58 protein-coding genes, 1 tRNA gene and 1 pseudogene (2 of these 60 cut by a window edge) are annotated in these 55786 nt (G+C 70.0%); 34 read left to right on the top strand and 26 right to left on the bottom strand.

The window, feature by feature from the left end; translation table 11 throughout:
- The 11 genes from nuoI to ACFXKZ_RS33740 all read left to right on the top strand — a co-directional run.
- Positions 1 to 524, top strand: the 3' portion of a protein-coding gene (gene nuoI, locus ACFXKZ_RS33790; RefSeq protein WP_380005563.1) for an NADH-quinone oxidoreductase subunit NuoI. Its footprint begins 61 nt before the window's first position; 524 of the gene's 585 nt are visible here — the last part of the coding sequence; the start codon falls outside the window, past its left edge; it ends in the stop codon at positions 522 to 524.
- Positions 521 to 1513 carry an NADH-quinone oxidoreductase subunit J gene (locus ACFXKZ_RS33785; RefSeq protein WP_380005561.1) on the top strand — a complete coding sequence of 331 codons (993 nt, stop codon included), beginning with the start codon at positions 521 to 523 and terminating at the stop codon, positions 1511 to 1513. Before nuoI ends, ACFXKZ_RS33785 begins: the two co-directional genes overlap by 4 nt.
- Complete coding sequence (nuoK, locus tag ACFXKZ_RS33780; RefSeq protein WP_020549317.1) at positions 1510 to 1809, top strand: NADH-quinone oxidoreductase subunit NuoK; 300 nt, start codon at positions 1510 to 1512, stop codon at positions 1807 to 1809. Before ACFXKZ_RS33785 ends, nuoK (ACFXKZ_RS33780) begins: the two co-directional genes overlap by 4 nt.
- 106 nt (positions 1810 to 1915) lie before the next feature.
- Positions 1916 to 3814: an NADH-quinone oxidoreductase subunit L gene (nuoL, locus tag ACFXKZ_RS33775; RefSeq protein ID WP_380005600.1), complete on the top strand. Its 1899-nt coding sequence runs from the start codon at positions 1916 to 1918 to the stop codon at positions 3812 to 3814.
- 64 nt (positions 3815 to 3878) lie between these two features.
- Positions 3879 to 5516, top strand: coding sequence for an NADH-quinone oxidoreductase subunit M (locus tag ACFXKZ_RS33770; RefSeq protein WP_380005559.1), 1638 nt, complete (start codon positions 3879 to 3881; stop codon positions 5514 to 5516).
- Positions 5517 to 5518: 2 nt separating this feature from the next.
- A complete protein-coding gene (gene nuoN / locus ACFXKZ_RS33765; protein ID WP_078975801.1) occupies positions 5519 to 7105 on the top strand; it encodes an NADH-quinone oxidoreductase subunit NuoN in 1587 nt (528 codons plus the stop codon).
- Positions 7106 to 7148: 43 nt separating this feature from the next.
- A complete protein-coding gene (locus tag ACFXKZ_RS33760; protein WP_380005557.1) occupies positions 7149 to 8159 on the top strand; it encodes a polyprenyl synthetase family protein in 1011 nt (336 codons plus the stop codon).
- Between the two features lie 205 nt (positions 8160 to 8364).
- On the top strand, positions 8365 to 9441 hold the full coding sequence (locus ACFXKZ_RS33755; RefSeq protein WP_380005555.1) for an outer membrane lipoprotein carrier protein LolA: 1077 nt from the start codon (positions 8365 to 8367) through the stop codon (positions 9439 to 9441).
- On the top strand, positions 9438 to 10391 hold the full coding sequence (locus ACFXKZ_RS33750) for an ATP-binding cassette domain-containing protein (RefSeq protein ID WP_380005553.1): 954 nt from the start codon (positions 9438 to 9440) through the stop codon (positions 10389 to 10391). Before ACFXKZ_RS33755 ends, ACFXKZ_RS33750 begins: the two co-directional genes overlap by 4 nt.
- The gene (locus tag ACFXKZ_RS33745; RefSeq protein WP_380005551.1) at positions 10378 to 11307 is read left to right on the top strand and encodes an ABC transporter permease; all 930 of its coding nucleotides are present in this window, start codon (positions 10378 to 10380) and stop codon (positions 11305 to 11307) included. The genes ACFXKZ_RS33750 and ACFXKZ_RS33745 overlap by 14 nt, the downstream gene beginning before the upstream one ends.
- A gap of 143 nt (positions 11308 to 11450) precedes the next feature.
- Positions 11451 to 12860 (top strand): S8 family serine peptidase, encoded by a 1410-nt coding sequence (locus ACFXKZ_RS33740; RefSeq protein WP_380005549.1) that lies wholly within the window; start codon positions 11451 to 11453, stop codon positions 12858 to 12860.
- 23 nt (positions 12861 to 12883) lie between these two features.
- Here the strand turns inward: ACFXKZ_RS33740 and ACFXKZ_RS33735 are convergent, their stop codons facing one another.
- Positions 12884 to 13420 (bottom strand): DUF6058 family natural product biosynthesis protein, encoded by a 537-nt coding sequence (locus ACFXKZ_RS33735; RefSeq protein ID WP_380005547.1) that lies wholly within the window; start codon positions 13418 to 13420, stop codon positions 12884 to 12886.
- A 328-nt stretch (positions 13421 to 13748) separates the two neighbouring features.
- On the opposite strand from ACFXKZ_RS33735, the gene ACFXKZ_RS33730 reads away from it, so the two are divergent.
- A complete protein-coding gene (locus ACFXKZ_RS33730; protein ID WP_380005545.1) occupies positions 13749 to 14231 on the top strand; it encodes a hypothetical protein in 483 nt (160 codons plus the stop codon).
- A 110-nt stretch (positions 14232 to 14341) separates the two neighbouring features.
- On the opposite strand, the gene ACFXKZ_RS33725 is transcribed toward ACFXKZ_RS33730, so the two are convergent.
- Positions 14342 to 14683: a VOC family protein gene (locus tag ACFXKZ_RS33725; RefSeq protein ID WP_380005543.1), complete on the bottom strand. Its 342-nt coding sequence runs from the start codon at positions 14681 to 14683 to the stop codon at positions 14342 to 14344.
- A 122-nt stretch (positions 14684 to 14805) separates the two neighbouring features.
- Here ACFXKZ_RS33725 and ACFXKZ_RS33720 point away from each other — a divergent pair, with 122 nt between their 5' ends.
- The 3 genes from ACFXKZ_RS33720 to zapE are packed head-to-tail and all read left to right on the top strand — an operon-like array spanning position 14806 to position 16790.
- On the top strand, positions 14806 to 15390 hold the full coding sequence (locus tag ACFXKZ_RS33720; RefSeq protein WP_380005541.1) for a Uma2 family endonuclease: 585 nt from the start codon (positions 14806 to 14808) through the stop codon (positions 15388 to 15390).
- 19 nt (positions 15391 to 15409) lie between these two features.
- The gene (locus ACFXKZ_RS33715; protein WP_126636215.1) at positions 15410 to 15679 is read left to right on the top strand and encodes a hypothetical protein; all 270 of its coding nucleotides are present in this window, start codon (positions 15410 to 15412) and stop codon (positions 15677 to 15679) included.
- Positions 15680 to 15713: 34 nt separating this feature from the next.
- On the top strand, positions 15714 to 16790 hold the full coding sequence (gene zapE / locus ACFXKZ_RS33710) for a cell division protein ZapE (protein ID WP_380005539.1): 1077 nt from the start codon (positions 15714 to 15716) through the stop codon (positions 16788 to 16790).
- 421 nt (positions 16791 to 17211) lie between these two features.
- On the opposite strand, the pseudogene ACFXKZ_RS33705 reads toward zapE, so the two are convergent.
- From ACFXKZ_RS33705 to ACFXKZ_RS33685, 5 genes and pseudogenes are all read right to left on the bottom strand, one after another.
- Positions 17212 to 19203, bottom strand: a pseudogene (locus ACFXKZ_RS33705) (APC family permease); the annotation flags it as partial.
- Positions 19204 to 19328: 125 nt separating this feature from the next.
- Positions 19329 to 20324, bottom strand: coding sequence for a 2-oxoacid:ferredoxin oxidoreductase subunit beta (locus tag ACFXKZ_RS33700; protein ID WP_380005598.1), 996 nt, complete (start codon positions 20322 to 20324; stop codon positions 19329 to 19331).
- Between the two features lie 67 nt (positions 20325 to 20391).
- Positions 20392 to 22254, bottom strand: a complete 1863-nt coding sequence (locus tag ACFXKZ_RS33695) for a 2-oxoacid:acceptor oxidoreductase subunit alpha (protein ID WP_380005537.1) — start codon at positions 22252 to 22254, stop codon at positions 20392 to 20394.
- 342 nt (positions 22255 to 22596) lie between these two features.
- A complete protein-coding gene (locus tag ACFXKZ_RS33690) occupies positions 22597 to 23241 on the bottom strand; it encodes a response regulator (protein WP_380005535.1) in 645 nt (214 codons plus the stop codon).
- Between the two features lie 149 nt (positions 23242 to 23390).
- Positions 23391 to 24725, bottom strand: a complete 1335-nt coding sequence (locus tag ACFXKZ_RS33685) for a sensor histidine kinase (protein ID WP_380005533.1) — start codon at positions 24723 to 24725, stop codon at positions 23391 to 23393.
- A 269-nt stretch (positions 24726 to 24994) separates the two neighbouring features.
- On the opposite strand from ACFXKZ_RS33685, the gene ACFXKZ_RS33680 reads away from it, so the two are divergent.
- From ACFXKZ_RS33680 to ACFXKZ_RS33620, 13 genes are all read left to right on the top strand, one after another.
- The gene (locus ACFXKZ_RS33680; RefSeq protein WP_078975789.1) at positions 24995 to 25366 is read left to right on the top strand and encodes an NADH-quinone oxidoreductase subunit A; all 372 of its coding nucleotides are present in this window, start codon (positions 24995 to 24997) and stop codon (positions 25364 to 25366) included.
- On the top strand, positions 25357 to 25959 hold the full coding sequence (locus tag ACFXKZ_RS33675; RefSeq protein ID WP_380005531.1) for an NADH-quinone oxidoreductase subunit B: 603 nt from the start codon (positions 25357 to 25359) through the stop codon (positions 25957 to 25959). Before ACFXKZ_RS33680 ends, ACFXKZ_RS33675 begins: the two co-directional genes overlap by 10 nt.
- Positions 25956 to 26924, top strand: coding sequence for an NADH-quinone oxidoreductase subunit C (locus ACFXKZ_RS33670; RefSeq protein ID WP_380005529.1), 969 nt, complete (start codon positions 25956 to 25958; stop codon positions 26922 to 26924). Before ACFXKZ_RS33675 ends, ACFXKZ_RS33670 begins: the two co-directional genes overlap by 4 nt.
- Entirely contained in the window at positions 26921 to 27877 is a 957-nt protein-coding gene (locus ACFXKZ_RS33665) for an NADH-quinone oxidoreductase subunit H (RefSeq protein WP_380005527.1), read from the top strand. The genes ACFXKZ_RS33670 and ACFXKZ_RS33665 overlap by 4 nt, the downstream gene beginning before the upstream one ends.
- Positions 27877 to 28431 carry a NuoI/complex I 23 kDa subunit family protein gene (locus tag ACFXKZ_RS33660; protein WP_380005525.1) on the top strand — a complete coding sequence of 185 codons (555 nt, stop codon included), beginning with the start codon at positions 27877 to 27879 and terminating at the stop codon, positions 28429 to 28431. The genes ACFXKZ_RS33665 and ACFXKZ_RS33660 overlap by 1 nt, the downstream gene beginning before the upstream one ends.
- A complete protein-coding gene (locus ACFXKZ_RS33655) occupies positions 28428 to 28988 on the top strand; it encodes an NADH-quinone oxidoreductase subunit J (protein ID WP_380005523.1) in 561 nt (186 codons plus the stop codon). Before ACFXKZ_RS33660 ends, ACFXKZ_RS33655 begins: the two co-directional genes overlap by 4 nt.
- Positions 28989 to 28992: 4 nt before the next feature.
- Entirely contained in the window at positions 28993 to 29316 is a 324-nt protein-coding gene (gene nuoK / locus ACFXKZ_RS33650) for an NADH-quinone oxidoreductase subunit NuoK (RefSeq protein ID WP_078975783.1), read from the top strand.
- The gene (locus ACFXKZ_RS33645; RefSeq protein ID WP_380005596.1) at positions 29307 to 31208 is read left to right on the top strand and encodes an NADH-quinone oxidoreductase subunit L; all 1902 of its coding nucleotides are present in this window, start codon (positions 29307 to 29309) and stop codon (positions 31206 to 31208) included. The genes nuoK (ACFXKZ_RS33650) and ACFXKZ_RS33645 overlap by 10 nt, the downstream gene beginning before the upstream one ends.
- A 52-nt stretch (positions 31209 to 31260) precedes the next feature.
- Entirely contained in the window at positions 31261 to 32766 is a 1506-nt protein-coding gene (locus ACFXKZ_RS33640; RefSeq protein ID WP_380005521.1) for a NuoM family protein, read from the top strand.
- A gap of 1 nt (position 32767) precedes the next feature.
- Positions 32768 to 34318 carry an NADH-quinone oxidoreductase subunit N gene (locus ACFXKZ_RS33635; protein ID WP_380005519.1) on the top strand — a complete coding sequence of 517 codons (1551 nt, stop codon included), beginning with the start codon at positions 32768 to 32770 and terminating at the stop codon, positions 34316 to 34318.
- Between the two features lie 172 nt (positions 34319 to 34490).
- Positions 34491 to 35351 (top strand): zinc metalloprotease HtpX, encoded by an 861-nt coding sequence (htpX, locus tag ACFXKZ_RS33630; protein ID WP_380005517.1) that lies wholly within the window; start codon positions 34491 to 34493, stop codon positions 35349 to 35351.
- Positions 35352 to 35454: 103 nt separating this feature from the next.
- On the top strand, positions 35455 to 35859 hold the full coding sequence (locus tag ACFXKZ_RS33625; RefSeq protein ID WP_380005515.1) for a YccF domain-containing protein: 405 nt from the start codon (positions 35455 to 35457) through the stop codon (positions 35857 to 35859).
- 156 nt (positions 35860 to 36015) lie between these two features.
- Positions 36016 to 36978 carry a glycosyltransferase family 2 protein gene (locus tag ACFXKZ_RS33620; protein ID WP_380005513.1) on the top strand — a complete coding sequence of 321 codons (963 nt, stop codon included), beginning with the start codon at positions 36016 to 36018 and terminating at the stop codon, positions 36976 to 36978.
- Positions 36979 to 37135: 157 nt separating this feature from the next.
- On the opposite strand, the gene ACFXKZ_RS33615 is transcribed toward ACFXKZ_RS33620, so the two are convergent.
- Positions 37136 to 37624, bottom strand: a complete 489-nt coding sequence (locus tag ACFXKZ_RS33615; protein ID WP_078975776.1) for a YajQ family cyclic di-GMP-binding protein — start codon at positions 37622 to 37624, stop codon at positions 37136 to 37138.
- A gap of 176 nt (positions 37625 to 37800) precedes the next feature.
- Here ACFXKZ_RS33615 and ACFXKZ_RS33610 point away from each other — a divergent pair.
- Positions 37801 to 37883 (top strand) — tRNA-Tyr (locus tag ACFXKZ_RS33610).
- Positions 37884 to 38077: 194 nt separating this feature from the next.
- Here the strand turns inward: ACFXKZ_RS33610 and ACFXKZ_RS33605 are convergent.
- From ACFXKZ_RS33605 to ACFXKZ_RS33540, 14 genes are all read right to left on the bottom strand, one after another.
- A complete protein-coding gene (locus ACFXKZ_RS33605; RefSeq protein ID WP_380005510.1) occupies positions 38078 to 39457 on the bottom strand; it encodes a tyrosine-type recombinase/integrase in 1380 nt (459 codons plus the stop codon).
- Between the two features lie 70 nt (positions 39458 to 39527).
- Positions 39528 to 39707, bottom strand: coding sequence for a helix-turn-helix transcriptional regulator (locus tag ACFXKZ_RS33600; protein WP_379991041.1), 180 nt, complete (start codon positions 39705 to 39707; stop codon positions 39528 to 39530).
- Between the two features lie 232 nt (positions 39708 to 39939).
- Entirely contained in the window at positions 39940 to 41496 is a 1557-nt protein-coding gene (locus ACFXKZ_RS33595; protein WP_380005508.1) for an ATP-binding protein, read from the bottom strand.
- Positions 41497 to 41586: 90 nt separating this feature from the next.
- Positions 41587 to 41799: a hypothetical protein gene (locus tag ACFXKZ_RS33590; protein ID WP_380005506.1), complete on the bottom strand. Its 213-nt coding sequence runs from the start codon at positions 41797 to 41799 to the stop codon at positions 41587 to 41589.
- Between the two features lie 45 nt (positions 41800 to 41844).
- Positions 41845 to 42705: a bifunctional DNA primase/polymerase gene (locus tag ACFXKZ_RS33585; RefSeq protein WP_380005594.1), complete on the bottom strand. Its 861-nt coding sequence runs from the start codon at positions 42703 to 42705 to the stop codon at positions 41845 to 41847.
- Positions 42706 to 42713: 8 nt separating this feature from the next.
- Entirely contained in the window at positions 42714 to 43469 is a 756-nt protein-coding gene (locus ACFXKZ_RS33580) for a hypothetical protein (RefSeq protein WP_380005504.1), read from the bottom strand.
- A gap of 91 nt (positions 43470 to 43560) precedes the next feature.
- A complete protein-coding gene (locus ACFXKZ_RS33575; protein ID WP_380005592.1) occupies positions 43561 to 43854 on the bottom strand; it encodes a DUF4031 domain-containing protein in 294 nt (97 codons plus the stop codon).
- A 172-nt stretch (positions 43855 to 44026) separates the two neighbouring features.
- Positions 44027 to 46120: a hypothetical protein gene (locus tag ACFXKZ_RS33570; protein ID WP_380005502.1), complete on the bottom strand. Its 2094-nt coding sequence runs from the start codon at positions 46118 to 46120 to the stop codon at positions 44027 to 44029.
- A gap of 13 nt (positions 46121 to 46133) precedes the next feature.
- Entirely contained in the window at positions 46134 to 46517 is a 384-nt protein-coding gene (gene traA / locus ACFXKZ_RS33565) for a plasmid transfer protein TraA (RefSeq protein ID WP_126639135.1), read from the bottom strand.
- 105 nt (positions 46518 to 46622) lie between these two features.
- Positions 46623 to 46928, bottom strand: a complete 306-nt coding sequence (locus ACFXKZ_RS33560) for a hypothetical protein (protein ID WP_380005500.1) — start codon at positions 46926 to 46928, stop codon at positions 46623 to 46625.
- Positions 46925 to 47872, bottom strand: coding sequence for a DUF2637 domain-containing protein (locus ACFXKZ_RS33555; protein WP_380005498.1), 948 nt, complete (start codon positions 47870 to 47872; stop codon positions 46925 to 46927). The genes ACFXKZ_RS33560 and ACFXKZ_RS33555 overlap by 4 nt, the downstream gene beginning before the upstream one ends.
- A complete protein-coding gene (locus tag ACFXKZ_RS33550; protein WP_380005496.1) occupies positions 47869 to 48195 on the bottom strand; it encodes a DUF6303 family protein in 327 nt (108 codons plus the stop codon). The genes ACFXKZ_RS33555 and ACFXKZ_RS33550 overlap by 4 nt, the downstream gene beginning before the upstream one ends.
- Positions 48192 to 48695, bottom strand: coding sequence for a hypothetical protein (locus tag ACFXKZ_RS33545; RefSeq protein WP_380005494.1), 504 nt, complete (start codon positions 48693 to 48695; stop codon positions 48192 to 48194). The genes ACFXKZ_RS33550 and ACFXKZ_RS33545 overlap by 4 nt, the downstream gene beginning before the upstream one ends.
- Positions 48683 to 49012, bottom strand: coding sequence for a hypothetical protein (locus tag ACFXKZ_RS33540; protein ID WP_380005492.1), 330 nt, complete (start codon positions 49010 to 49012; stop codon positions 48683 to 48685). The genes ACFXKZ_RS33545 and ACFXKZ_RS33540 overlap by 13 nt, the downstream gene beginning before the upstream one ends.
- A 558-nt stretch (positions 49013 to 49570) precedes the next feature.
- Between ACFXKZ_RS33540 and ACFXKZ_RS33535 the strand changes: the two genes are divergently transcribed.
- Together ACFXKZ_RS33535 and ACFXKZ_RS33530 are read left to right on the top strand one after the other, a co-directional pair.
- Positions 49571 to 50329, top strand: a complete 759-nt coding sequence (locus tag ACFXKZ_RS33535; RefSeq protein WP_380005490.1) for a helix-turn-helix domain-containing protein — start codon at positions 49571 to 49573, stop codon at positions 50327 to 50329.
- The gene (locus ACFXKZ_RS33530; protein WP_380005488.1) at positions 50329 to 50799 is read left to right on the top strand and encodes an NUDIX hydrolase; all 471 of its coding nucleotides are present in this window, start codon (positions 50329 to 50331) and stop codon (positions 50797 to 50799) included. Before ACFXKZ_RS33535 ends, ACFXKZ_RS33530 begins: the two co-directional genes overlap by 1 nt.
- Here ACFXKZ_RS33530 and ACFXKZ_RS33525 read toward each other — a convergent pair.
- Both ACFXKZ_RS33525 and ACFXKZ_RS33520 read right to left on the bottom strand, forming a co-directional pair.
- The gene (locus ACFXKZ_RS33525) at positions 50796 to 51356 is read right to left on the bottom strand and encodes an HD domain-containing protein (protein WP_380005486.1); all 561 of its coding nucleotides are present in this window, start codon (positions 51354 to 51356) and stop codon (positions 50796 to 50798) included. The two genes, ACFXKZ_RS33530 and ACFXKZ_RS33525, sit on opposite strands and share 4 nt — an antisense overlap.
- Positions 51347 to 51856 carry a GntR family transcriptional regulator gene (locus tag ACFXKZ_RS33520; RefSeq protein ID WP_380005484.1) on the bottom strand — a complete coding sequence of 170 codons (510 nt, stop codon included), beginning with the start codon at positions 51854 to 51856 and terminating at the stop codon, positions 51347 to 51349. Before ACFXKZ_RS33520 ends, ACFXKZ_RS33525 begins: the two co-directional genes overlap by 10 nt.
- 334 nt (positions 51857 to 52190) lie before the next feature.
- Here ACFXKZ_RS33520 and ACFXKZ_RS33515 point away from each other — a divergent pair, with 334 nt between their 5' ends.
- Both ACFXKZ_RS33515 and ACFXKZ_RS33510 read left to right on the top strand, forming a co-directional pair.
- Positions 52191 to 52817: a hypothetical protein gene (locus ACFXKZ_RS33515; RefSeq protein WP_380005482.1), complete on the top strand. Its 627-nt coding sequence runs from the start codon at positions 52191 to 52193 to the stop codon at positions 52815 to 52817.
- Complete coding sequence (locus tag ACFXKZ_RS33510; RefSeq protein WP_380005480.1) at positions 52814 to 53911, top strand: helix-turn-helix domain-containing protein; 1098 nt, start codon at positions 52814 to 52816, stop codon at positions 53909 to 53911. Before ACFXKZ_RS33515 ends, ACFXKZ_RS33510 begins: the two co-directional genes overlap by 4 nt.
- A gap of 374 nt (positions 53912 to 54285) precedes the next feature.
- Here the strand turns inward: ACFXKZ_RS33510 and ACFXKZ_RS33505 are convergent, their stop codons facing one another.
- Entirely contained in the window at positions 54286 to 54906 is a 621-nt protein-coding gene (locus ACFXKZ_RS33505) for a hypothetical protein (RefSeq protein WP_380005478.1), read from the bottom strand.
- Between the two features lie 173 nt (positions 54907 to 55079).
- A complete protein-coding gene (locus tag ACFXKZ_RS33500) occupies positions 55080 to 55475 on the bottom strand; it encodes a hypothetical protein (protein ID WP_380005476.1) in 396 nt (131 codons plus the stop codon).
- 166 nt (positions 55476 to 55641) lie between these two features.
- Between ACFXKZ_RS33500 and ACFXKZ_RS33495 the strand changes: the two genes are divergently transcribed.
- On the top strand, positions 55642 to 55786 hold the start of the coding sequence (locus tag ACFXKZ_RS33495) for an NUDIX domain-containing protein (RefSeq protein ID WP_380005474.1). Its footprint extends 878 nt past the window's final position; 145 of the gene's 1023 nt are visible here — the first part of the coding sequence; it begins with the start codon at positions 55642 to 55644; its stop codon lies beyond the right edge, outside the window.

Genomic DNA, 55786 nt, shown 5'->3' with positions numbered 1-55786 from the left:
AGGCGAACACCGAGTACTACCCGTACGAGAAGAAGGTCACCGCACCGCGATTCCACGGCCGGCACCAGCTCAACCGGTACGCCGACGGCCTGGAGAAGTGCATCGGCTGCGAACTGTGCGCGTGGGCGTGTCCCGCCGACGCGATCTTCGTGGAGGGTGCCGACAACACCGACGAGGAACGTTTCTCGCCCGGTGAGCGGTACGGCCGCAACTACCAGATCAACTACCTGCGCTGCATCTTCTGCGGTCTGTGCATCGAGGCCTGCCCGACCCGGGCGCTCACCATGACCAACGAGTTCGAGCTGGCCGACACCAGCCGGGCGAGCCTGATCTTCACCAAGGAACAGCTGCTCGCGCCGCTGTACGAGGGCATGGTTCCCGCGCCGCACGAGATGTACCCGGGCACCACCGACACCGACTACTACCTGGGCAAGATCACCGGAGCCGCACCCGGCACGGTGACCCAGGGGCGGCCCGGGGAGCCGGCCGAGGCGGGCGCGCAGGGGACGGAGGCGGGCCGATGAGCCCCGGAATGGACTTCGCGGCCGAGGTCACCAAGACCTCCACCGGCGAGGCGCTGCAGTTCTGGGTGCTCGCGGCCGTCGCGCTGATCGGCGCCCTGGCGACCGTCTTCATGAAGAAGGCGGTGCACAGCGCGCTCGCGCTGGTCACCACGATGATGTGCCTGGCGATCTTCTACCTGGCCCAGGGCGCGGTGTTCCTGGGCATCGTGCAGATCGTGGTCTACACCGGCGCGATCATGATGTTGTTCCTGTTCGTGCTGATGCTGGTCGGCGTCTCCTCGGTGGACTCGCTCAAGGAGACCCTCAAGGGTCAGCGGATCGCCGCCGCCGGGCTCGGCCTGGGCTTCGGCATCCTGCTGACGGCGGCCATCGCCAACGCCTCGATCACCCACTTCACCGCGCTGGCGACCAAGTCGGCGGGCAGCCGCCCGGTATACCCGGCGGAGACCGACGACGAGGCGCTGCGCGCGGTCTCCCAGGGCAACGTGCAGGGCCTGGCACACCAGATCTTCACCAAGTACATCTGGGCCTTCGAGATGACCAGCGCGCTGCTGATCACCGCGGCGGTCGGCGCGATGGTGCTCGCGCACCGCGAGCGCCTGGTGCCGCGCAAGACGCAGCGCGAGTTGTCCGAGGAGCGGGTGCGGGACAACAAGCAGGTCGCCCCGCTGCCCACGCCCGGGGTGTACGCCCGGCACAACGCGGTGGACGTACCCGCGCTGCTCCCCGACGGCAGCGTCTCGGAGTTGTCGATCAACGGCACACTGCGGGCGCGCGGTCAGATCCGCGACGTCAGCGCCGAGGCGGTGCACAGCGTGGCCGCGTTGGAGAGCGCGGGCGCCGACGATGACGACGAGGCATGGCCGGACGAGTCGGACGCACCCGCGTCCGCGCCGGTGCCCACCGCCCGCCAGGAGCACGAGGACCCCGACCCGGGCTCGGGCGACGAGGTCGGCGCCGGCGCCGGTTCGAAGGAGGGTCGCTCGTGAACCCGGTGAACTACCTGTATCTGTCCGCGCTGTTGTTCACCATCGGCGCGGCCGGGGTGCTGCTCCGGCGCAACGCGATCGTCGTGTTCATGTGCGTCGAACTGATGCTGAACGCCTGCAACCTCGCGTTCGTGACATTCGGCCGCATGCACGACAACCTCGACGGCCAGATCATCGCGTTCTTCACGATGGTCGTCGCCGCCTGCGAGGTCGTGGTCGGACTGTCCATCATCATCGCCATCTTCCGCAGCCGCCGTTCGGCCTCGGTCGACGACGCCAGCCTCATGAAGTGGTAGGTCGGAACCGGTGATCGAAACCTCCTCCCTGGCCTCCGGCGCCCTGCTCGCCAACGAGGGCGGCGGCGGGCTGCACTCCACGGCCGCCTCCGGTGCCTTCTCGGCGCTGTGGCTGGTCGTCGGACTGCCGTTGCTCGGCGCGGTGTTGCTGCTGATCGGCGGCAAGCGGACCAACCCCTTCGGACACATCCTCGCCACCGCGCTCGCCCTCGGGTCGTTCGTGGTCGGCGTAGTGATGTTCGTGACCATGCTCGACAAGTCCGGCACCGGCCGCTCGGTGGACCAGCACCTGTGGACCTGGGCGCCGGTCAACGAGTTCCAGGCCGACATCGGTCTGCACCTGGACCAGTTGTCCATGGTGTTCGTGCTGCTGATCACCGGTGTGGGCTCGCTGATCCACATCTACTCGATCGGCTACATGGCGCACGACGAGAACCGTCGGCGCTTCTTCGCCTACCTGAACCTGTTCGTCGCGGCGATGCTGCTGCTGGTGCTGGCGAACAACTACCTGCTGCTGTACGTCGGTTGGGAGGGCGTCGGGCTTGCCTCCTACCTGCTGATCGGGTTCTGGCAGCACAAGCCGAGCGCCGCGACCGCCGCCAAGAAGGCGTTCATCATGAACCGCGTCGGCGACTTCGGTCTGGCCGTGGCGATCTTCCTGATGTTCACCACGTTCGGCACCTTCTCCTTCGCGGACGTGCTCGGCGGCAGCGCGACCGCGAGCGACGGCACGATGACCGCGATCGGCCTGATGCTGCTGCTCGCCGCCTGCGGCAAGTCGGCGCAATTCCCGCTCCAGGCCTGGCTCGGCGACGCGATGGAGGGTCCGACCCCGGTCTCCGCGCTGATCCACGCGGCGACCATGGTCACCGCCGGCGTGTACCTGATCACCCGCTCGGCGGAGATCTTCAACGCCTCGCCCGATGCCCAGCTCGCGGTCACCATCGTCGGCGCGATCACCGTGCTGTTCGGGGCGATCGTGGGTTGCGCCAAGGACGACATCAAGAAGGCGCTGGCCGCCTCCACGATGAGCCAGATCGGCTACATGATCCTGGCCGCCGGTCTGGGACCGATCGGCTACGCGTTCGCGATCATGCACCTGGTCACGCACGGCTTCTTCAAGGCCGGGCTGTTCCTCGGCGCGGGCTCGGTCATGCACGGCATGAACGACGAGGTGGACATGCGCCGCTACGGCGGCCTGCGCACGTACATGCCGATCACCTTCGTCACCTTCGGCCTGGGCTATCTGGCGATCATCGGATTCCCGCTGCTGTCCGGGTTCTTCTCCAAGGACAAGATCATCGAGGCGGCGTTCGCCAAGGGCGGCACCTCCGGCTGGATCCTGGGCGCGGTCACCCTGCTGGCGGCCGGGCTCACCGCGTACTACATGACGCGCGTGATGCTGATGACCTTCTTCGGCAAGGAACGCTGGAAGGAGGCGCCCGCGGGCGCGCCGGCCGACTGGCACGAGCCGCACCCGCACGAGTCGCCGGTCTCGATGACCGGTCCGATGATCCTGCTCGCCTTCGGATCGGTGTTCGCCGGCGGCCTGTTCGCGCTGAACGACTCGTTCGTGAAGTGGCTGACCCCCGTCACCGGGTTCTCGCACGGCGACCTGCCGATGAGCGAGTGGGCGGTGACCGGCATGGCGATCGCGATGGTCGCCCTCGGCACGGCGGTCGCCTACCTCCAGTACGCCCGCCGCGAGGTGCCCTCGGTGGCGCCGGCGGCGAGCCCGGTCACCGTGGCGGCCCGCCGCGACCTGTACCAGGACGCGATCAACGAGGGCCTGGTCATGCGGCCCGGGCAGTATCTGACCCGCCTGCTCGTGTGGTTCGACAACAAGGGCGTGGACGGATTCGTCGGCGGCCTCGCGGCCTTCGTCGGCGGCACCTCGGCGCGGGTGCGCCGGGTACAGACCGGGTTCGTCCGCACGTACGCGCTGTCCATGTTCGGCGGCACGCTGCTGGTCGTGGCCTGCACGCTGATGGCTCGGATGGCGTGATGACGACGATGCCGACCCGAATTCGGATCGCCCACACGGTAGGCGTCCAGGCGGAGGGACTTCGATGAACGGCCACTTTCCCTGGCTGACGACGCTCGCGGCGCTGCCGTTCGTCGGCGGCCTGTGCGTCGCCGCCGTACCGGCCGGCAAACGCAGGCTCGCCAAGAACGTGGCGCTGCTGTTCAGCCTGCTCACGCTGGCCGTCGCCGTGGTGGTGGCGACCAAGTTCGACAACGACGGCGGACGTTTCCAGATCACCGAGAGCTATAGCTGGATCTCCTCGTTCGGGGTGCGCTGGTCGCTGGGCGTGGACGGGATCGGCCTGGTGCTGATCCTGCTCACCGCGGTGCTGATGCCGCTGCTGATCCTGGCCTCGTGGCACGACGCGGACGAGGCGCCGGTGGGCGCCGACGGCTCGGCGGGCACGGGCCGGCCCGCGCCGCGCAGCACGCACGCGTTCTTCGCGTTGATGCTGCTGGTCGAGGCGATGGTCGTGGTGTCCTTCGCGGCCACCGACGTGTTCATGTTCTACGTCTTCTTCGAAGCCATGCTGATCCCGATGTACTTCCTGATCGGCGGCTTCGGCGGCGCACAACGCTCCTACGCGGCAGTCAAGTTCCTGCTGTACAACCTGCTCGGCGGCCTGGTCATGCTGGCCGCGGTGGTGGGCCTGTACGTGGCCACCGCCAACCAGGGCATCGGCGTCGACGGGAACGGCACCTTCGACTTCGTGAAGATCTCGCAGGCGGTCGCCACCGGTCAGCTGGACATCGATCCGACCGCGGAGAAGGCGCTGTTCCTGGGCTTCATGTTCGCGTTCGCGATCAAGGCCCCGCTGTGGCCGTTCCACACCTGGCTGCCGGACACCATGACCGAGGCCACCCCCGGTGTCGCGGTCCTGGTCACCGCGATGGTGGACAAGGTCGGCACGTTCGCGATGCTCCGGTTCTGCCTGGAGATCTTCCCGAACGCGTCGAAGTACTTCGCCCCGGTGGTGATCACCCTCGCGGTGATCGGGATCATCTACGGCGCGCTGCTCGCGGTCGGCCAGACCGACATCAAGCGGCTGATCGCGTACACGTCCATCTCGCACTTCGGCTTCATCATCCTGGGCATCTTCGTGATGACCAGCCAGGGTCAGTCGGGCGCGACGCTGTACATGGTCAACCACGGCTTCTCCACCGCGGCCCTGCTGTTGATCGCGGGCTTCCTGATCTCGCGCCGCGGCAGCAAGACGATCGCCGACTTCGGCGGCGTGCAAAAGGTCGCCCCCATCCTCGCGGGTACGTTCCTGGTGGCCGGACTCGCGACCCTTTCCATGCCGGGACTTGCCCCGTTCGTCAGCGAGTTCCTGGTGTTGGTGGGCGCGTTCACGAAGTACAAGGTGGCCGCGATCTTCGCCACCACCGGCATCGTGCTCGCCGCCCTGTACGTGCTCGTCCTGTACCAACGCACGATGACCGGTCCGATCCGGCCCGGGAACGAGAAGCTTCGCGACCTGGTGCCGCGCGAACTGGCGGTCGTGGTACCGCTGATCGCGTTCCTGCTCGTGCTCGGCGTCTACCCGAAGCCGGTGCTCGACGCGGTGAATCCGGCCGTGGACCACACGCTCAGCCGGGTGGAGCAGAAGGACCCGGCGCCCACCAAGCCCATCGAACAGGCCGCGGGCACCGAGGCGCACACCACTGGAGGCTCCAAGTGAGCATGAGCACCGCCGCAACGGCAACGCTCGCCGTGACGAAGGTGGACGCGCCCACCATCGAGTACGGCAAGCTGTCGCCGGTCCTGATCATCGCGGGCGTGGCCGTGGTCGGCGTGCTGATCGAGGCGTTCCTGCCCCGACCGGCCCGCTACCGCGCCCAGCTCACCGTGGCCCTGGTCGGCATGATCGCCGCGTTCGGCGCGATCGTGTGGCTGGCCCGGGACCTGCCCGACGACCACCGGGGCAGCATCACCGCGATGGGCGCGATCGCCGTCGATGGCCCCTCGCTGTTCCTCCAGGGCACGCTGCTCCTGATCGGCATCGCCTCGGTGTTGCTGATCGGCGAGCGCAAACTGGAACCGGCCGGCGGCGACGCGTTCGCCCCGCAGGCGGCGGCTGCGCCCGGCTCGCAGCAGGAGAAGGACGCCGCGGCGGCCGGGTGGACGCAGACCGAGGTCTACCCGCTGGCCATGTTCTCGCTGGTGGGCATGCTGCTCTTCCCGGCGGCGAACGACCTGCTGATGATGTTCGTCGCGCTGGAGATCCTGTCCCTGCCGCTCTACCTGCTGTGCGGGCTGGCCCGGCGCAACCGGCTGCTCTCCCAGGAGGCCGCGCTCAAGTACTTCCTGCTCGGCGCGTTCTCCTCGGCGTTCTTCCTGTTCGGCGTGGCCATGCTCTACGGCTACTCGGGCAGCGTCTCGCTGGACAAGATCGGCGTGGCCTCGGCCGGTGCGATGGACAACGACGCGCTGTTGCTGATCGGGCTCGCGATGGTGGCGGTCGGCCTGCTGTTCAAGGTCGGCGCGGTGCCGTTCCACTCCTGGACGCCGGATGTGTACCAGGGCGCGCCGACCCCGATCACCGGGTTCATGGCGGCGGCCACCAAGGTGGCCGCGTTCGGCGCGATGATGCGCTTCTTCTACGTCGCGCTGCCGGGCATGCGCTGGGACTGGCGGCCGGTGATGATCGGCGTCGCGATCGCGACCATGGTCGCGGGCGCGGTCATCGCGATCACCCAGACCGACGTGAAGCGGCTGCTCGCCTACTCGTCGATCGCCCACGCGGGTTTCATTCTGACCGGAATGATCGCGATGAACGACGCGGGCGTGTCGTCCACGATGTTCTACCTTGTGGCCTACGGATTCGTCACTCTGGGTGCGTTCGCGGTGGTCACCCTGGTACGGGACGCCCGCGGCGAGGCGACCCATCTGTCCCACTGGGCGGGTCTGGGCAGGCGTTCCCCGCTGGTCGCAGGAGTGTTCGCACTGTTCCTGCTGGCCTTTGCCGGAATCCCGCTGACCAGCGGTTTCGCCGGAAAGTTCGCGGTCTTCCAGGCGGCGGCGCGCGGCGGTGCGGGCAGCCTCGTGGTGGTCGGTGTGCTGTGCAGCGCGATCGCCGCGTTCTTCTACGTGCGGGTCATCGTGCTGATGTTCTTCTCGGAGCCCAAGGCGGACGGTCCGACGGTCGTCGTACCGAGCGTGATGACCACCGCTGCCATCGCGCTCGGGGTAGCCGTTACCGTGGTCCTTGGCATCCTCCCGCAGCCGGTACTGGACCTCGCGGACAAGGCAGCCTTGTTCGTCCATTGAGCACGACGCAGAGACTCTGCGTGATCGACAGGAGAGAACCGTCATGGCGATCGTGGGGCCCTTCGGGCTGAGCGTCACGGACGAAACTCTCGACGCCGACATCAGGGCGGGGATGGCCGCCGTGGAGCAGGAGCTCCTGGCGGCCACCAAGAGCGAGTTCCCCTACCTGACGCAGACCTCGCGACACCTCGTCGAGGCGGGCGGCAAGCGGTTCCGGCCCCTGCTGGTGCTGCTCGCCGCCCAATTCGGCGACTGGCAGGCCCCGGGCGTGGTGCCGGCGGCGGTGGTGTGCGAACTGACGCACCTGGCCACGCTGTACCACGACGACGTGATGGACGAGGCCCCGCTGCGGCGCGGGGCGCCCAGCGCGAACTCCCGGTGGGACAACTCGGTGGCGATCCTGACCGGCGACTTCCTGTTCGCCCGGGCCTCGGAGATCGTCGCCGACCTGGGCAACGAGGCGGTGCGGATCCAGGCCCGCGCGTTCGCCCGACTGGTGACCGGCCAGATCCGCGAGACGGTCGGCCCGGCGATGGGCGACGACCCGGTCGAGCACTACCTGTCGGTGATGGCGGACAAGACCGGCTCGCTGATCGCCGCCTCGGGGCAGTTCGGCGCGATGTTCGCGGGCGCCGACGAGCACGTGGTGGACATCCTGACCCGCTACGGCGAGCGTTTCGGCGTGGCCTTCCAACTGGCCGACGACGTGCTCGACATCGCCAGCGAGGCGACCGAGTCGGGCAAGACCCCGGGCACCGATCTGCGCGAAGGGGTGCCGACGCTGCCGGTGTTGCACCTGCGTGCGGGGGTGGCCGGCTCGTCCCCGGCGGCCGACCGGCACCTGCTCGAACTGCTCGACGGCCCGATCACGGACGACGACGAGCACGCGGAGGCACTGGCGCTGCTGCGCGCGCACCCGGCGCTCGCGAAGGCCCGTGAGGACACTCGGCGTTATGCCGAGGCGGCTCGGGAGGTCTTGGCGCCGCTGCCGGATTGCAGCGCGAAGCGGGCCCTGTCGTCGTTGTGCGAGCTTGTGGTGGAGCGCAGCGCCTAGTTCGGTGTATCGCTGCGGATTACTCCTCGACTGCTCCCCCGGGAGTAGTGCGGGTTCCCGTGGGTCAGCTTGAAGTCCCAGGCTTTCGGGTGCGGGGCACCCCGAGGGTGACGTTTTCCGGTGACGTACGGGCGACGCCGGGTGGGTGACTCCGATGGTCCTCTTGATGTGTCGCACTGGACACTCGCATCAGGGGGCACCTGTCATGACCAGCACCACCCGCCGATCCGTGCCGTGGCGCTTCGCCGTGCCGGCCGCGATCGCCGCCGCCGCCGTCGGCGCGGTCACCATCGGACCGGCCGCGTTCGCCGACGACGGGCGACCGGGACTGCCCGACGTCACCGCCGAACAACTCGTCGCCAAGGTCGCCGCGGCGCGGGCCGACGCGCTGACCGGCACCGTCCGCATCGACACCGACCTGGGCCTGCCGACCCTCCCGGGCAAGGGCGGCGGCGGCCCGCAGGCGCTGCTCTCGGGCACCAACAAGCTCCAGGTGGCCCTGGACGGCCCGGACCGGCAGCGGATCGGCATCATGGCCGATCTGTCCGAGTACAACGTCGTGCACAACGGCCGCGACGTGTGGACCTACGACAGCCGCGCGCACGCCGTGACGCACGCCACGATCGACGCGACGCGCCCCGATGTGGCGTCGCTGGTGCCGACCACCCCGCAGGACGCGGCCCGCCAACTGCTCGACCTGGTCGGCCCGAGCACCGACGTCCGGATCGACGGCACCGCCCGGGTCGCCGGGCACGACGTGTACAAGCTGCGCTTCGCGCCCAAGGCGCAGGGCAGCCTGATCGCCGCCGCGACGGTGTTCGTGGACGCGAGGACCGGGGTGCCGCTGCGGGTCACCGTGGACACCGTCAAGGGCGGCAAGCCGGCCGTCGACATCGGCTTCGAGGAGGTCTCCTACGACAGGCCGGCCGCCGGGACGTTCGACTTCAAGCCGCCGGCCGGCGCCCGGGTCACCGAGGCCCCCGCGCACGAGGCGGCGCCCGGGAAGCCCACCGCACCGCCGGCGCCGAACGGCGAGCGGCCCGCCCCCGGTCTGCTGGGTGAGGGGTGGACCACCGTGGTCGAACTGCCCGCCGGGGCCAAGGGCCAGGACGGCAAGGACGGCAAGGATGTCACCGGGTTGCTCGGCAAGCTGGGCAAGCCGGTGCCGGGTGGGACGCTGATCAACACCCGGTTGCTGAACGTGTTGACCACCGACTCGGGCCGGGTCTTCGCCGGCGCGGTCGACGCGGACACGCTCCAGCGGATCGCGGCACAGCGATGACCGCGTCCACGGCGGTCGGAACCGCGGCGATCCGTACCGAGGGGCTGTCCAAGCGCTACGGCCGGGACCGGCTCGCCGTGGACGGCCTCGACCTGACCGTTCCGGCCGGCTCCGTCTTCGGGTTCCTCGGGCCCAACGGATCCGGCAAGACCACCACCATCCGGATGTTGCTCGGGCTGATCCGGCCCACCGGCGGCACCGTCACCCTGCTCGACGGCCCCATGCCGGCGGCCGTCGGGCAGGTCCTGCCCCGGGTCGGCGCGCTGATCGAGGGCCCGGCCCACTACGGCTTCCTGACCGGTCGGCAGAACCTGGACCGGCTGGACGCCGCCGACCCCACGTCCGACCCCCGGACCCGCGACGCCCGAGTGGACGCGGCGTTGGCGAAGGTCGGCCTGACCGCGGTGGCCGGCCGCAAGGCGCGGGCGTACTCGCTCGGCATGAAGCAGCGGCTCGGCATCGCCTCCGCGCTGCTGCGCCCGCGCGACCTGCTGGTCCTGGACGAGCCGACCAACGGCCTTGACCCGCAGGGGATGCGCGAGATCCGCACGCTGATCCGCGGGTTGGCCGCGGACGGCACCACGGTGTTCCTGTCCTCGCATCTGCTGGACGAGATCGAGCAGGTGTGCACGGACGTCGCGGTGATGAGCCACGGGCGGCTGATCACCCAGGGCACCGTCGAATCGTTGCGCGCCGGCACCCGGGCCCGCCTGCTCGTCACGACTCCCGACGCGGAGGCGGCGGTCGTGGTGTTGCGGCGGCTCGGCGCGACCGACGTGGTCACCACCGACGACGGGGTGGAGGCCGACCCGCCCACGCTGGAGCCGGACGAGATCTGCGCGGCGCTGGTGCGCGCCGACATCCGGGTCCGATCGTTCACCCTCGCGCGGCCGTCCCTGGAGGACGCGTTCGTCGCCCTGACCGGGGAAGGCTTCGATGTCACCGACTGACGCACTGCCCAAGACGGGTGTCCTGTCGCCCGCGTTCGGGCACTCGACGGCGGATACCGGGTCGTTCGGTGCCGAACGGCTGCCGCGGCTGCGCGGACTGATGCGCAGCGAACTGCGGTTGGTGTTCCTGCGGCCGCGGACGGCCGCGATGCTGGGCTTCCTGGCCCTGGTTCCGGTGCTGCTCGGGGTCGCGTTGCGCTACTTCCACGACGGGGGTTCCTCGCGCGGCGGCGGCGACGGCGGGACGATGGACTTCGTGAACCAGGTCACCGGCAACGGGCTGTTCCTGGTCTTCGCATCGCTGGCCGCCGCGTTGCCGTTCTTCCTGCCGATGACCGTCGGCGTGGTCGCGGGCGACTCGATCGCGGGGGAGGCGCACGGCGGGACGCTGCGCTACCTGCTGGTCGCGCCGGCCGGGCGGACCCGGCTGCTCCTGGTGAAGTTCGCCGGCGTGCTGACGTTCTGTCTGGCCGCGACGCTCACCATCGCGCTGTCCGCGCTGGCGGTCGGCGCGGCGCTGTTCCCGATGGGCGATGTGCCGCTGCTGACCGGGGATTCGATCTCGATGGTCGAGGCGTCGTGGCGGGCGGTGTTGATCGCGCTGTGCGTGGCCGCCTCGCTGGTCGGCCTGGCCGCGATCGGGCTGTTCGTGTCCACGCTGACCACGGTGCCGGTGGCGGCGATGGCGACCACGGTCGGCGTGGTGATCGTGACCGCGATCCTGACCGGGATCCCGCAGCTGTCGGGTCTGCACCCGTGGTTGTTCACCGACGCGTGGATGAGCTTCGGGGACCTGCTGCGCAATCCGATCCCGACCGGCGAGATCCTGCGCAACCTCGGGATGCAGGCGGCGTATGCGGCGGTCTTCGGCGCGGCGGCGTGGGCTCGACTGAACGAGCGCGACATCACCACGTGAGACGGGGCGCCGCGCCGGCGGGCGTCGGGTGGGCCGGGGGACCGGCTCGCGCGGCGCCCGTCGGCGTTCGGTGCCGGCGGGTGGGCAACTCGTCCGGGTGAATGCCGGGTTGGTTCGGGCGGTACGTGTGCATGTGGGCCGTCATGAGGATGCGTGTGGCGATCGCGATGGTGTCGGCGGCCGGCGTCGTGCTGCTCGGGACGGTGCCCACGCGGGCGGTGTCGGCGGCGCCGAGGAGGTCGGTCGAGGCACCCGCGGAGACCTACTCCTATCTGGTGCTGACCCGCGAGCCGGGGCCGGCCGGGACGGTGCTCGTGGAGTCGGCGGTGCGGCGGGCGGGCGGCACGGTGGTCGGGGCGTACGGGCGGATCGGGGTGGTCGTCGCGCACGGCGGGCCGGGCTTCGCGGCGGCGGTGCGCGAGCGGCCGGGCGTGGCGCGGGTGGGGGCCACCCGGACGGCGCCGATCGCGGCGCACGGTGGGCCGGCCGCGCGCGGTGGCGGCGCGGTCGAGGATCCGGCGGAGGCCGCGCAGTGGAACCTGGCCATGGTGCACGCGTACGAGGCGCAGCGGATCACCGAGGGCAGCCCCGATGTGGCGGTCGCGGTGGTCGACTCCGGGGTGGACGACCGGCATCCCGACCTGGCGCCGAACTTCGACGCGGAGTTGTCGGTGGACTGTTCGACGGGCCGGCCGATCCGGGAGGGCGCGGCGTGGCGGGCACCGCGCTCCGACCACGGGACGCACGTGGCGGGCACGATCGCGGCGGCGCGCAACGGCACCGGCGTGGTCGGGGTGGCGCCGAGGGTGCGGATCGCGGCGGTGCGGGTCGGCGACGCGGACACGATGTTCCACGCCGAGGCGAGCGTATGCGGGTTCGTGTGGCTGGCCGAGCACGCCGTGCGGGGGCTGCGGATCGCCAACCACAGCTACTACAACGACCCGTGGTGGCTGATGTGTCCGGACGACGAGGACCAGGCAGTGGCGTACGAGGGCATCCGTCGGGCGGCGGCGTACGCGGCCGAGCGTGGCGTGTTGTCGATCGCCGCGGCGGGCAACGACGACTACGACCTCGCGCACAAGACGGTGGACCCGTACAGCCCGAACGACGCGGCGAGCCGGCCGGTCCCGCCGCGCCCGGTGACCGACGCGTGTCGGATGGCGCCCGCCGAACTCCCGGGCGTGGTCACGGTCGCGGCGGTCGGCGCGGACGGTCGGCGGGCCGGCTACTCCAACACCGGCCTGGGCGTGGTGGATCTGGCCGGGCCCGGCGGGAACGGCGCGGCCGGCGGCGAGGGCGTGTTGTCCACCGCGCGCGACGGCGGGTGGGCCCGGAAGGAGGGCACCTCGATGGCGGCGCCCGCGGTGAGCGGGGTGGCCGCGCTGATCGTGTCCGAGCACCCGGAGTGGGGCCCGGACACGATCGCGGCCCGGCTGGCCGCCACCGCGACTCGGCTGCCGTGTGCGGGGTCGTGTACCGCGTCGGGGGAGATCGACTCGTTCCACGGACACGGACTGGTCGACGCGCTGCGGGCGGTGCGGCCGGGGCCCTGAGGCCGCTGGGTGTATGCCCCCGATCAGGGGGTGCGGGGGTGGCGGGCGCGGGGTGCGGTGATGTGGGTGTCGCGGGAGACCGGGCCGCCGAAGCGGAGGCGGTCGTAGGCGGTGAAGTCCGGCTCCAGGGCGTCCAGGTCGTCGATCGACCGGTGGAGTGCGGCGCGCCAGGCCGGATCGTCCGGTGCGGGAGCGGCCAGGGCGGCGTCGATCGTTGTCATCAGTTCGCTCTTGCGCCGGATCGTGGTGGGGGAGACGGAGCGCAGGCAGACGTACTGCCCGCTGAGGTAGCCGGCCCACTCCTCCTCGCCCTCGACCGGATCGGCCCAGTGCCCGACGAACCAGGCCCGGAGCCGGTCCGGGCCGCCGGCCGCGTCGGCGAGCGCGAACAGGTCGGCCGGCACCATCTCGGCCCCGTCCGAGCGCAGGTAGGAGGGCAGCGGCAGGCACCGGTCCAGCACGAGTCGGCGCACCCGTTCCGGATCCCGCCCGGTCGCCGCGCACAACTCGGTCAGCTCGACGAACTGCCGATTCACGTACGCGTCGTCGGCCGGCGTCATCGGGTGCTCCCCGTTGACCTCCCGAAACCGCGCGGCCACGGCCCGCGCGCCCGTCGAAGCCACGTGAACCCGCGTGCCGCCACCCATCCCACGCCACCTCCGCTTGCGACCGGCGACCCTCGGCCCACGGACCGGACCGGGCCCGCCGGCGAACGACCCGAGACCCGGCACACTAGCCGCGCCACGCTTCGGCGCCGGCCGAAACGCCCCCGTGGTAGACCGGCCTGCGAGCCCCGAAACCGGCCGCCGGCACCGGCTGACAGCCGCCGACAGGGGCGGTCAGCGGATTGTGCGAGGGCTGCCGGCGGTGCGGCGGATGCTCTTCGACATGGACACCACGAGCACCGCCGCCGCCCCCACCCGGACCCCCGGAGTGATCGCCTCCTTCGTGCGCTTCGTCGTCTTCGGCGGCGGGGTCGGCCTCGCGAGCAGCGCGACGCTGGTCCTGCTCTCGGGCCACCTGCCGTTCGCCGCCGCCAACGCGCTGGTGACCGTGGGCTCCACCCTGATCGCCACCGAGTTGCACAGCCGCTTCACCTTCGGGCAGGACAAGCCCGGAAGGAGCGACCACGTCAAGGCGGCGCTGACCGTACTGGTCTGCTACCTGTTCACCACCGCCGCGATGCTGGTGCTGCACACGATCCGGCCGCACGTCGGGGTGCTGCTCGAGCAGTCGGTGTACCTGTCCGCCTCCGGCCTGGCGGGCATCGGCCGGTTCGCCTTCATGCGTCTGGTGATCTTCGCGCGCAAGGGCGGCCCGAAGATGGACGAGCGGGTACTGGCCCGCGAGGCCGTGGTGACCGCCGCCTGAGCGGACCCGACCCCGACCGGCGACGGATCGGCTCACCCGGAGCGGCGACTGTGTCCCGCCGCCTCCCGGTCCGAGCCGATCCGTCGCCTTTTCCCGTGCGCCGCCCCACCTCAGTCGACGAAGCAGAACTCGTTGCCCTCGGGATCGCGCATGACCCGGAACGACCCCTGCTCGTCGGTGACCGTCTCGCCCACCGGTGTGGCCCCGAGCGAGACCGCGAGCGCCACGGCCGCGTCGATGTCGGCCACCGTCAGGTCCAGATGCAACCGGTTCTTCCCGGCCTTGTCCTCCGGCACCGGCTGGAACGCCATCCGCGCCGAGCCGGCCGGCTCGACATGCGACCAACCCCGCTCCCGATCCACCGCTTCCCCACCGAGCAACCCGGCCCAGAACCGGACCAAAACCCGCGGCTCCCGGGCGTCCACGACGATCTGACGCAGCTGTACACGCATACCGCGACCCTAGACGAGAGCACATCTGCCCGAACGGGTGAATGGCCCGAGAAGGTCTACTGTGCCCCCGACCCCGAAACTAGGCTGAAGGAGTTGCCTCGGGGAGAGGAGGAACGGGTGTGATGTCCGTCGAAGCTGTGCACACACATGATGTGGAAACCGACGACGATGCGATGCCGGATCCGTTGCAGTTGTTCTTCACCCTGTCCGAACGACTGCACGACTACCGCGTGGAGTTCATCGACCGGGAGACTCGGGTGTCACCACCGCCGGACGGCGATCACGAGACCCTCATCTGGCGCCTGGCGAGGCAGTTGGCGCGCTTCGACGTAGGCGATCGTTTCGATGCCGCGATGAACAAGGGTCTGCAGACGCCAGCCGGCGATCGTGTCGTTCCCGACATCACCGTGACCGCGTCCGGCGCCATGCGTGGCGCGGAGTCCTGGATGCCGTCGGACGGGGTGCTCCTGGTGGTCGAGGTGACCTCCACCGTCCCCGGCCGGGACCGCTTCACCAAACGGCAGGTCTACGCCGAGGCCGCGATCCCGCTCTATCTCCTGATCGACCGTTCCGAATCCAGGCTGACACTCTTCACCGAGCCGGAGAAGGGCAACTACACGGGCCGCGTGGAGGTCGGCTTCGGCAAGCTGTTGCCGATGCCGGATCCCTTCGGCTTCGTTCTCGACACCGCTTCGATCGTCGACTGAGCCATGGGGGTGGGGCGCCGTGTCCGACGACGCGGACAGTGGACTCAGCCCGCTTGCCCGTCGGGTGCTTGCGTGCATGTTGGCCGTGCCGGAGGGGATCAAGTTCACCGGCAAGGACGTGGCCGACGTGATGCCCGAGGGGCCGTACCGGGTGCAGAAGGCGCTGCGTGAGTTGGGCGCCGCCGGACACCGCACCGTGCGGCGGCTGAAGAGGCCCAACGGGCAGTTCTATGTCGAAGTCGAGTACCACGCCGTTCCGGTCCGATCCGACGATTCGCCGGTGGACTGAGGCGACATTTGGTGCCGGCCCTAGGATCTCGATCATGCGAACGACGGTCGAGACGATCCGGAGCCGTTTCGACGAGGCCGCCCGGGCACGCGGGTACATCCTCGATCCGGCCCAGCGGCAGGCCGCCGACCGCCTGGCCGAACTCGGCCTGGCGCTGGGCCGGGGCCGGGCGCACGGGCTGTTCCACCGCCGGACGCCGCCGGGGTTGTACCTGTGGGGGCCGGTCGGGCGGGGCAAGACCTGGCTGCTCGACACCTTCTTCGCCGCCGTCGCCGGCCCCGCCGACCGGCGGACCCGGGTGCACTTCCACGCCTTCTTCCGGCAGTTGCACGAGGCGGTCCGGCGGCACCGGGACAACCACGGCCACGAGCACAGCGCTGTGGACGCGGCGGTGTCCGAACTCGTGGGCGACGTCGACCTGGTCTGCTTCGACGAGTTCCACGTGCACGACCCGGGCGACGCGATGCTGGTCACCCGGCTGCTGCGGGAACTGCACACCCGGGGGGTGGTCCTGGTCTGCACCTCCAACTACCCGCCGTCCGGGCTGCTGCCCAACCCGCTCTACCACCACCTGTTCGAGCCGACGATCCGGGAGATCGAGACCCGGATGAGCGTGGTCACCGTCGCCGGCCCACAGGACTATCGGGCGCTGCCCCGGGCCGAGTCCGGTGCCGGCGCGTTCGCGCGGGGCGCGGTGTTGTGGCCCGGCGATCCCGGGCAACTGCGCGCACAGGGCCTGGTGCCGCCCACGCCGGCCGAGGCGGCGACGCTGACCGTGAACAACCGCGCGTTGCTGGTCGACGCGGCCCGGCCCGACGAGTTGTGGGCCGGGTTCGAGGCGCTGTGCGAGGGGCGGACCTCGCCGCTCGACTACCTCGTGCTGGCCGAGACGTACCCCACGTGGGTGATCCGCGACCTGCCGCCGCTGAAGACCGCGAGCGCCGAGGCCCGGCAACGTTTCGTGAACCTGATCGACGTGTGCTGCGACGCCGACGTCCGGCTCTTCCTGGGCAGCGACCGCCCGCTGTCGGAACTGCTCGCCGGCGACGACCTGCCGACCGACATCGTGCGCACCGCGAGCCGGCTGGGTCTGCTGCGCCGGGTCGGCTGAGCCGGTCGGCCGCGACGCCCGGAGCGGCCCGTGCCCCCGGCTACTCCTCCTCGTCCTCGGGCAGCAGTTCGTACGTCGGATCGGACATCGCCAGATGGCCCTCCGCCTCGCCGACCACCCCGCGCACGCGCAGTCGGCGGCCCGGTTCCACGCCCGCGAGTCGGCGCCGGCCGTGGAAGAGCAGCCGGATGCCGCCCGTGTCGTCGTACAGCTGGACCTCCAGGGCCGGTCGCGCGGTCTCCGGCGAGGGCGACACCGCCCGGATCCGACCGACCACGTCCGCGTGTTGTCGCCACTTCAGCGCGGCCACCGAGACCGTCGCGACCGGTCCGCCGGCCGGCTCCGGCTCCGCGTCCAGGATCGGCAGCAACCGGGGAACACACTTCGCGGCCGCTTCGCGATCCGGCTCCGGTCGGTGGGCCATCGCCGCGCCGACGTCGTACGGCACGATGGTGGCGACCGCGTGCGGTACCCGGGTCAGCGCGGACGCGATCGACTCGGTGGTCCGCCCGTGCAGCAGCCGACCGATCAGCGGCGGATACGTGCGACGGGGCAGCAGCAGCATGATTCCCGAAGCGCCGTCCGCCACCTCCCGCGCGGCCAGTTCGACGACCGCGCGGGCCAGCCGCCGGTCCGGGCACTCGATCAGCTCCAGCGGGATGTCGGCCGCGCGACTGGCGTCCCAGCGGGTGCTCAGCTTGCGGGCATGCCGGTTGTCCAGCACGAAGTGCGCCGCGTGCAGGTCGTCGGCGCGCAACGAGCGGGCGTAGCGCAGCGCCTGGAGCACCGCGACGTCGAGCGAGTCGACCAGTACCACCACCACCGACCGGTCGCGGAGCCCGAAGTCCGCGGTGGCCGGCGCCGCCTCCAGGGCCGCCGCCTCCTCGCGATAACGCCGGTTGACCCCGATCAACGCCCACACGCCGAGCGGGAAGAGCACGACCACCAGCCACGCGCCCTCGGTGAACTTGGTGATCGCGAAGATCAGTACGACCGTGCCGGACACCACGGCCGCGAGCGCGTTCACCACACATCCGACCCGCCAGTGGCCGGTGCGATGCGTCCAGTGGTGCTTGGTCAGCCCCGCGCCCGCCATCATGAACCCGGTGAACACGCCGATCGCGTACAGCGCGACCAGCGAGTCCACGCTCGCCCGGGTGGCCAGGAGCAGGGCCACGGCCGGCACCGCGAGCAGGATGATGCCGTTGGAGAAGGCCAACCGGTGTCCGCGCTTGCGCAACATCTTCGGCAGGAAGGCGTCCTCGGCGACGAAGTCGGCCAGGAACGGGAAGCCGTTGAACGGCGTGTTCGCGCCGGTGTACAGGATCAGCGCGGTGGCGAGCTGTACGAAGACCAGCCCGACGCGGCCGAGCACCCCGCCGCCGAGCACCAGGTGCGCCTCCTGCGCGATCACCGTGGGGTCGCCGTCCACGTAGGGGATCGCGTGGGTGGCGTGCGCGAGCAGTGAGATGCCGAGCACGAGCGTGGCCAGCACCAGCGACATCGCCACCAGCGTCTTGCGCGCGTTGCGCCCCTGCGGTTCGCGGAAGGTGGAGACGCTGTTGGACAGCGCCTCCAGGCCGGTCAGCGAGGACCCGCCGTTGGCGAACGCCCGCAGCACCACGAACAGCGAGGCGCCGTAGAGCAGTCCGTTGCCCGAGGTGCCCAGCGGGACCGCACCCGCGGCGTGTACGTCCGCCTGGGGCAGCGATCCGTGCGTCGTCCAGCGGATCAGCGCCACCGCGAAGACGATCGCCAGCGCGCCGATGAACAGGTACGCGGGCAGCGCGAACGCCCGCCCGGCCTCCCGGACTCCGCGCAGGTTGCCGTAGAACAGCACGCCGACCACCGCCACGCACACCTCCGGCTTCCACCGGCTGATGTCGGTGTCCCACATCAGGTGCAGCAGCGAGGCGATCGCGTCGGTGCCGGCCGCGGTCTGCACCGCGACGGTGACCACGTAGTCGATCAGCAGCGCGACCGAGGCGACCTGTGCGACCCGCGGCCCGAAGTTGTCCCGGGCCACGATGTAGGAGCCGCCGGCCTTCGTATACAGGCTCACCACGTCCCAGTAGGACAGGGTGAGCAGGAGCAGCACCGCGAGGATCGCGTAGGTGACCGGCAGCAGCAGGGTGAAGGCGGCGACGCCGACGTAGGGCACCAGGGCGCGCAACATCTGCTCGGTGCCGTACGCGGACGAGGAGATGCAGTCCGAGGCCAGCACGCCCAGCGCGGTCGGGTTGGACAACTTCTCGCCGCGCAGCCGCGAACTCACCAGGGGCGGGCCGAGCAGTCGCTTCTTGAGCCGATACCCGATCGTCTCGGGGATGTGGACGTCCACGCTGAGCGGAGCGGGTGGGCCGCCGACCGCCGGCACCCCGGCCCGGCCGCCCGGTCCCGGGGGCGACTGCATACCCGCATGGCTTCCCGGGTCCCGGGCCGTGCATGCGGGTGCTCCGCCGAACAGGGGGCCGGACGCAAAAGCGCGCGGGCCCGGCACACGCTCGTGCCGGGCCCGCGCGGGTCTCGCGTCGTTCGCTAGGCGATCGTCCAGGTGTCGTTGCCGCGGATCAGCGAGGCCAGGTCGCCCGGGCCCTGCTTCGTCGCCGCCTCGGCCATCTGGGCCGACATCAGCCGGTCGTAGACCGGACGCGCGATGTCGCGGAACACCCCGATCGGGGTGTGCGTGTTGCTCGTCAGATCGCCGAGCCGGGTCAGCGCGAAGGCCAGCTCCGGGTTGTCCGCGTGCGCGTCGTGCACGAGCACCGCGTCCTCGCCGACCTTGGCCACCTCGGCCACGTCCAGCGCACCGTGCGCGCCGCGGATGACGCCGTACTGGCCCTGTGCGCCGAACCGGATCGGCTGCCCGTGTTCGAGCCGGATGGTCACGTCGTCGCGCTGCGCGGGGTCCTTGAGCTGCTCGAACGCGCCGTCGTTGAAGATGTTGCAGTTCTGGTAGATCTCCACGAGGGCCGTGCCCTCGTGCGCCGCCGCCGCGCGCAGCACCGAGGTCAGGTGCTTGCGGTCGGAGTCGATCGACCGGGCCACGAACGACGCCTCGGCGCCGATGGCCACCGACAGCGGGTTGAACGGGTGGTCGAGCGAGCCCATCGGGGTGGACTTGGTGATCTTGCCGGTCTCCGAGGTGGGCGAGTACTGACCCTTGGTCAGACCGTAGATCCGGTTGTTGAACAGCAGGATCTTCAGGTTGACGTTGCGGCGCAGCGCGTGGATCAGGTGGTTGCCGCCGATGGACAGCGCGTCGCCGTCACCGGTGACCACCCACACCGACAGGTCCTCGCGCGAGGTGGCCAGACCCGTCGCGATGGCCGGCGCGCGCCCGTGGATCGAGTGCATGCCGTAGGTGTTGAGGTAGTACGGGAAACGGCTGGAGCAGCCGATGCCCGAGATCCACACCACGTTCTCCTTGCGGAGCCCGAGTTCGGGCAGGAAGCCCTGCACGGCGGCCAGGATGGCGTAGTCGCCGCAACCCGGGCACCAGCGCACCTCCTGGTCCGACTTGAAGTCCTTCATGGACTGCTTGGCATCGGCCTTCGGGATCAGCGCCAGCGAGGGGAAACCGCCGGCGCCGTTCGCGGACTCAGACACTCTCGATCACTTCCCGGATCACGTGGGCCAGTTCCTCGGACTTGAAGGGCAGCCCGCGAACCTGGTTGTACGACATGGCGTCCACGAGGAACCTGCCGCGCAGGAGCAGGGCGAGCTGACCCAGGTTCATCTCCGGGACGATCACCTTGTCGTACGACCGCAGCACCTCGGCCGTGTTGGCCGGGAACGGGTTGAGGTGGCGCAGGTGGGCCTGCGCGACCTTGCCGCCCGCGGCCCGCACCCGGCGCACCGCCGCGGCGATCGGGCCGTAGGTGGAGCCCCAGCCGATCACCAGGACATCGGCGTCGCCGGTCGCGTCGTCGACCCACAGCGGGTCGATGTCCTTCGCGATGCCGTCCACCTTGGCCTGGCGGGTGCGCACCATCAGGTCGTGGTTGGCCGGGTCGTAGGAGATCGACCCGATGCCGTCGGCCTTCTCGATGCCGCCGATGCGGTGTTCCAGACCCGGGGTGCCGGGCACCGCCCACGGGCGGGCCAGCGTCTCGGGGTCGCGCTTGTACGGCCAGAACTCCTTGGTTCCGTCCGCGTTCTCCTGGTTCGGCTCGGTGGCGAACGCGACCCGCAGGTCCGGCAGTTCCGACGTCTCGGGCAGGCGCCACGGCTCGGAGCCGTTGGCCAGGTAGCCGTCGGAGAGCAGGAAGACCGGGGTGCGGTACTTCAGCGCGATCCGGGCCGCCTCGACGGCGGCGGCGAAGCAGTCGGACGGGGTCTGCGGGGCCACGATCGGCACCGGCGCCTCGCCGTTGCGGCCGAACATGGCTTGGAGCAGGTCGGACTGCTCGGTCTTGGTGGGCAGCCCGGTGGAGGGCCCGCCGCGCTGCACGTCGACGATCAGCAGCGGCAGCTCCAGCGAGACCGCGAGCCCGATCGTCTCGGACTTGAGCGCGACACCGGGACCGGAGGTGGTGGTCACCCCGAGCGCGCCGCCGAACGAGGCGCCGAGCGCGGCGCCGATGCCCGCGATCTCGTCCTCGGCCTGGAAGGTGCGCACGCCGAAGTTCTTGTGCTTGGCCAGCTCGTGCAGGATGTCCGAGGCCGGGGTGATCGGGTACGAACCCAGGTAGACCGGCAGCTCGGCCAGTTGTCCGGCGGCCACCAGGCCGTAGGACAGCGCGAGGTTGCCGGTGATGTTGCGATACGTGCCCGAGGGCAGCTTCGCCGGTGCCACCTCGTAGGAGACCGCGAAGTCGTCCGTGGTCTCGCCGAAGTTCCAACCCGCCTTGAACGCCGCCACGTTCGCCTCGGCGATCACCGGCAGCTTGGCGAACTTGCGCCGCAGGAAGTCGATGGTCGCCTCGGTCGGGCGGTGGTACAGCCAGGACAGCAGCCCGAGCGCGAACATGTTCTTCGCCCGCTCGGCGTCCTTCTTGGAGATCTCGAACTCGGCGAGCGCGCCGACCGTCAGCGTGGTCAGCGGGATCGCGTGCACGTTGTAGGCGTCGAGCGACCCGTCCTCCAGCGGACTGGTCGGGTAGCCGACCTTGGCCATCGCGCGCTTGGAGAACTCGTCGGTGTTGACGATGATCTCGGCCCCGCGCGGCAGGTCGCGGATGTTGGCCTTGAGCGCGGCCGGGTTCATCGCGACCAGGACGGTCGGCGCGTCGCCCGGGGTCAGGATGTCGTGGTCGGCGAAGTGGAGTTGGAAGCTCGACACGCCCGGCAGGGTGCCTGCGGGCGCCCGGATCTCGGCGGGGAAGTTGGGAAGGGTCGACAGATCGTTTCCGAACGTCGCCGTCTCGGACGTGAAACGGTCGCCCGTCAGCTGCATTCCGTCACCGGAATCGCCGGCGAACCGGATCACGACCCGGTCGAGCTGCTTGACCTGCTTGGTCACGGGGAAGGACCTCCTCGGCGCTGCGGCGGTTGGTCCGCGCACCGCGCGGATGTCGCAGTTTTCATCGTACGGCGGCACGGAGGGACACCGTGGTGCCCCCCGCGAACGGGCGGGGATCCGCCCTGGCGCGCGACGTGAGCGGCGTCACGCTCCGGACATGGCCCGCAAGCGGTACAAATCCGGCTGAATCCGAGCAAACCACAGCTGGATCCAGGTGAAGCGCTGCGGTTTCCGAGCAAAACGCTGCGGTTTCCGAGCAAAACAAAGGCCCGTCCCCGGCTGGGACGGCGCCTGCGATCGACCGGATGATTGCATGGGTCCAGTAATTCGATCCCAACGATGTCAGGATCCGAGATAGGCGAGTACTGCGAGCACGCGTCTGTGATCGGTGTCACTGGGCGCCAGGCCGAGCTTGCCGAAGATGTTGCTGACGTGCTTCTCCACCGCTCCGTCCGACACCACCAAAGCCTGCGCCACGGCCGCGTTGGTACGCCCTTCGGCCATCAAACCGAGTACTTCGCGCTCGCGCGGTGTGAGCTTTTCCACCACATCCCGTTTGCGCGAGCGGCCGAGCAGTTGCGAGACCACCTCGGGGTCGAGGGCGGTACCGCCGCCGGCCACCCGCTCGACCGCGGCGACGAACTCGCCGACGTCGGCGACCCGGTCCTTGAGCAGATAGCCGACGCCACTGGTGTTGCCCGCGAGCAGTTCCGTCGCGTACTGCTCCTCGACGTACTGTGACAGGACAAGCACCCCGACCTCGGGCAGCGTCGCGCGCATCTTCACCGCCGCGCGGATGCCCTCGTCGGTGTGCGTCGGCGGCATGCGCACATCCACCACGCAGACATCGGGACGCAGCTCGGTCGCGACCGCGACCAGTTGTTCGGCGTCGCCGACCGCTCCCACGATCTCGTGGCCACGAGCGGTCAACAATCGGGACAAACCGTCCCGAAGTAGTACGGAATCCTCAGCGATGACGACGCGCACTGCGTTCACATCCCCCAAATCCGGTAGGCCGCACCCGGACGGCGGGTGCGGCCTACAGTCTTCCGGATTCGAACGGATGCGGCGTACTCCGGCCGAAACCGCGGCCGGCCGTCCCGATCGGGAGGGTGGGGGTCACCCTCGACAAAACCTCACAGCGGCAACCACACGGTGACCCGGGTCGGCCCGCCCTCGGGGCTGTCCACATGCAGCGTGCCGTCCACACCGCGCACCCGCTCGGTGAGGCCGGCCAGACCGGAACCCTTGCCGGTGGCGGCACCACCCGCGCCGTCGTCGGCGACGATCAGGTACATCCGGCCGTCCTCGTGGCCCACCGTCACCCATGCGTGCGTGGCGCGGGCGTGCTTGGAGACGTTGGTCAGCAACTCCGACGCGCAGAAGTAGGCGACCGACTCGATCGGCGCGGGCGGGCGCTCCGGCAGATCCACCTCGACCCGGACCGGAACGGTGCAGCGGGCCGCGATCGAGGACAGCGCCGCGTCCAGACCCCGGTCGGTGAGTACCGCCGGGTGGATGCCCCGGGCGAGGTCGCGCAGCTCCTGGAGGGCGAGCTTGACCTCGTCGTGCGCGGAGGACACCATCCGCGCGGTCTCGGTGTCCTGACTCGCGTTCAGGTTCTCCTTCGCCATGCCCAGGTCCATCGCCAGCGCCACGAGCCGTGCCTGGGCGCCGTCGTGCAGGTCGCGCTCGATCCGCCGCAGGTCCGAGGCGGCCGTGTCGACCGCCGCGCCGCGCGAGACGGTCAGGTCGCGCACCTGCTCGGACAGGAAGGCCGGGCCGAGCAGCCCGCGCACCATCACCCGGTCCACGTTGGCCATCCCGCGCACCAGCCACGGGGTGGCGAAGAACAGCACCACCCCGGCCACCACGGTCAGCGAGACCGGGCCCGGCCCGGCGAGGTAGTGGTCCACGCCCGGCTCGTTCGGCCCGTCGCCGGAGATCATCGCGCCCGGCATGTCGGCCCGGCGGTACAGCGGCTGGATGAGCGGATAGGCGATCGCGCTCAGCGAGGTCGCCCACAACACCGTGGTGACCACGAAGGTGAAGACACCCCAGGGCAGTTGCAGGAACAGGTAGAGACAGGCCCGCCACCCCGTACGGTCGGTCAATCCCCCCCTGATCCAGCCCGTCCAGCCGGGCGGGTGCCGCATCGGTGCCGGAGCGCGGACGTGCTCGTCGAGCAGCGCGCTCGCCCGAGCCCGCTCCATCCGCCCGAGCGCGCGAGCGCCGAGCAGGGTCAGCACGATCAGCGGCAACCCGAGCAGGAACAGCGGGGTCAGCCCGATGCCGAGCGCGATGAACACCACCGCGTAGGTGAAGCCGACGATGCCGACGGGCAGATTCAGCACCAGATGGATGGTGTCGGTCCACGTGCGCACGGTGAACGGCGCGCGCAGGATGCCCGGCCGGGTTCGAGCCGGGGCATCACCTGTGGACCCGTCGTAGGCAGTCACGGGTGAGGGCATGGACATGGAGTTGCCTCGCTGGGAGAGAAGCCGATCCGTTGGGTCAACTCTGCCTGGAGGCCCGGACGGGTCCCATGGCGCGGGTCGGTGTCTTGGGGGTGGGGTTGTCCCTACCACCTGGGGCCGGGGCGGATGTCACCGGTCCGGCGGGGTCGACCGGACCGGACACCGGGGACAGGTCCGGCGCAACCCCCCTAGACTCCCGTGCCACAAAGATACGCAACGTCCACGCAACGTCGAGGCAATGTCGATCGGGAGGCAGGCGCCGGGTGGAGGGCTACTACGGAACGTACGCGCTCGTGGGTCTGGTGCTGCTGGTCGCGTCCGCCTTCGTCGCGGTGGCGTTCGTCGGCGGGCGACTGCTGCGACCGAGCGTACCCACGCACGAGAAGCTGACCACGTACGAGTGCGGTGTCGATCCCGTGGGGGTGGGCTGGGCGCAGGTGCACATCCGCTACTACCTCTACGCCTATCTCTACGTCATCTTCGCGGTCGACGCGATCTACCTGTTCCCCTGGGCGACGGTCTTCGACGCGCCCGGCTTCGGCGCCACGACCCTGGTGGAGATGTTCGTGTTCGTCGGCTTCCTGGCCACCGGACTGCTGTACGCGTGGCGGAAGGGCGTGCTCGCATGGACGTGACACCCGCTCCCGCGGATCGACCGCCGGTCGATCTGCCGACACCCCGGCTCGGGGTGCTCTCCCGGCTGGCGCCCGACCCGGTGCGGTTGGTGCTCAACTGGGGGCGGCGCTACTCCCTCTGGGTGTTCAACTTCGGCCTGGCCTGCTGCGCGATCGAGTTCATCGCGTCGTCGATGGCCAGGCACGACTTCATCCGCCTCGGCGTGATCCCGTTCGCGCCCGGACCGCGCCAGGCCGACCTGATGGTCGTGTCGGGCACGGTCAGCGACAAGATGGCGCCCGCGATCAAGCGGCTGTACGAGCAGATGCCCGAGCCCAAGTACGTCATCTCGTTCGGGTCGTGCGCCAACTGTGGTGGGCCGTACTGGGATTCGTACTGCGTCACCAAGGGCGTGGACCAGATCGTGCCGGTCGACGTGTACGTGCCGGGCTGCCCGCCGCGGCCGGAGGCGCTGCTCCAGGGCATCCTCAAGCTCCAGGAGCGGATCGCGGTGGAGAACCCGGCCGCGCGGTACGGGCGTACGCTGCCCGCCGCCGCGTTGAGTCGGCCGCCGGTCGCGCCGCCCACGCCGCCGGCCGGGGGTGCCGGATGACCCCGGAGGAGATCCGCGCCGGGGTGGGCGAGGAGTTGGTGCTCGCCGTGTCGGACGCCTACGGGCTCGTCACGCTCGACGTCGCGCCCGAGCACTGGGTCGACGCGCTGACCGCGGCGCGCGATCGGCTCGGTTGTGCGTTCTTCGACTGGCTCACCGGGGTGGACGAACTCGCGGACGGGTTCGGCGTGGTCGCCCACGTGTGCGCGATCCCGCGCGGGCCCCGGCTGCTGCTGCGTACCCGCGTGCCGCGCGAGGGCGCGGTGCTGGCGAGCGCGACCGGGGTGTACGCGGGGGCCCGCTGGCACGAGCGAGAGACGCACGAGATGTTCGGGATCGATTTCACCGGGCACCCCGGCCTGGATCCGCTGTTGTTGCCGGACGGGTTCGAGGGGCATCCGCTGCGCAAGGAGTTCGTCCTGGCCGCGCGGGTGGCCAAGCCCTGGCCGGGGGCCAAGGAGCCGGGCGAGTCCGACCACGGCGGCGGGCCGGGGCGCTCGCCGGGCCGGCGGCGCACGCTGCCGCCGGGTGTGCCGGACCCGGCAACGTGGGGTCCGCACAAGGAGGAGGCGGCGGCCGAGGCCGTGGCCGCCGCCGAGGAGCGCCCACGCCGCGCCCGCGGCGCGTCGGCGGGGTCGGCGAGCCAGGCCGGGACGGGGACGACGGAGGGCACGGGCGCGCCGCCGCGCCGGACCCGCAGTGCCTCGGCGGGATCGGCGAGCCAGGCGGCGGAGGGCACGCCCCCGGCGCGGCGCACCCGCAGCGCGTCCCAGGGGTCGGCGAGCCAGACGCCGCCGGCGGCGCAGCCGCCCCCGACGCCGCCCGCCGCGGAGCCGGCCGAGCCCGCCGAGCCGGCCGAGCCCGCCGAGCCCGCCGAGCCGGGCAAGCCCGCCGAGCCGGCCGAACCCGCCGAGCCGGCCGAACCCGCGAAGCCCGCCGAGCCCGCCGAAGGGGACACCCCGTGAGTCTCCTCGACGTGTGCCTCCGGCTCGTTCTCGTGCTCGGGGCCTTCCTCGTGCTGCCCCTGGTGATCGGTCAGACCGAGCACAAGGTGATGGCGCACATGCAGGCCCGGGTCGGCCCGATCTACGCCGGCGCCTTCCACGGCTGGGCACAACTGGTCGCCGACGGCGTCAAGTTCGCCCAGAAGGAGGACATCGTCCCGGCCGGCGCCGACCGCCGGGTCTTCAAACTCGCGCCGGCCGTCGCGCTGATCCCCTACTTCGTGGTGCTGATCGCCATCCCGATCGGCCCGAACGGGTTCGTCGGCCGCACCATCGACGCCGGCATCGTGTTCGTGCTCGCGGTGATGGGCGTCGGCGTGCTCGGCTCGCTGATGGGCGGCTGGGCGTCGGCCAACAAGTACTCGCTGCTCGGCGGCATCCGCGCGGCGGCCCAGCTGATGGCGTACGAGCTGCCCATGCTGCTCGCCGCCGCCTCGGTCGCGATGGCCGCCGGCACCGTGTCGCTGCCCGGGATCGTCGAGGGCTTCGAGTGGTGGTGGTTGCCCTGGCAGGCGATCGGCGGCGTGGTGTTCTTCACCGCCGGTCTCGCCGAGATCCAGCGCCCGCCGTTCGACATGCCGGTCGCCGACTCGGAGATCATCTTCGGCGCCTACACCGAGTACACCGGCCTGCGCTTCGCGTTCTTCCTGCTCTCCGAGTACGCCGGGATCCTGGTCGTCTGCGCGCTGACCACCGTGCTCTTCCTCGGCGGCTGGCACGGGCCGTGGTCGGACTCGGTCGGCTGGTTGTGGACCCTGCTCAAGATCGGCGTGCTCGCGTTCGTGGTGATCTGGCTGCGGGTCAGCTACCCGCGGCTGCGCGAGGACCAGCTGCAGAAGCTGGCCTGGACGACGCTCGTCCCGCTCGCGCTCGGCCAACTCGTCCTGACCGGCGTGGTAAAGGTGGCGACCTGATGAAGGGCCTGGCCAAGGGCCTCGCGGTGACCCTCAAGACGCTCACCCGACGCAGCACCACCCAGTCCTATCCGGAGGTGCTCCCCGAACTGCCGCCCCGCTCGCGCGGGGTGATCGCGCTGTTCGAGGAGAACTGCACGGTCTGCATGTTGTGCGCGCGCGAATGCCCCGACTGGTGCATCTACATCGACTCGCACAAGGAGGTCGTGCCCGCCCGTGAACCCGGCGCGCGCGACCGCACCCGCAACGTGCTCGACCGCTTCGCGATCGACTTCGCACTGTGCATGTACTGCGGGATCTGCGTCGAGGTGTGCCCGTTCGACGCGCTGTTCTGGTCACCCGAGTTCGAGTACGCGACGGGCGACATCCACGAACTCACGCACGAGAAGGACCGGCTGCGCGAGTGGATGTGGACGGTCCCGCCGCCGCCCGCCCTCGACGAGCGCGCCGAGGACCCCAAGGAGCTGACCCAGGCCCGCAAGGCCGTGGAGAAGGCGGAGAAGGCCGCGGCGGCGGCCCGGGCCGCCGCGTCGGACGCGGAGGAGACACCGTGAATCTCGCCGCCACCGAGCACGGATTCCTCTCGCCCACCGGCGCGGAGATCGCGTTCGTGCTGATCGGCCTGGTGGTGCTCGGCTCCGCGCTGCTCGTGGTGACCACCCGTCAGGTCGTGCACGCCGCGCTGTGGCTGGTGGTCACCCTCGGCGGTCTGGCCGCCGAGTACCTGCTGCTCACCGCCGAGTTCATCGCCTGGGTCCAGGTGCTGATCTACGTCGGCGCGGTCGTGGTGCTGCTGCTGTTCGGGCTGATGCTCACCAAGGCGCCGATCGGCTACTCGGAACCGGTCGACCGCACCGCCCGGATCCCGGCCGCCGCAGTCGCGCTCGGCGCCGCCGCGACCCTGGTCACCGTGATCGTGGACGCGTTCCGGAGCGCCTACCTCCACCTGGGCGACGACACCGTGGGCACCACGAAGGTCACCGGGGAGAGCCTGTTCAAGGTGTGGGTGTTGCCGTTCGAGGTGTTGTCCGTGCTGCTCCTGGCCGCGTTGATCGGCGCCGTCGTGCTCTCCCGCTCCCGGGCCCGCGCGCGCTCGGATCGGAAGGACTGACCCGATGCATCTGGTCTATCCGCTCGTCCTGGCCGTCCTGCTGTTCGGCATCGGGCTGTACGGGGTGCTTGCGCGCCGCAACGCGATTCTCGTGCTGATGTCGATCGAGCTGATGCTCAACGCGGTCAACGTCAACCTGGTCGCGTTCGACATGTACCTGCGCGACACGCTGCACGCCGGACAGGCGCTGACCCTGTTCGTGATCACCATCGCCGCCGCCGAGATCGGCCTGGGCCTGGCGATCGTGCTGATGGTGTTCCGCAACCGGGCCACCGCCGACATCCCCGACCTGCGCGAGCTGGCCGAGCACAAGGAGGGATCGGTATGACGGTCGCCGCCGCGACGGCCACCGCACTGCCCGCGCTCGCGGCCCTGTTCGGGCTGCTGCTCGGGCGCCGGGTGCGCGCGGTCCTGATCGCCGTACCCGCCGGCCTGGCCGCGACCGTGCTCACGATCGTGGTAGCCGCCGGCATCGGGGACGACGTGCGCGAGTCGGCGGTGCGGTTGACCCCCACCGGCGCCCTCGACATCACCCTCGGGCTGCGCGTGGACGGTCTCGCCGCGCTGTCCGCGGTGCTCGTCACGGTGGTCGCGCTGCTCGTGCAGGTCTACTCGGCGGCCTATCTGCGCGCGGACCCGCGCTACTCCTCCTACGCCGCGCTGGTCTCGCTGTTCACTGCGGCGATGTTGCTCGTGGTCTACACCGGCGACCTGATCGTGCTGCTCGTCGGCTGGGAGGTGATGGGCGTCTGCTCCTACTTCCTGATCGGCCACCACTGGGAGACGGAGGCGGCCCGCTCGGCCTCGATCAAGGCGTTCGTGGTCACCAAGCTGGGCGACGTGCCGTTCCTGATCGGCATCCTGGTCCTGGCCGCCGGCGCCGACTCGTTCCGGATCCGCGACGTGCTCGCGGCGGTGCCCGAGGGCGGCGCCGGCTGGGTCACCGCCGGCACCCTGCTGATGCTGGGCGGCGTCGCGGGCAAGTCGGCCCAGGTGCCGCTGCAGACCTGGCTGCCCGACGCGATGGCCGGCCCCACTCCGGTGTCCGCGCTGATCCACGCCGCCACGATGGTCGCCGCGGGCGCCTACCTGGTGGCCCGGCTCTACCCGGCGTTCCTGGCCGCGCACCCGACGCTGATCGTGCTCGCCGTCATGGCCGCGGTGACGATGATCGGCTCGGCGCTCGCCGCGCTCGCCCAGGAGGACCTGAAGCGGGTGCTCGCGTGGTCCACGGTCGGCCAACTCGCCTACATGACCGGCGGCCTGGCGGTCGGCGGGCGGGACGCGGCGGTGTTCCACCTGCTCGCGCACGGCGCGTTCAAGGCGCTGCTCTTCCTCGGCGCGGGCGTGCTGATCCACGTGGCCGGGACCGGCGCGCTGGCCGGCATGGGCGGCCTGCGCCGGCGCGCGCCGATCGCGTTCTGGACCATGACGGCGGGTCTGGCCGCACTCGCCGGCGTGCCGCCGTTCTCCGGCTTCTTCAGCAAGGAGGCGGTGCTCGGCGCGGCCGAGCACACCGCCGCCGGGCACGACTCGGTGCCCGCTGTCGCCGGTTGGCTGGTGCTGGTGGCGGGGCTGTTGACGGCCGCGTTGACGGCGGCCTACGCGACCCGGGTCTGGCTGCGGGTGTTCCTCGGGCCGACGCGCGAGGCGGCGCCCGGTGCGGAGGTGCCGGCGCACGCGGACGCGGCGGACTACGGCGAACCCGGGATGGGTCGCGGCGAGGCCCCGGGCGCGATGGTGTGGCCGCTGGTGGTCCTCGCCGTGCCCACCGTGCTGTTCGGCTTCCTGGCCTTCCCCGGGCTGCCCTCACTGGGCGGCGAACTCGGCTACGACGAGCTGACGCCGCATCCGCTGACCACGGGATTGGCGCTGGTCGCGCTGGTCCTGGGCGCGGGTACGGTCGCCGCGGCGTGGCGGCGCGATCCGGCCGCCGACCCGGCCCGGGTGCTCGGTCCGGTGCGCGGCCCGGCGCTGCGCGGGTTCGATGTGGACGGGCTGTACGCGGCGTTGGTGCGCACCCCCGTCCGAGCGGGCGCCAAGGCCGCCCGGTTCACCGACGGGGCCGTGATCGACACCTACGTCAAGGGCGCGGCGCAGAGCGCGTGGCTGCTCGGCGGCGGGATCCGCCGCGGCCAGAACGGCAACACCCGGCTGTATCTGACCGGCCTGTTCGCCGGCGTGGTCGTGCTCGCCCTCGCGGTGGCGGTGGGCTCGTGATCCGCCCCCGGTCGTTTCCCCCGACGCCCCTTCACGCCCAGGAGACCCCGCGGTGAGCGTCGTGCTGATCCTCGTCGTGGCCGCGCCGCTGCTCGGTGCCGCCCTGCTCCTGCTGCCCGGGGTCGGTGATCGGGCGGCCCGGCTGATCGGCGTCGGCGCCACCGCGGCCACCCTGGCCGGCGCCGTCGCACTGGCCTGCGCGTTCCGGCGCGGGCGGGGGATGCGGTTCGAGACGGACGTGTCCTGGGCGCCCTCGCTCGGGTTGCGGTTCCACCTCGGCATCGACGGCATCTCGCTGCCGCTGCTCGTGCTCACCGCGCTGCTGACCCTGCTGGTCGCCGTCCACAGCCTGTGGAACATTCCGCCGGGCGGCTCCTCGCGGGCCTTCGTCGCGCTGTTCCTGGTCCTCGAGACCGGCACCCTCGGTACCTTCGCGGCCCTCGACCTGATCCTGTTCTTCCTGTTCTTCGAGGTCGTACTGGTGCCGATGTACTTCCTGATCAATCGGTGGGGGAGTCCGGGCGAGCGCGGCCCCGCGTCGTACAAGTTCATCCTGTACACGCTGCTCGGCTCGGCCGTGATGTTGCTCGGCTTCCTGCTCATCCAGGCGAAGACCGGCACCTTCGACATGGTCGAACTCGCCGACCGGCACGGCGAGGGCATGTCGCACGGCGTACAGGTGCTCGCGTTCCTGGCGATCGGCCTGGGCCTGGCGGTCAAGGTGCCGATGTGGCCGCTGCACACCTGGCTGCCCGACGCGCACACCGCCGCGCCGACGGCGGGCTCGGTCCTTTTGGCGGGCGTCCTGCTCAAGATGGGCACGTACGGCCTGATCCGGATCGCGGTGCCGGTGGTGCCGGAGGGTGCCGAGACGTTCGCGCCGTATCTGGCCGCGTTCGGCGTGGTCGGCATCGTGTACGGGTCGCTGGTGTGCCTGGCGTTGCTGCGCGACCCGGACGGGGACCTGAAGCGCATCATCGCCTACTCGTCGGTGGGCCACATGGGCTTCGCGCTGCTTGGCATCGCCACGCTCACCCCGCAGGGCGTCAACGGCGCGCTGTTCGTCAACATCGGCCACGGGCTGGTCACCGGCCTGCTGTTCTTTCTGGCGGGCGCGGTCAAGGACCGGCACGGCACGGCGCTGCTCGGCCGGCTGGGCGGCGGGATGTACGGGCGTACGCCCCGGCTGGGCGCGCTGGTCGCGTTCGGCGCGGTGGCCGGGCTCGGGCTGCCGGGGCTGGCCGGCTTCTGGGGCGAGCTGTTGGCGATGTACGGCGCGTACGAGCCGGGCGCCGGGTTGTCCGTCGGCGGCTACCGGACCTTCCTGGCGATCGCCGGCCTGGGCACGGTGCTGACCGCGGCCTATCTGCTCGGCCTGGTCCGGCGGCTTTGCATGGGACCGGCGGGCGGCGAGCCGGCCGCCGGGGTGGACGTGACCGGTCCGGAACTCGTGGTGTGGACCCCGCTCGTCGCGCTGACGCTGGTCGCCGGGCTGTGGCCGGCCACCCTGCTCGCGATCACCGACCCGGCCGTGCGTGCCCTCATGGGAGGCAGCTGACATGCCGTTCGACGTCCAGTCGATCGACTGGCTCGCGATCTCGCCGGTGCTTGCGGTCGCGGTCGCCGCGCTCGTGGTGCTGCTCGCGGACCTGTTCCTGGAGGGTGCGCGCAAGGCGGTGTTGCCCTGGCTGACGCTGGCCGGGCTCGGCGCGGGCCTGGTGCTGTTGGTGCCGCTGCGGGCGGACGGGGACGACGCGCGCGGGACGTTCTGCTCGCCGTCGGGCTGTTCGTACGTGGTCACCGATCTGACGCTGGTGCTACAGCTGGTCCTGCTCGGCTCGGCGGTCGTGGTGGTGCTGTTGTCGATGCCGATGGTGCGGGCGGACGGCGCCGACGGGGCGGGCGACTCTTCGGAGGTGCCGGGCGGTGAGTACCACTTTCTGCTGCTGTCCTCGGTGACCGGCGCGGTGGCGCTGGCCGGTGCCCGCGATCTGCTCACCCTGGTGGTCGCGCTGGAGACGTTGTCGCTGCCCGCGTTCGCGCTGGTCGGGCTGCGCCGGGACGGTCGGGGCGGCGAGGCGGCGCTGAAGTTCTTCCTGCTCTCGGCCGGCGCCACCGCGGTGCTGCTGTTCGGGGTGAGCCTGGTGTACGGGAGCACCGGCAGCGTGCATCTGGCCCGGATCGCGGGCGAGCTGGACCGGCTCGATCCGAAGCTCACCCACGTGGCCGCGACCGGCGCGGTGCTGACCATGATCGGGTTCGCCTTCAAGGTCGCGGCGGTGCCGTTCCACGCCTGGGCGCCGGACACCTATCGCGGTGCGCCGATCCCGGTCGCCGCGTACCTGTCGGTGGTCTCGAAGACCGCGGGCTTCGCCGGGCTGCTGCTCGTGGCCGGCATCGCGTTCCGCCCGTACGCGCACCTGTGGGGGCCGGCGCTCGCGGTGCTCGCCGCGGTGACGATGACCGCGGGCAACGTGGCCGCGCTGCGCCAGACCGACGCGGTACGGCTGCTCGCGTGGTCCTCGATCGCCCAGTCGGGCTATGTGCTGGTGCCGTTCGGCACGGCCGCCGGGCACGGCGAGGACCTGGCCGACACGCTGCCCGCGGCGGTGGCGTACCTGGCGGTGTACGCGGTGATGAACCTGGGCGCGTTCGCCGTGGTGACGCTGGTCGCGCGCGAGCGGGGCGGGCTGGTCGCCGACCATCGCGGCCTGTTCCGCGCGCATCCGGTCGCGGCGCTCGCGATGGCGTTCTTCCTGCTGTGCCTGGCCGGTATCCCGCCGGGTCTGGCCGGGCTGTTCGCGAAGGTGACGGTGTTCCAGGCGGTGATCGGGGCCGGCACCGGATGGCTGGCCGTGGTGATGGCGGTCAACGTGGTGATCGGCCTGTACTACTACCTGGCGTGGACGGCGCAACTGTTCGCGGTCGAGGCGCCGGGGATGCCGCCGGTCGCGGGTTCGGAGGGGGCGGCCGGGGTGCGTACCGGGACGGCCCCGATGCCGCTTCCGCTGGTCGCCGCGCTCGTGCTCACGGGGGCGCTCGGGGTGCTGCTCTCGGTCGCGCCGCAGCTGGTCCTGCGGGTGCTCACCGTGCCGGGGCTGCTCGGCTGACCTGCGGTTCCGTCCCGAGGCGGGGGGTTACGCCGGCCTCGGAAGGGAACTCTGCGTGGCGTTGTCCCGTTGCGAAAGAAGAGACAACGGGCAGAGGGCGACAAGCCGGCGGATACCCCGCACGGGCCCGCATTGTCACCCCTGGACGCTGACGCTTCGAGAGGACTCTGCCGTGCACGGCCAGCACAACGGACTGAAGACCGCCGTACTGCTCGGTGGGATGTCGGCGCTCATCCTGGTCGTCGGCAGCTTCTTCGGCCGCACCGGGTTGATCATCGCCCTGTTCGTGGCGCTCGCGACGAACGGCTACGCCTACTTCAACAGCGACAAGATCGCGCTGCGCTCGATGCGGGCGCGTCCGGTCAGCGAGGCGGAGAACCCCGAGCTGTACCGGATCGTGCGCGAACTCTCCAACGACGCGCGCCAGCCGATGCCGCGCCTGTACATCTCGCCCACCGAGGCGCCGAACGCGTTCGCCACCGGCCGCAACCCGCGCAACGCGGCGGTGTGTTGTACGACCGGCATCCTGCGCATCCTGGACGCGCGGGAGCTGCGCGGGGTGATCGGGCACGAACTGTCGCACGTGTACAACCGGGACATCCTGATCTCGTCCGTGGCCGGTGCGCTGGCCAGCGTGATCATGTTCCTGGTCAACTTCGCCTGGCTGATCCCGTTCGGCCGCAGCAACGACGACGAGGGTCCCGGCCTGTTCGGCATGCTGGCCATCATGATCCTGGGGCCGCTGGCGGCCAGTGTCATCCAGTTGGCCGTCAGTCGATCGCGTGAATACCAGGCGGACGCCTCCGGGGCCCGGCTCACCGGCGACCCGCTGGCGCTGGCGAGCGCGCTGCGCAAGCTGGACGCGGGCACCCAGGCGCTGCCGCTGCCGCCGGAGCCGAAGTTGCAGACCACCAGCTCGCTGATGATCGCCAACCCGTTCCGGCGGGGCGCGGGCGGGATGAGCAAGCTGTTCTCGACCCACCCGCCGATGGCGGACCGGATCGCGCGGCTGGAGCAGATGGCGGGGCGGTGAGGGGCGGACAGAGGCGGGGTCGAGGGGTCGGGCCGCGCGTGTTGTCCTCCGTCAGCCTTGTGGGGGACGGCATGGCGGGCCGGGGCGGGGTAGAAACAACCCCGTGAAAACTGTCCTGAACGTCATCTGGCTCGTCTTCGCCGGCTTCTGGCTCGCGATCGGCTACGCGGTCGCCGGCCTCGTCTGCTTCCTGCTCTTCTTCCTTGTGGTGACCATCCCGCTCGGCATCGCGGCCTGGCGGATCGCGGCGTACGCGCTGTGGCCGTTCGGGCGGCGAGTGGAGTGGCGTCGAGACGCCGGGGCAGGGTCGATGCTCGGCAACATCCTGTGGATCGTGCTGTTCGGCTGGTGGCTGGCGCTGGGGCACCTGGTCACCGGGGTGCTCCTGTGCATCACGATCATCGGCATCCCGTTGGGTCTGGCCAACTTCAAGCTGATCCCGGTCTCGCTCACCCCGCTGGGCCGCGAGATCGTCTCGACGAGCGACCCGATGCACGTCGGCGTCTGAGCCCGGACAGGCCAATCGGGAGGTCTCGTACGAGGGAGACGGGCACCCGATTGCTGTAGTCGCGCATCCGGTGTGTCGATATGGGTCGAGACACCGGTGTGGCGATATCCACCGGTAAGCCCTGTAGATCCCATCTCGGGAAGCGCGGAGGTTGCCGTGGCGGCGACGGTCAGTGTCATCGTTCCCACCCGGGATCGCACGGTCCAACTGGCCGACGCCCTGCGCAGCGTGGCCCTCCAGGGCATCCGCGGCATCGAGGTGGTGGTGATCAACGACGGCGGCGCGGACGTGGCGGGGGTGCTGCCGCTCGGGGTGCGCGGGATGACCGTGCGGCTGTTGTCGTTCCCGCGCTCGCGGGGGCCGGCCGCGGCGCGCAACGCGGGCCTGGAGATCGCCACCGGCCGCTTCGTCGCCTTCCTGGACGACGACGACCTGTACCTGCCGGGCCACCTCGACCGGGCCCTGGCCGCGCTGGAGCACTCCGGGACGGACGCCGTGTACGCCGACTGCGTGCTGAGCGGGGCGCGCGCGGTGCCGGGTGAGATCCCGGCGGGCAGCCCGTACCGCTACGACTTCCCGTACGACCCGGACATGCTCTCGGTGGCCAACTTCGTCCCGACCACGTCCGTGGTCGCCCGCAACCCGGCGCACACCGCGCCCGCGTCGTGGTTCCGCTTCGACCCGGAGTTGCCGATCCTGGTCGACTGGTCGTTGTGGCTGCGCCTGGTGCACGACCGGGGGTGGTCGTTCACCCGGTTGTCCGAGCCGGGGGTGGTGTACCACCGGGAACCGGCCGACGCGAGCCTGGCGGGCGGTATGGCGGCCCGGGTCGCGTGGCTGAGCCAGTACGAGGACACCTACCGCACGGTGATCGCCCGCTGGCCGGTGCCGCCGACGGGCCGCGTCGCGAGGTTCCGCCGCCACGCGCTGACGATGTTCGCGATCGCCCAGGAACACCTGGCCACGGGCGCGGACCTGGCCCCCTTCGCATACGAGGAGGCCCTCCGAGTCCTCCATGCGGGCTTCACGGGCCGCCTCGAAGAAGACCGGGTCCCCACCCACCTGACCGAGGTCCTGACCACCCGAACCACGACCGGGCCCAAGGCGGCGGCGCCCTAGCGGCGCGGGCACACCGCCGCCGACACGCACGAAGGGCACGGCCGGAACCGCGAGCGGGGCCGCCGGCAGGCGACCCCTCCCCGGACCCTCGTCGTGCCCTTCGTCCCGGACCACGCCGGGCCATCGCCACCGCGCCGCCGCGCGGCGACGACCGCGACTAGCGGTAGTTCACGAACTGGAGCGCGAACTCCAGGTCCTTGCCCTTGAGCAGCGCGATGACCTCCTGGAGGTCGTCCCGGTTCTTCGACGACACACGCAGCTCGTCGCCCTGGATCTGCGCCTTGACGCCCTTGGGGCCCTCGTCGCGGATGATCTTGGAGACCTTCTTCGCGTTCTCCTGGGAGATGCCCTCCTGGATCGACGCGAAGATCTTGTACTCCTTGCCGGACGCCTTCGGCTCACCGGCGTCGAGCGACTTGAGCGAGATGCTGCGCTTGATCAGCTTGCCCTGGAACACGTCGAGGATCGCGTTCACGCGCTCCTCGGAGTTGGCGCGCATCTCGATCTGCTCGCCGGTCCAGCCGATGTGCGCGCCGACGTTCTTGAAGTCGAACCGCTGCGCGATCTCCTTCGAGGTCTGGTTCAGCGCGTTGTCGACCTCCTGACGGTCGACCTTGGACACGATGTCGAAAGAGGAGTCAGCCAAGGCTCGGAATCGCTTTCTGTGGGATCTGACAGGGAGGGAAGGCAACCCCTCCAGCCTAGAGCGTCCCCCACAACCCCGACCCCGACCGCACCCGCCCCCACCCGAACCGATACCGAGTGGCGAAGCACCCGGGGTGGTCCGCTATTGTTGTCCCCGTCGCGCCGAAAGACGCACAAGGCGGGTTGCCCGAGTGGCCAAAGGGAGCAGACTGTAAATCTGCCGGTGTACGCCTACGTTGGTTCGAACCCAACACCCGCCACACCACCAAGAAGGCCCCTGACCAGCGGAAACGCTGGCCGGGGGCCTTCTTCGTTCGAGAAAACAGGCCGATGCTCGAAAAGCGTGGCTTGTCTCACCTTGTCCCACCAAATCTCGGGTGTGGATCAGCCGGTGAGGAACATGCGTGGAACGGATCCAGGGCGGACGCAGGCCCGCGCCGGCACCCCGACCACGTCACGAGCCGTCGGCCCGCCACTGCCTCATGGCCTCCGAGATCTTGCGGTTCGCCTGCTCGGCGACGCCCGGCAGGCACTTGGCGTAGACGCGCAGCAACACGTTCACGCTGTGCCCGGCGCGGCGGGCCACCTCCGTCGGGTCAACACCGGAATTCAGCCACAGCGACACGCAGGCGTGCCGTAGGTCGTAGGGCCGCTTGGCGAGGGCGGATTCCACCTGTTCGGCGCTGAGCGCGGCCACGCGGGCACGTCGCCACACCTCGCCGTACCCGCTCTCCTGGACCATGCCACCGCGGGCGGTGCGGAACAGCCGCCCGTCCGGCGCCGTGCCGTGGACGTACATGTGCCACCGGAGCATCGCCACAAGCTCCGGCGGGATCGGCACCGGGCGTGTCGCCTTCCTCGCGCGCCCCTTCAGCGAGCGCTTGTCGTGCGACTTCCGGTCGTCGGTCCAGGCCGACCCCACCCGAGGACGCGACTCGCGCAGCTTCAGCACGCCCCACCCGCGCTTGGGCAGCACGCAGTCCTTCCGCATCAGCCACACGACCTCGGCCGGGCGCATCCCAGCGTGGTACATGCAGCCGAAGAATGCGGCCAGGTGCCGACCGCGGGCGCTCTCGGCGTACACGGCATCGAGCAGCACATCGGCTTGGCGCGGGTTGACCACGTTCTCCGGCTCGACCTGCTCGGAGACCTTGGGCGCGGTCCACTGGACCGTTCCGAGCGGGTTGGCGGTCAGACGGCGGGTCTCCACAGCGAAGCCCAGGGCGTTGTGGAAGATGGCCCGCTTGCGCTGCACGGTGGAAGGGGCCGCCGCGTCGCCGTCGAGCCGCTTTCCGAACGCGGACAACACCTTCCGCATCACGATGGCGTCATCCAGCGCGCTCATCGGGAGCGCGTGCTTCTTGACCCACCGGAGCGTGTCCACCACCTCCGGCGGCGCTTCCTCATCCCAGCGATTCACGTTGAACGCCCACCCATAGAGCGCGAGCCGAAGCGCCTCCGGCGTCGGCTTGCGCCGGCCGTGGGCCACCAGAACGGGCGTCGCGGTCGCGAGCGCATCCGCCAACGTCGTCCGCGTTTTGGCCGGTGAGGCGTCCCATTTCATCTCGATGTAGTCGCGAGCGTGTGTGTACCAAGTGACGTCGTCCAAGGCGCGGGCCTCGGGCATCGGCAACCCGCTGATCTCGTCAAAGGCCGTGCCGTCCTGGATGAACTTCAAGAGTTCGGCACGCCTGTTGTCCGCAAGCCCCTTGGTCTTGTAGGTCTTCGAGCACGGATTGCCGCCGACCTTCCAGCGGACTTCGTACGTCGTCCCCTTGGCGCGTTCGTGGACGCGGAGTTCCCAGATGCGGACCTTGAACGATGGCTTGAGCAAGCTGACTTCCTCATGAGAGGGCCCGGTCCGGTAACCCGGACCGGGCCGCAGTGATGGCGTGGCTGGTCGGTCAGTCGTTCAGGGACGCCCACCAGGCGTCCACGTCCGCACGGCGGAACCTGAGCTGACCATTCGGGAGCTTCTTGGACTTCGGCGCGAGCCCCTTGGCCCGCATCCGGTAGAACGAAGCGCGCGAGATGTCCAACTCGTCCAGGACATCGGGCAACTTCAGCGTCTTCGGTCGACTCACCGGTGCACTCCTGTGGCTAGTGACTCCGGCGCGGGTCTTGGTCCCGGCGCCGTTGCGGGTGAAGCGGTTGCGGCCCCGTCCCGGGAAAGCGCGTTTCGGAAAGTGCCTGCATTTCATCGTCCGCATCGTCCGCATCGTCCGCGCGAACATGAAAGTGCTGGTCAGAGGGGGTGTACCTGCGGACGATACGGGGCGTCGTATCGTCCGCAGGATCGTCCGCATCGTCCGCAGATCACGCCCGTGCGGACGATGCGGACGTTGTGCGGACGATGTGGGGTGTCGTATCGTCCGCGTGTTTTTGCTGGTCAGACGCGGTTGCGGACGATGCGGACGATACGGACGATGAAATGCGGGCACCTTCCGATGTCGTCGTCCGCGTGGTGTCGATCAGGACGATCAGACGTTCGCGATTGCGGTCGGCGGACCGTTGGTCGAGGTCCACCGTGATGCCGAAGGCCCGCAGCGCGGGGACGTTGCGCTTGATCTGTTCACGCATGCGCCGCACATTCGGCCAGTCCTTCGGCGGACGGGATTCGCCGTGGGCGTCCTTCGGGGTCAGGTGCTCCCACAGTTGGGTGGGGGTGCCCGTCCACCGCCCGCCGGGCGTGGTCTCGGCGAAGTCCCGCAGTGCCTCGCCGAATTGGGACAGCGACTCGGCTTCGGTGGCGCTGGCGAGTGCGAGGTAGCGCGGAAGGCTCCTCCAGCCCGTGGCGCGGTCGAGCGCGGCGAGAACCCGGGCGAAGTCGGCCATGCGGGCGACGCCGCCGGTGGTGACGTGGTCCCGCCCGGCAAGCACCGCCGACAGCAGGTCGAGCAGGGCACCGAGCGCGCCGGGCAGCGCCTCGGCGTATGCGGCCCACACGTCCCGCTCGTCCTTGTACTCGACGATCGGCAACAGGTCGATCGGCAACAGGCGGTTCGCCAAGTCACCCTGTCCGCCGACCGGTTCGATCCCGTTGATGATGATCGGCCGCCGAAAGCTGATCACGGACACGTCGTTGTCGGTGTAGAGCGCCCGGTCGATCATGCCTTCGCCCGTCGAGGCCCGGCACAGCCAGTCGGAGAACTCGTCCGAGATGACGGACACGTTGTCGATGCCGCTGGTCCACCCGGCGTAGGCGCCGATGATCCACGCCTTCACGTCCCGGGGCGTGGATCGCGTCGGTGCCGGTGAAGGGCTGATCGCGTTCACGATCATCCGCGTCGCGACCGACTTGGCGGACCCCCGAAGCCCGAACAGGCCCAGAACGGGATACGGCAGATCGGGCAGGAGCGCGCCGACCATCCAACCGACGATCAGGGGCCAGTCGTCGTCGGCGACGTTGAACAGCGCCCGGAACGCGTCGATGGTGCCCCCGGGGATCGGGGTCGGCAACGGCGCGATGAGCTTCGTCCGCCGGAACAGCACCGGCGAGCGCTGCTCGATCGTCCAGCCGTCCGCCGTGGCGACGACGCACCGCCCGTCCGCGGTGCCGAGGTCGAGCACGACAGCCTCACCGTGCGAGGCGACCCGCAGGTTGACGGGCTCGGGATCGCACGCGTGCGCCTCTCCCGTGAACACGGCGATGGCATCCGACAGCGCGCCCGCCCCGGGCACCTGTCCGCCGCAGGCATCGGTGTACACCCGGGCCATCTGCACCCGCAATCCGCCCACGCCGGTCAACGGCAGCGCCACGGACGGCCCGTCGACCTGGACGGCGTACGCCGTGCCATCCTGTCCCATCAGCGGGCGGTAACGCTCCCGAATCAGCTCCAACAGGATCGTGGCCTGAGCCTTCTTCTCACTCACCGCATGGCTCCTTCCGTCGGGCTGCGGCCATTCCCTTGGAGCCGGGGCGGTCGGCGGGTTCGGTGGCCCGTCGGCCGCCCCGGCGTGGTGTCAGACCTTCAGGTCGGCGATCTCCTTGGCCCGGTTGGGGAAGAGCACGCGGCGGGAGATGGTGGCCAGGACGATGCGCCTGTCGCTGCGGTGCTCGGACGTGAGCAGCTTGCGTCCGGTGGTCAGGGCGTGGGTGTCGGTCGGCTCGCTGAAGAAGCGACTGCCGCGCTTGTTGCCTGCGGCGTCCTTGAACTCGATGTGGAACTCGGCCATGGTGGAGCGACCCTCCTCGGGTGGCTGATGTGCAGGTGGGATGGTTCAGGCGCTCGTGTGCAGCCCGTTGCGGACGGCGCGGCGCGCGTAGGACTCGGGCACGCCGACCGCGACGGCGGCCGAGACGATGTCCTCGGCGAGGGCGTCGAGCCCGCACGGGCCGGGGCATTCGCGGTGCTGTTTGGCGAGGAAGCGGGCGACGCCGTACGCGCTGGATCCGGCACCACTTTTGGTGTGGCTGTGGACGATGGCGAGTCCGCGTTCGAGGCCGGTGCTGACGTAGCGCTCGGTGTGGCGGCATCCGGTGACGACCGCTCGATCCCACCCGACCACCGGTCTCGGTGCGGGTGAGGAAGAGTCCACCCCGCCGCGCGGGGGCGTGGACTCTTGCTTGTGCCGTTCGAGAAGCGCACGGACGGCCGAGGGCAGCCCGGTGGTGTGGCCGGTGCCGCGGCCGAGCCAACGGACGTAGGCCATGCGGGACTTGATGTCGACACCGGGGCGGACGTGGTTCGCGGAGCGGGTGGCACCCCGGTAGATCCAGTGCTCCCCGCGGGTGGTCGCCACCACCCGCGTGGGCGGCAGGGTCGCGCGGGCCCACCCGATCGCGTCGGTGTCGTCCAGGTCCACGACGGTGTATCCGGCGCCACCGGGGTGGTAGGCGACGGCGACCGCCCGCGCCCAGGCCCACGCCCAGGTCGGGGAGGCGATGACGGTCGGGTCGGTGGTCGCGGCGGCCCAGGCGTGGCACACGCGCGGGCATCGGCAGGGTCCGGCGGCGAGCATGTTGGGTCGGCCGCCGCAGGCCGAGCCCGCGCAGGTGGGGCAGTTCCCGAACGGGACCTTCCCGGCCCGCAGCGGCAGCACCGGGACACCGGCGCGAGCCAGTTCGAGCGCTGTGCGCATCTGCTCGCTCACGAGAGGCCCCACCTGCGCGCGGCGCGTTCGATCCGCTCCGTCAAGGCCGTGCCGGGCGGGAACGGGCCGAACTCGCCGTGGATGATGGCGAGGGCCTTGTCCGTGTCGTCGGGCCGAACGGACATCAGGGCGGCGGCCGTGAACATGTGTTCGCGGGCTTCCGCGATCAGACGGTTGATCTCGTCGTTCTCGTCGCCGACGGTCACGTCTTCCTCCTGCTCGTGGTGGCAGGGGCAGTCGCAGCCGCGCCGACGCTCCGCACGGCACGCGTCGTAGTGGCGTCGGGCCATGCAGTCGGAACCGACGAACGGCCCCGGACCCACGATGCGCGGAAGGCCGGTGAGCGTCTGCGCGTGGGCGACCGGGGACAGCACCGGCCGGTGCACGTCGCGGTGTTCGACCTCGATCCGCGCACACCCGTCGCCGAGGACGGCGGCGATGTGGCGGGCGATGCCGACGCTACGGTGCCGTCCACCGACGCACCCGCAGGCGATCGTGATCGGGCCGGGGATGCTGTGCGCGAGGTCGTGTGCGGCGAGCGCGGTCACGGCGGCGAGATCGCGCACGCCGGGCGTGGCCAGGACGTGCGCGTACACGTCCTCGTCCAGGCCGGTGCGCTGCTTCATCGCCGGGTCGTGGTGCGGATTGCGGAAGCCGCGCCGCAGGTCGAGGGTGATCTCGGCTTCGGGGGCGGGGCCGTGGCCGTAGCCGAAGGACACGATGCGGATGATCCGGCCGTGGTTGTTTGTCATGCTGGTGGTCCCTTCCGGGTCCTTGCCGGGTTCGGGTTGGGCCCGGGACGACCGCCGGACTTGGCGGAAAGACGGTCGTCCCGGGGCGGATTCAGCGAGGCGGTTCGGAGGAGCGGCGTTCGGCCATGAGTTCGGCGAGCCGGTAGCGGTCGATTGCCACGGCGCCGAGGCGGATCGCCAGTGCCCGCTTCGAGGGCACGACGTCGTAGTGCCAGCGGTGGTTGGTCGCGTTCTGGAACCAGCTCCGCTTGAGACCCAACCGCTTTGCGAACGCGTGCAGTTCGTCGCGCGTGTCGGCGGTCAGGTGCGACCAGTGGGTGTGGCGCAGCCCCTTGAGCCGGGCCGCGTGCGTGTGGTCCGTGATCTCGTCCACGTAGACGGCCACTTCGGCCAACCCCGATCTGATGGTTACGGTGTGTAGAGGTGTGCGGGTGTGGGTGTGCGCACGCGTGCGGGTGTGCGCACGGGCGAAAGTGCTGGTCAACGCGCGCGCGTGCGCGCGAGGGCGACAGGTGTGCGCACGGCTTCCGCACGCGTGCGCACATCCCGCCGGACGGCTACGCGGCGTAGTCCTCGTAAGCGTCGTCGCGGGGGATGATGAGCCAGGATCCGAGTTGTCCGCCGGGGTTCTCGGCGACCTCCCGGCCGCTGTCGGCGAGTTCCGCGAGGCGTCGGGAGACCCAGCTTCGGTGGCGCCCGACGCGAGCCTGTGGGAAGTCCTTGGGCGCGCACACCGCCTCACCCCGCGCCCGCAGTTCGTCCAGGATGGTCGCCATCTCGGCGAGAGCGTCCTCGGTGGAGCGACCGCTCGCGAACTCCGGCTCGGACACCTGCATCACCCGGGACGGCTCCTCAAGCTCCGCATCGGGGTTCGCCGCCGCATCGAGGTCACTCTCGTGATCGACCACGTACGGCCGCTCGTCCTCTCCCGGGCGGACGCCGAACTTCGCGACGGCATCGAACGGTTCGGCGTCCACGCTGTCAGCCTCTGGGAGGTTCGCGGGCACCTGCGGCTGCTCGGCGAGTGCGGTCCGCAGCGGGCCCGGCTCGCGCGGCGCCTCGCCCGCAGCGTGGCGGGCGGTGGACGCTTTGTAGGCCGCGTATCGGGGTCCGGCGACGGCGGCCGTCGCCTTGTCCACACCCTGGGGACGCACCGGCGCGTACATCGTCACCAGGCGCCGCAGGTCCTCCGCTTCGGGCAGCCGGAAGACCCGACCGGGCACCGCCCACCGCTCCACCGGCACGCCCGGCGCCTGAAGGTAGAGGCATCCGGGCTGGGTGTTGGCCCACACCTCCGGGGAGGCCCCGGCGTCCTTGGCGCGGTCGTCCATCATGAACGACGCGTCCTCGTCGTCCTTCGCGCCGAAGATGAACGCCGTGCCGAACTGCGAGCGGACCTCGGTCGAGATGCCCGCGTACGACGCGCGCTGCAACGACACCGACAGGACCACACCCGCACTGCGAGCCTGTTTGGCGGCCGTCACCAGGTTCGGATGGTCGGCCACCGCGGAGTCGCTGGACTCCTCGAAGTGCACGAGCAACAGCGGAATGCGGTGCTTGGTCCAGCACTCGGGGACCCACTGCTTGTACCCGAGACGGCCGAGCAGATCGGCGCGGGTCTTGACGACGGGCACCAGCACGTCGAGCATCGCGCCGACTCCGGTCGTGGTGGTTTCGCACCAGTCCAGGCCGTGGCGGATGTCGCCGAGTGTCTGGCGGCCCTTGGACGGGTCGCCCACCCACACCACGACATCGGAACGCGTCATGACCTCCGTCAGGACGATGACCATGGACTCGGACTTGCCCGCGCCCGTCATGCCGGTCTCGGCCATGTGCGACAGCGGGCGGGGTTCGTCGCGGTCGTCGCTGCCGGGCAGCCACACCTGCATGGGGCGGCCGTCCTGGTAGACGCCGAACCGGATCGGCCGCGCGATCGACTGCCCCGGCAACTGCGGCCCCGGATACGGGATCGCCTTGCGGAGTTGATCGACCGGGGTCACCGACAACGACACCTTCGAGTGGTCGTCGCGGTCCGGCGTGACCCGAATCGCCGCCGGGCTCGTGCGCAGCGCACCCGCCAACACCGGGATGCGATCCTGCACGTCTTTCGGCGTCAACTCCCCTGGAGGGAGTTGAAGATCCGCACGCACCTCCCCGCCGACCACCTCACCCTTGACCACCTGCGTCCGGGCCAGTCCGACCATCTCGAACAGTCCGTCACTCACGCTCTCGGCGCCGCTGTTGCGCAGGGCGTGGCGAAGATTCCACCACAGCGCGAGGGTGCCCCCGCCGAGTGCCTGGAGCAGGGCGACGTTCGGCGACGTCGGCCCGGCCACGGTCGCGGCCGTCAGGTAGGCGGAAGCGGCCCCGGTGGACACCGTCGCCATTGCCCGCAGTCGCGGCGAGCGCTTCGACGCCTCCGACCACGCCGCGACCGTGATCCCCGCACCGGCCGCGCCGATCAGGGCGGTCGCGGCCGGGTTGGTGCCGATCGTGTCGTGCGCCAGCGCCGCCGGAATCGTCAGCCCCGCCGCGACCATCCACGGCGGCAACAACGGCGCCGCACGGCTGGTCAGGTGCTTGGCGGCCTGATCGAGCGGAGCGGTGGCCACCACCGCAGTCGCCCGCGAACGCCTGGATTTCCTCGCCATAATCCGTCCTCCTCTACGCCTCGAACTTGAACGCGGGCTTGACGGGCTTGGACTTGACCCCGGCGGCCTGCAACTCGGCCGCGTAGTTCTTCTGGAACGACGCGTACGCCTTCGCCATCGACCCGGCCGCGTACTTCAGCGCCTCCGCCGCGATGATCAGGTGCTTCGACGTGTCCTTCGCCCGCTTCCGCCCGGCACGCCCGGCAAGAAGGGCGTCCACCGGCGCGATCTGCGACAGCACCGCGTACAACTCCTCCGCGGCCATGGCCAGTTCGAGCGAGCCGTCCCGGCAGAACAGGCGCCCGCCGTTGCAGTAGTCGCGAATGCTCTTGTTCGTCATGAACTCCGGATCGCCCAGGACGTCCTGGGCCGTGCTCCTGCGCCGCTGCTGGGCCATCGGGCCCCTCCCTCGTGAGCATGGGTGAGTGGATTCGAGCGGGGCTGACCCCGCTTCCCCCACACCCGGACCGCCGATCGCGGGTCCGGGAGTGAGAGGAGCCGGTCAGAACAGCGCGTCCGTCTCGACGCGCTCGGCACGCGCAGCCGCGGCGGTCTTCGTCGCGGCGGTCACGGCGGGTCGGTGGCAGCGTTCGCACCAAGTCGTCAGGTCCGCGGCCAGTAACCCGACCGCGACCGTGAGCGAGACGGATAGGTCGCGCGGGCCGACGATCAGGCCGTCGTGCCGATCGCACCGCCCGCCGCTGTCGGCGTGGCGCCGTCCGCACCGGCCGGTGCAGCCGCACGTCCCGCCTTCGCGGGTCGCCACCGCCGACCACAGGTCGGCACCGACGATCGGGGGCTGGCTCATGCGGCCCGGTCCTCACGCAACTCCAGGTAGCGGGCGGACACCCACCCCACCGACCAGCCACACAACTCGGCCGCAGCGCGCACCGGGTGGCCTTCTTCGAACGCGGCGCGCACCACAGCGCGCGCCCGCTCCTCCGAGAGCTTCCCCTCGGCCGGGTCGATCGCCAACACGGCGGCCCGTTCACGGCGTTCACGCTCGGCCCGCTCGCGGGCGACCCGTTCCCGCTCGGCACGCTCGCGCTCCGCACGTTCAGCGGCCTGGCGTTCACGCTGTTCACGCTCACGTTCACGACGTTCACGCTCGGCCGCCTCGGCCCGCTCCCGAGCCCGCTCCGCCTCGCGCTCCTCCCGGAGCGCACGCTCGGCCGCCTCCACCTGCTCACGCGCCAACCGGGCTTCGTGTTCACGCTGTTCACGTGCCACCGATGCCCGGTGCTCGCGCTCCTCGCGGCGCGCCCGTTCGGCCGCCGCTCGGCGCTCGGCCGCGGCCGTCTCGCGCCGCTCGCGCTCGGCCCGTTCACGCTCGTTCAGCACGACCTGAGCGGCGGTGATCGCCCGCCGATAGGCCAATCCCGTCTCCGCCGTGACGATCAGCAAGAGCGGCGCCACGGCGTGCACGGTGACCCCGACCGGATCCCGGCGCAACGCGCTGTCGGCGACGTTCAGGAGCAGGGTCATCAGGCCCGTCATCCACCGCAGCACCACCGGCCACCCACCACCGTGCCCGCCCACACGGGCCAGCGCGGCATCCAGGCGCACCACGATCACCACCGCGGCATCGACCACCAACGGCAGGATCGGCGCCGTCCACGCCCACCGCGCCGGAGTGTGCGCGGCGGCCAACGGGGTGACCGTCAGGACCGAGTACAGCATCGCTCCGGCCACGATCAGCCACGAACCCACGTTCAACGCCTTCTCCGCCGAACGCAGTTGAGCGGCGTTCACGGTGCGTCCCCGTCCGCCCGGCGGACCACGATCGCCGCGCTCAGACATACCGGTGACGTGTCGTCACCGGGTACCTCCGTGTCCTCGATCCAGGCCCATTCGGCGCCGTCCGTGAACACGAACCCGAGCGCGTTCAACACTCGTGAACGCGCCGCCGTGGTCGGTACCGCCGACCTCCGGGCGAAGCGGTGTCGGGGCCAGTCGGACACCGGCCCCGGCACCGGCACGAACAAGCACCAACGCCCGTCCTGGAAGTACAGGTGCGCCCGGTACGTCACGCCGCCGTCGGCCCGGCATCCGGCCTCGATCCGCGTATCGGTCATCGCACACCCGCAGAGACCGCGTGCTCCAGACGGTGCGTGAACTCCGCCCACGTCTCCGCCGGCCACCCGTCGCTCGGGCCGTGCCGGTCCACGAAGTCCTCGACCAGCGCGGCCCGCGTCGAGAACTCCCCTACCGGACGCCCGGACCGGGCACCCCGCGCCCACTCGTCGACACCGTGCGCCCACAACACGCACCGATCGCGGACACTGCGCCGGCCCGCCCAGGAGGCGACAAGGAGCAAGTCCAGGCTGGCCGTAACGGCGACGACGGTCACGGCCCCCACCGGTAGGACCCACGGCCCGGGGACGAGCAAACCCGCCACGAACGCGGACCCGAAACCCTCGGCGAGCGCGAGCAGGACCGGCGCCGCCGTCAACACGCGGAACCCGACCACGGCCACCGTCCGGCGAGCCAGACCGAGCGTGAGCGCACTCGGCGACCACCGCGGCATGTGCGCGACCGGCCACACCACCAACTCCCGAGGCGTCACGCCGCCCACGCCCCTTCGCATTCCTCGACGTCGACCGGCCCCGCGGGGCCGAGCGGGGCGGACGAGAGCGCCAGCATCTCGGCGCACACCCACGTCCCCGCGTCCACCACCCGCAACGCGGCCAACATCCGCTCCGCGTGCCGGGCCAACTCCCGATCCCTCGCCCACAGGTCCGAGAGGATGTCCCGCGCCGCGTCCAGCCGCGCCGCCTCCTCCTCCGCCGTCTCACCGGGCTCCCCGTCGAACAGGACAAAGTCAACGCCGAGCGCCAGTTCGGCGAACTCGGCGATCGTGGCCGCGTGGCGACCAGCGACAATGCTTCTCACGGTCGTACTCCCTCAACTGGAGAAACGACCCACGGGGCGTCCGACGACTTGCCGGAAGCGGACGCCCCGGCACACATCGGTGTGCCTCGTCCCGAGAAGACGAGTGGCCATGGCCCCCGACGCGCCGACGTACAGCGCGCCGAGGACCAAAAGCACTCGTGCTGTGTCCCCTTCCAGGAACGAACGCGCTCCTGTTGGTAGGCAGGGACATGGCCTTTCGGCCTCAATGCCATCCGGTTGACCAGGGATCCGGTGCCCTCAGCCCGCTCTGTCCCGGGCTCCTGGTGGTGCAAGACGGCAGTTCTCGGACAGCCCAAATAGAGAGCGCCGCAGCCATCTCGGAAGAGCTAGTTCGACATGCGATACATGTAGAACATGTCCTTCAGGTTGACGTGCCAGCAAGCGCGCGTCAAGTCCGTCCGGGAGGTTTCTTCGACGTCTTCGTCGATGACCCAACGTTGTCGCATGAGCTCGGGACGTGATCACCCCGTGCTATGGCCACGTCGGGACGTCTACGCCTACTGTCGACAACGTTCCGAAACGCCAAGGGGGTTGGACGTGTCGAACGAGCGCCTGCGGGCGGCGATTCTCAGCAATGACCTTGACCTCGCTACGATCGCCACGAGGGTCGGAGTGGACCCGAAGACGATCGAAAAGTGGGTAGCCGGACGCGCTCCTCACCGGCGCAACAAGTACGCCTTGGCGTCGGTCCTCGGGTGCGACGTCTCCTACTTGTGGGCCGATGAGCAAGGGGCCCAGGCCACGACGGCCATGGGGCAAGCCGAATTGGTGTCCTTGTATCCCCACCGCTCCGTCGTCCCCAGCAGGATCTGGACCGACCTCTACGAACGGGCTACCGAGAAGCTGGATCTCTTGGTCTACGCCGGATTCTGGCTGTCGGAAGATCCGCTGTTCCTGCGCATCGTGCAAGAGAAAGCGCGAAGCGGGGCCGTTGTGCGCTTTCTGCTGGGTGATCCCGACGGTGAGCAGGTGGCACAGCGTGGGGCGGACGAAGGTATTGGCGGTGCTATGGCCAGCAAGATTCGTAACGCGCTCGTCAACTACACGAGGTTGTTCGGGTTGCCCGGCGTCGAGTTCCGCGTGCACAACACGATTCTGTACAACTCGATCTATCGCGCCGATGACGAATTGCTGGTCAATACGCATGTGCATGGCGTCGGTGCCTATCTGGCCCCGGTTTTGCACATCCGCCGGTTGCCGCAAGGCACGATGTTCGCAACTTACGCCGAAAGTTTCGACCGGGTGTGGTCCGACGCGCGCCCGCTGTCCAGCCCTACAGACCTCGGAGATGCCTGATGTCCCGCATCGATTACTTCCACGATCCCGATGCCCCATCGGCCAACTCGGTTGTGCCATCCGTAACGGCGGTCGTCATGGACGAGCGGGGGCGACTGTTGATGATCCACCGTACGGACAACGACCTTTGGGCAATCCCCGGTGGCGGTCACGACATTGGCGAGTCGATCGCCGAGACGGTCATTCGTGAGGTCCGTGAAGAAACCGGTATCGACGTGGAGGTCACCGACTTCGTGGGGACGTACACAGATCCGGGGCACGTCATGGCATACGACGACGGCGAGGTGCGACAGCAATTCTCACTGTGCTTTCGGGCCCGTCCCGTCGGTGGGGTACTGCGAACGAGCAGCGAATCCAAGGAAGTTCGATGGGTGGACCCGCAAGCCTTGGACGCACTCGACATTCACAAGTCGATTCGCCTTCGTATCGCTCATGGGCTCGCTCGCGACGCAAAGCCCTACATCGGCTAGCGCGGCAGCCGGTACTCTGCGAGACGCCGATCGATTCGTGCTGCGGCTGCATAGATTTCTGGCTCTGCCCGGCGAATGAACCGACCGATGAGGCTATCGGGCCCGTATCGACCCACGATCTCAGCCACCCGCTCGCGAGGATCCGTCGGGGTGCCGTCGGGAGTCGTGGTCATGTCGCAGTAGATGAGGGCGTCGATCAAGTCGTCTCGCTCGGTCGGGAACTCACCAGCCAACTCGGCGCGCAGACCACGCTCCTCCGCTTCCAACAGAGCGCAGGAGTGATGGGCAACGAGGTTGGTGACGCGAGCGTCGCCGTGGGCACGATCACGAAGGAAGCGCGCACCGTCCAACGGGTGAAACCCTGTCTCGACAAGGTCAGGGGCGTAGCCGATGTCATGCAGGACCGCAGCCGCGTACATCAACTCGGCGTCGCCACCGAGGATGGGTTCCAGATTTCTGGCGCATCCGGCGACGCCCTTCGAGTGTTCCCAGCGCCGAGGCAAGGACTCCGCGAGCAGGTTCTCGGCAAGCTCGTACGCCCAGTCCGTCAGCTCCATGATTCGAGGCTACGAGGAGCCGCCCCGTCGCCGCTATCCGGTGGGCGCACGCCCTCGGGGACGGCTGAAAGCTGCCGAGCTTTGCCCGGTACCGCTACCACGATCCCCGCGCCCTCTAGGTAAGCCAGCGCCTGGCGCACCTTGCCGCGGGAGACCTCGAACAGGGCGGCGAGTTCCGCCTCACTCCGAATCGAGTCCCCAGTGGCCATTTCTCCTCGCCGAACCGCGTCGTAGATGTCCTCGGCGATGCGCTCGTGCAGCGGCTTCGAGCTTGTAGACGACGGTGACGAAGACCGCCATCCGATGCCCTTGCGAGACTCGATCAACCCGTCCTCCGCCAAGACGGCGAGGGCACGCCGCACGGTGGACCTAGCCACACCGAACCGGGCCTGAATCTCGGACTCGGACAGCAGCACCTCATCGGCGGAGGACGCCGCAAGCTCGCGCCGAAGCGCGTCGGCAATGGTGAGGTACGTGCCACGCGGACTCGCGCCGCTCACCTGCTCTCCCATCATTCGAACAGACGTCAGTTCATTCCAACCTGCGTAGGGAAACCCTCGCGTGAAGACGTTCGCTGCCCCCAAGGTACCTAGGTTCCTTGGAGGCGAGGTGCCGGGATGTGCGCGGGTTCTGCAGTTTCGACTTAGTGCTCATCACTGGGGTGCTCGTCTCCGATTCGGTCGCACGACGGCTGGAGCCTGATCTGAGCAGTGCGACTCGCTGGGACCGGCCTCCTGAGATCTAGAAAAGTAGTACAAATATCCATCTATCTGACAAATCTCAAGTGGTTGATTCGGCCGGTGGAAGCGAAATGCAGGTGGTATATTTTCCGGCATGATTTCCTACCCGGAGTCCGATGAGGTCCTGGCTGGCCTCGGGTCCAAGGTTGTCCAAGGCTTGGTGCACGCCGTTGTTCAGGCCAGGGCAGACCTGCTGCGGTACCGCATGCGGGAACCGGCGGTCGTGGCGCAGCACAGCGAGCGTGGTCTGGCCAACTGGATTCACGACCGCATGTGGGCGCATCTGGTCGCAGTGTTGGACGGTCACCCAGAGGTCACCCTTAGCGAAGGCGAGCCAACGCGGGAGCTCGTCGTTGGCCTCAGATATCGTCTGCGGATCAAGCGCCATCGTGATGGCGGGCAGGTCAGTAGCTATGGCACGCAGACAGCCCTGGAGTTCTTCGCCCAAGGTCACCAGGACACGTTCCCGGGCCTGGAAGAGCTTCGGCTGACTGCAGGCTATGAGTGGGATGCGGACGCTCGCGACATCGGCGACGCCGTCTTGTCGCTCCGAGACGGGAAGGACCACATCGTCTGGCTGGAGCATCTCGTTGATACCGGCGAGCTCGGTGGCAGCGGGGCAGTCCAGCCTGTGCGCCCGTCCACCCCATCGCCTGCCTTGCCCTCCATCGAGGTGCCCGGGTTTGGTCAGCATGCAACGACGGAGGACGAAAGAAAATGAATGGTCTCGGCGAAGCGATCACTACTGCTCGCCGGGCACTTGGCGCCACACAAGAGGAGTTGGCGGCAGCAGCAGGTGTCACTCAAGCTGCGCTGTCGCGGTACGAGAAGGGTATGCGCGAGCCCGAAGCTGAGGTTCTCTCAAGGCTCGCGCATGCCCTCGGTGTGACGAAGCAGTTTCTTCGAAACGCTGGCGCTGTTCGCGGAGCGATGGCGGTTGACGCTCATATGCGAAAGCGGGCTACCGCAAAGCCAACTACATGGCGACAGCTGGAAGCGAAGCTGAACATGTACCGCATGCATGTGCGCTATCTGATGGAAGAAGTGTCGCTGCAGGCTCTGCAACAAATCCCGACGTTCGATCCAATTGATACGGATCCCGCCGACGCGGCTCGGATGCTGCGGATGCAATGGCGTATGCCCATTGGTCCGGTGCAGCCCCTCACCCCCTGGATGGAAGCCGCGGGGTGCATTGTGTTGTCCGAGGATTTCGGAACCGCGCGGGTAGACGGGCTTTCCCAATGGATCGATGACTATCCGATCGTGCTCATCAATAGCTCCGCTCCGGTTGACCGAGTTCGATTGACTCTCGGTCATGAATTGGGTCACCTCTGCCTACATGCATCAGAGGTGACACCCACGCTAGAGGAAGACGCTACGCGTTTCGCTGCCGAACTCCTTATGCCTGAGGAGGTGATTCGACCACAGCTCAGGAATCTATCGCTCGGGCGGCTTCACGACCTGAAGCGAGAGTGGGGTGTATCCATGCAGGCCCTCATTGAAAGGGCTCGCGATCTGGATGTTATTACGATGGACAAGCGTACGAGTTTGTATAAGTCTTTGAGTAATAAAGGTTGGCGAATGCGCGAGCCGTTGAGTGATGAGCTCGTTATAGAAGAACCCGCGCTTGCGATCTCTATCGGCGACGCCATGGAGGCGAAAGGGCTAACGCGAGACGAGATTGCGGAGATGGCGGGGTTCTCTGAGGCGTCCCTAAACACCGTATTTGCGGCTCCCGTGCGGCATTTGCGCGCGATCCCTACCCGCGCCCGAATGGCAACCATCCGTGGCGGGCATCACGGACCCGTTGGCTAAACGATGAAGGCGGGATCTGCGCAATCCGATCGGGTGGACATTCGGGCTTGCCACGTGTCCGCCTCGAAGTTTCACAGCGGGGCGTGACGATATCTATTCGGGATGAGCTTGATGGCGGGGCTGCACGCGCCGCATCAGCATTACCATCCACAGCTGGTCATGGCCTACGGAACTTTTGTGGAATAATCTGATTGATGTTGCATCGATTTCAAGGTTTCTGCTGGTCAGGGTCCGTATAACGACGGTTAGTCGGTCTCGCTGTAAATCTGCCGGTGTACGCCTACGTTGGTTCGAACCCAACACCCGCCACACCTTGATGAGGGCCCCTGATCTGCGGAAACGCAGGCAGGGGTCTTCTTCGTTCCTGGCGCGGGTCAGGTCGGGCGGTCGAGGGTGATCAGGGTGTATTCCTCGATGCTCAGCAGGGTGGCTTGTGCCTTGGTGAGGGTTTCGCCTCTCGTGGCTGCCTGGGGTTGGCGGGAGGCGGTCAGGGCGGCCTCGTCGCGGAAGAGGGTGCCGACCAGGGCTCGGCCCGCGGGGGCATTCAGGAAGAGTGTCGCGCCGACGAGGCCGTCGATGGCTTCCAGCTTCGGGCGGCCGACGTTCACGAATGTGTCCACGAACAGCGACGCGTTGGATGGGGCGAACTCCAAGCGTCCCATGCGCAGGGTTGCGCCCGGTGCGAGTTGTGGTGCCGGGGTGTACGACACCGCCGTCCACGCCTCGGTGGTCACCGTGGAGGCGAACGGCTTCAGCAGCTCCGTGCGGCGGTCCCGGAGGTTGCCGTCGCTCTGCGTCATGGCGTTCTCGCTGTCCCACCACGAGCCCATGAGGATCTTGCCGAGCTCGCGGTCGGCGAACAGCCCGAAGCGGCGGTAGCCGGACTGGCCGCGGAGCAGACCGGGGGCTTCGCGGCCGATCCCGTCGAGGGCGGCGTCGATTCGGGTCGGGTCGCCGGTCGCGTAGGTGGTTCGGACGTACATGGGCTCCTGCATGGTTCATGCCTTTCGAAAGCCGGCGCGACGGCGTGCCGTCCGGTGCCTCTCCATGCGAAGTCCAACCGTGATCACCGGCAACGCGGGCGGGCCATTCGGGCCAACTCCGGGATGGCGGGGGCGGGCTCGGGGGCTGTTCCTTCGGGGTGCTCGGGCGGGGCGCTCGGGCGGGGTCAGAATTGGGTGGGGAGTTCGCGCAGGGGGGTGGTTACCCCCTCCACCGCGTCGGCGGCGTTCGTGGTCGTCTCGTGGTGGGTGCCCTGGGTGATGGAGCGGTCGGCGGCGGCCACCGGGGCGTTGAGGCCGCGGTCGGTGGCGGGCGCGGCGCCGACGACGCCGGGGGCCAGGGTGTCCTTGAGCGGGGCCACGACCGTGTCGGAGGCGGGTTCTTCGAGGACGTTGGGGACGGTGGGCATGCCGTAGTGCTCCGGGTCCGGCCGGGTGATGCCGGCCAGGCCGGGTGGGGTCGGGGTGACCGCCTGGGCGGCGCCGGCGGAGAACAGCGGGATGACGCCGACGGCGGTGAGCAGGGCAGCCTGGGCGAGCCGACGCGGGCGGATGTGCGACATCGTGCTCCTCTGGGTGTGTGGGATCGGACTTGACACCTCCTATATCTGTCGTGGGGCCCGAAAGGTTGCGATCCATGCACCCGCCTGCCCGGTACGGGCGACCCGTCCGCGAGGATGGGCGGCGAGCACGGCGCCCGGGACGACGACGGATGTGACGGGGGAGCGGATGAGCGTGGATGGCATCGACGAGCCGGTATCCCGAGAGCTGATCGACTACTGCGCCGGCCTGCCGGGCGTGGTCGTGGGCGCCTCGATGGTGCTGCGCGATCGGCGCGGTCGACTCGTGGTGGTCGACCCCGGGTACAAGCCCG

The sequence above is a fragment of the Embleya sp. NPDC059237 genome (assembly GCF_042754105.1).
GTDB lineage: Bacteria > Actinomycetota > Actinomycetes > Streptomycetales > Streptomycetaceae > Embleya.
Note: the sequence above shows the minus strand (reverse complement) of the source record. Positions and strands in the feature narration are given on the sequence as shown.

What these genes read in the sequence shown, in the direction of transcription:
- ACFXKZ_RS33785 (WP_380005561.1), top strand. Translation starts at nt 521, where the DNA reads ATGAGCCCCGGAATGGACTTCGCGGCCGAGGTCACCAAGACCTCCACC.
- ACFXKZ_RS33770 (WP_380005559.1), top strand. Translation starts at nt 3,879, where the DNA reads ATGAACGGCCACTTTCCCTGGCTGACGACGCTCGCGGCGCTGCCGTTC.
- nuoN (WP_078975801.1), top strand. Translation starts at nt 5,519, where the DNA reads ATGAGCACCGCCGCAACGGCAACGCTCGCCGTGACGAAGGTGGACGCG.
- ACFXKZ_RS33760 (WP_380005557.1), top strand. Translation starts at nt 7,149, where the DNA reads ATGGCGATCGTGGGGCCCTTCGGGCTGAGCGTCACGGACGAAACTCTC.
- ACFXKZ_RS33755 (WP_380005555.1), top strand. Translation starts at nt 8,365, where the DNA reads ATGACCAGCACCACCCGCCGATCCGTGCCGTGGCGCTTCGCCGTGCCG.
- ACFXKZ_RS33750 (WP_380005553.1), top strand. Translation starts at nt 9,438, where the DNA reads ATGACCGCGTCCACGGCGGTCGGAACCGCGGCGATCCGTACCGAGGGG.
- ACFXKZ_RS33745 (WP_380005551.1), top strand. Translation starts at nt 10,378, where the DNA reads ATGTCACCGACTGACGCACTGCCCAAGACGGGTGTCCTGTCGCCCGCG.
- ACFXKZ_RS33740 (WP_380005549.1), top strand. Translation starts at nt 11,451, where the DNA reads ATGAGGATGCGTGTGGCGATCGCGATGGTGTCGGCGGCCGGCGTCGTG.
- ACFXKZ_RS33735 (WP_380005547.1), bottom strand. Translation starts at nt 13,420, where the DNA reads ATGACGCCGGCCGACGACGCGTACGTGAATCGGCAGTTCGTCGAGCTG.
- ACFXKZ_RS33730 (WP_380005545.1), top strand. Translation starts at nt 13,749, where the DNA reads ATGGACACCACGAGCACCGCCGCCGCCCCCACCCGGACCCCCGGAGTG.
- ACFXKZ_RS33725 (WP_380005543.1), bottom strand. Translation starts at nt 14,683, where the DNA reads ATGCGTGTACAGCTGCGTCAGATCGTCGTGGACGCCCGGGAGCCGCGG.
- ACFXKZ_RS33720 (WP_380005541.1), top strand. Translation starts at nt 14,806, where the DNA reads ATGTCCGTCGAAGCTGTGCACACACATGATGTGGAAACCGACGACGAT.
- zapE (WP_380005539.1), top strand. Translation starts at nt 15,714, where the DNA reads ATGCGAACGACGGTCGAGACGATCCGGAGCCGTTTCGACGAGGCCGCC.
- ACFXKZ_RS33700 (WP_380005598.1), bottom strand. Translation starts at nt 20,324, where the DNA reads ATGAAGGACTTCAAGTCGGACCAGGAGGTGCGCTGGTGCCCGGGTTGC.
- ACFXKZ_RS33685 (WP_380005533.1), bottom strand. Translation starts at nt 24,725, where the DNA reads ATGCCCTCACCCGTGACTGCCTACGACGGGTCCACAGGTGATGCCCCG.
- ACFXKZ_RS33675 (WP_380005531.1), top strand. Translation starts at nt 25,357, where the DNA reads ATGGACGTGACACCCGCTCCCGCGGATCGACCGCCGGTCGATCTGCCG.
- ACFXKZ_RS33670 (WP_380005529.1), top strand. Translation starts at nt 25,956, where the DNA reads ATGACCCCGGAGGAGATCCGCGCCGGGGTGGGCGAGGAGTTGGTGCTC.
- ACFXKZ_RS33660 (WP_380005525.1), top strand. Translation starts at nt 27,877, where the DNA reads ATGAAGGGCCTGGCCAAGGGCCTCGCGGTGACCCTCAAGACGCTCACC.
- nuoK (WP_078975783.1), top strand. Translation starts at nt 28,993, where the DNA reads ATGCATCTGGTCTATCCGCTCGTCCTGGCCGTCCTGCTGTTCGGCATC.
- ACFXKZ_RS33635 (WP_380005519.1), top strand. Translation starts at nt 32,768, where the DNA reads ATGCCGTTCGACGTCCAGTCGATCGACTGGCTCGCGATCTCGCCGGTG.
- ACFXKZ_RS33590 (WP_380005506.1), bottom strand. Translation starts at nt 41,799, where the DNA reads ATGGCCGAGTTCCACATCGAGTTCAAGGACGCCGCAGGCAACAAGCGC.
- ACFXKZ_RS33585 (WP_380005594.1), bottom strand. Translation starts at nt 42,705, where the DNA reads ATGCGCACAGCGCTCGAACTGGCTCGCGCCGGTGTCCCGGTGCTGCCG.
- ACFXKZ_RS33580 (WP_380005504.1), bottom strand. Translation starts at nt 43,469, where the DNA reads ATGACAAACAACCACGGCCGGATCATCCGCATCGTGTCCTTCGGCTAC.
- ACFXKZ_RS33570 (WP_380005502.1), bottom strand. Translation starts at nt 46,120, where the DNA reads ATGGCGAGGAAATCCAGGCGTTCGCGGGCGACTGCGGTGGTGGCCACC.
- traA (WP_126639135.1), bottom strand. Translation starts at nt 46,517, where the DNA reads ATGGCCCAGCAGCGGCGCAGGAGCACGGCCCAGGACGTCCTGGGCGAT.
- ACFXKZ_RS33560 (WP_380005500.1), bottom strand. Translation starts at nt 46,928, where the DNA reads ATGAGCCAGCCCCCGATCGTCGGTGCCGACCTGTGGTCGGCGGTGGCG.
- ACFXKZ_RS33550 (WP_380005496.1), bottom strand. Translation starts at nt 48,195, where the DNA reads ATGACCGATACGCGGATCGAGGCCGGATGCCGGGCCGACGGCGGCGTG.
- ACFXKZ_RS33530 (WP_380005488.1), top strand. Translation starts at nt 50,329, where the DNA reads ATGTCCCGCATCGATTACTTCCACGATCCCGATGCCCCATCGGCCAAC.
- ACFXKZ_RS33525 (WP_380005486.1), bottom strand. Translation starts at nt 51,356, where the DNA reads ATGGAGCTGACGGACTGGGCGTACGAGCTTGCCGAGAACCTGCTCGCG.
- ACFXKZ_RS33515 (WP_380005482.1), top strand. Translation starts at nt 52,191, where the DNA reads ATGATTTCCTACCCGGAGTCCGATGAGGTCCTGGCTGGCCTCGGGTCC.
- ACFXKZ_RS33510 (WP_380005480.1), top strand. Translation starts at nt 52,814, where the DNA reads ATGAATGGTCTCGGCGAAGCGATCACTACTGCTCGCCGGGCACTTGGC.
- ACFXKZ_RS33505 (WP_380005478.1), bottom strand. Translation starts at nt 54,906, where the DNA reads ATGCAGGAGCCCATGTACGTCCGAACCACCTACGCGACCGGCGACCCG.
- ACFXKZ_RS33500 (WP_380005476.1), bottom strand. Translation starts at nt 55,475, where the DNA reads ATGTCGCACATCCGCCCGCGTCGGCTCGCCCAGGCTGCCCTGCTCACC.